76 protein-coding genes (2 of these 76 running past the window's edge) are annotated in these 49,388 nt (G+C 64.8%); 44 read left to right on the top strand and 32 right to left on the bottom strand.

Features of this window, described 5'->3' with window-relative positions; genetic code table 11:
• Nucleotides 1-662 carry the 3' portion of a beta-1,6-N-acetylglucosaminyltransferase gene (locus AC1Q87_RS06425; RefSeq protein ID WP_492608137.1) on the top strand. It extends 238 nt beyond the left edge of the window, so only the last 662 of its 900 coding nucleotides appear in the window; its start codon lies beyond the left edge, outside the window; the stop codon is at nucleotides 660-662.
• A gap of 172 nt (nucleotides 663-834) precedes the next feature.
• Here the strand turns inward: AC1Q87_RS06425 and AC1Q87_RS06420 are convergent, their stop codons facing one another.
• The 24 genes from AC1Q87_RS06420 to AC1Q87_RS06305 all read right to left on the bottom strand — a co-directional run bounded on the left by AC1Q87_RS06420 (nucleotide 835) and on the right by AC1Q87_RS06305 (nucleotide 15,126).
• A complete protein-coding gene (locus AC1Q87_RS06420) occupies nucleotides 835-2,073 on the bottom strand; it encodes a tyrosine-type recombinase/integrase (protein WP_492608136.1) in 1,239 nt (412 codons plus the stop codon).
• A gap of 214 nt (nucleotides 2,074-2,287) precedes the next feature.
• On the bottom strand, nucleotides 2,288-2,557 hold the full coding sequence (locus tag AC1Q87_RS06415; protein WP_492608135.1) for a hypothetical protein: 270 nt from the start codon (nucleotides 2,555-2,557) through the stop codon (nucleotides 2,288-2,290).
• A gap of 445 nt (nucleotides 2,558-3,002) precedes the next feature.
• Nucleotides 3,003-3,329: a hypothetical protein gene (locus AC1Q87_RS06410; protein ID WP_492608134.1), complete on the bottom strand. Its 327-nt coding sequence runs from the start codon at nucleotides 3,327-3,329 to the stop codon at nucleotides 3,003-3,005.
• Nucleotides 3,329-4,063 (bottom strand): hypothetical protein, encoded by a 735-nt coding sequence (locus AC1Q87_RS06405; RefSeq protein ID WP_492608133.1) that lies wholly within the window; start codon nucleotides 4,061-4,063, stop codon nucleotides 3,329-3,331. The genes AC1Q87_RS06410 and AC1Q87_RS06405 overlap by 1 nt, the downstream gene beginning before the upstream one ends.
• Nucleotides 4,056-4,400 carry a hypothetical protein gene (locus tag AC1Q87_RS06400; RefSeq protein WP_492608132.1) on the bottom strand — a complete coding sequence of 115 codons (345 nt, stop codon included), beginning with the start codon at nucleotides 4,398-4,400 and terminating at the stop codon, nucleotides 4,056-4,058. Before AC1Q87_RS06400 ends, AC1Q87_RS06405 begins: the two co-directional genes overlap by 8 nt.
• 134 nt (nucleotides 4,401-4,534) lie before the next feature.
• Complete coding sequence (locus AC1Q87_RS06395; protein WP_492608131.1) at nucleotides 4,535-4,882, bottom strand: hypothetical protein; 348 nt, start codon at nucleotides 4,880-4,882, stop codon at nucleotides 4,535-4,537.
• Entirely contained in the window at nucleotides 4,869-5,105 is a 237-nt protein-coding gene (locus AC1Q87_RS06390; protein WP_492608130.1) for a hypothetical protein, read from the bottom strand. Before AC1Q87_RS06390 ends, AC1Q87_RS06395 begins: the two co-directional genes overlap by 14 nt.
• Before the next feature lie 151 nt (nucleotides 5,106-5,256).
• A complete protein-coding gene (locus tag AC1Q87_RS06385) occupies nucleotides 5,257-6,093 on the bottom strand; it encodes a hypothetical protein (RefSeq protein WP_492608129.1) in 837 nt (278 codons plus the stop codon).
• A complete protein-coding gene (locus AC1Q87_RS06380; protein WP_492608128.1) occupies nucleotides 6,090-6,803 on the bottom strand; it encodes a DNA cytosine methyltransferase in 714 nt (237 codons plus the stop codon). The genes AC1Q87_RS06385 and AC1Q87_RS06380 overlap by 4 nt, the downstream gene beginning before the upstream one ends.
• Before the next feature lie 39 nt (nucleotides 6,804-6,842).
• On the bottom strand, nucleotides 6,843-7,601 hold the full coding sequence (locus AC1Q87_RS06375) for a DNA cytosine methyltransferase (protein WP_492608127.1): 759 nt from the start codon (nucleotides 7,599-7,601) through the stop codon (nucleotides 6,843-6,845).
• A gap of 109 nt (nucleotides 7,602-7,710) precedes the next feature.
• A complete protein-coding gene (locus AC1Q87_RS06370) occupies nucleotides 7,711-8,118 on the bottom strand; it encodes a helix-turn-helix domain-containing protein (RefSeq protein ID WP_492608126.1) in 408 nt (135 codons plus the stop codon).
• Nucleotides 8,108-8,302, bottom strand: coding sequence for a hypothetical protein (locus AC1Q87_RS06365; RefSeq protein WP_492608125.1), 195 nt, complete (start codon nucleotides 8,300-8,302; stop codon nucleotides 8,108-8,110). The genes AC1Q87_RS06370 and AC1Q87_RS06365 overlap by 11 nt, the downstream gene beginning before the upstream one ends.
• Complete coding sequence (locus AC1Q87_RS06360) at nucleotides 8,287-8,832, bottom strand: hypothetical protein (protein WP_492608124.1); 546 nt, start codon at nucleotides 8,830-8,832, stop codon at nucleotides 8,287-8,289. Before AC1Q87_RS06360 ends, AC1Q87_RS06365 begins: the two co-directional genes overlap by 16 nt.
• Nucleotides 8,832-9,344, bottom strand: coding sequence for a hypothetical protein (locus AC1Q87_RS06355; RefSeq protein WP_492608123.1), 513 nt, complete (start codon nucleotides 9,342-9,344; stop codon nucleotides 8,832-8,834). The genes AC1Q87_RS06360 and AC1Q87_RS06355 overlap by 1 nt, the downstream gene beginning before the upstream one ends.
• A 103-nt stretch (nucleotides 9,345-9,447) precedes the next feature.
• A complete protein-coding gene (bet, locus tag AC1Q87_RS06350) occupies nucleotides 9,448-10,443 on the bottom strand; it encodes a phage recombination protein Bet (RefSeq protein ID WP_492608122.1) in 996 nt (331 codons plus the stop codon).
• A 3-nt stretch (nucleotides 10,444-10,446) separates the two neighbouring features.
• A complete protein-coding gene (locus AC1Q87_RS06345; RefSeq protein WP_492608121.1) occupies nucleotides 10,447-11,019 on the bottom strand; it encodes a siphovirus Gp157 family protein in 573 nt (190 codons plus the stop codon).
• Entirely contained in the window at nucleotides 11,016-11,159 is a 144-nt protein-coding gene (locus tag AC1Q87_RS06340) for a hypothetical protein (RefSeq protein ID WP_492608120.1), read from the bottom strand. Before AC1Q87_RS06340 ends, AC1Q87_RS06345 begins: the two co-directional genes overlap by 4 nt.
• Nucleotides 11,159-11,434, bottom strand: a complete 276-nt coding sequence (locus AC1Q87_RS06335) for a hypothetical protein (RefSeq protein WP_492608119.1) — start codon at nucleotides 11,432-11,434, stop codon at nucleotides 11,159-11,161. The genes AC1Q87_RS06340 and AC1Q87_RS06335 overlap by 1 nt, the downstream gene beginning before the upstream one ends.
• Entirely contained in the window at nucleotides 11,434-11,751 is a 318-nt protein-coding gene (locus AC1Q87_RS06330; protein ID WP_492608118.1) for a hypothetical protein, read from the bottom strand. Before AC1Q87_RS06330 ends, AC1Q87_RS06335 begins: the two co-directional genes overlap by 1 nt.
• Nucleotides 11,752-12,244: 493 nt before the next feature.
• Nucleotides 12,245-12,787, bottom strand: a complete 543-nt coding sequence (locus AC1Q87_RS06325; RefSeq protein WP_492608117.1) for a PIN domain-containing protein — start codon at nucleotides 12,785-12,787, stop codon at nucleotides 12,245-12,247.
• Nucleotides 12,780-13,139: an STAS-like domain-containing protein gene (locus AC1Q87_RS06320; protein WP_492608116.1), complete on the bottom strand. Its 360-nt coding sequence runs from the start codon at nucleotides 13,137-13,139 to the stop codon at nucleotides 12,780-12,782. The genes AC1Q87_RS06325 and AC1Q87_RS06320 overlap by 8 nt, the downstream gene beginning before the upstream one ends.
• A gap of 1 nt (nucleotide 13,140) precedes the next feature.
• Complete coding sequence (locus tag AC1Q87_RS06315; protein ID WP_492608115.1) at nucleotides 13,141-13,983, bottom strand: ATP-binding protein; 843 nt, start codon at nucleotides 13,981-13,983, stop codon at nucleotides 13,141-13,143.
• 43 nt (nucleotides 13,984-14,026) lie between these two features.
• Nucleotides 14,027-14,470, bottom strand: coding sequence for a hypothetical protein (locus AC1Q87_RS06310; protein WP_492608114.1), 444 nt, complete (start codon nucleotides 14,468-14,470; stop codon nucleotides 14,027-14,029).
• Complete coding sequence (locus tag AC1Q87_RS06305; RefSeq protein WP_492608113.1) at nucleotides 14,467-15,126, bottom strand: XRE family transcriptional regulator; 660 nt, start codon at nucleotides 15,124-15,126, stop codon at nucleotides 14,467-14,469. The genes AC1Q87_RS06310 and AC1Q87_RS06305 overlap by 4 nt, the downstream gene beginning before the upstream one ends.
• 97 nt (nucleotides 15,127-15,223) lie before the next feature.
• Between AC1Q87_RS06305 and AC1Q87_RS06300 the strand changes: the two genes are divergently transcribed.
• Nucleotides 15,224-15,451, top strand: a complete 228-nt coding sequence (locus tag AC1Q87_RS06300) for a helix-turn-helix domain-containing protein (RefSeq protein ID WP_492608112.1) — start codon at nucleotides 15,224-15,226, stop codon at nucleotides 15,449-15,451.
• 213 nt (nucleotides 15,452-15,664) lie between these two features.
• On the opposite strand, the gene AC1Q87_RS06295 is transcribed toward AC1Q87_RS06300, so the two are convergent.
• Nucleotides 15,665-15,853, bottom strand: a complete 189-nt coding sequence (locus tag AC1Q87_RS06295) for a hypothetical protein (RefSeq protein ID WP_492608111.1) — start codon at nucleotides 15,851-15,853, stop codon at nucleotides 15,665-15,667.
• A 44-nt stretch (nucleotides 15,854-15,897) separates the two neighbouring features.
• Between AC1Q87_RS06295 and AC1Q87_RS06290 the strand changes: the two genes are divergently transcribed.
• The 12 genes from AC1Q87_RS06290 (at nucleotide 15,898) to AC1Q87_RS06235 (ending at nucleotide 20,742) form a co-directional block, all read left to right on the top strand.
• Complete coding sequence (locus AC1Q87_RS06290) at nucleotides 15,898-16,320, top strand: hypothetical protein (RefSeq protein WP_492608110.1); 423 nt, start codon at nucleotides 15,898-15,900, stop codon at nucleotides 16,318-16,320.
• A 126-nt stretch (nucleotides 16,321-16,446) separates the two neighbouring features.
• On the top strand, nucleotides 16,447-16,713 hold the full coding sequence (gapR, locus tag AC1Q87_RS06285) for a nucleoid-associated protein GapR (protein ID WP_492608109.1): 267 nt from the start codon (nucleotides 16,447-16,449) through the stop codon (nucleotides 16,711-16,713).
• Nucleotides 16,714-16,716: 3 nt separating this feature from the next.
• On the top strand, nucleotides 16,717-17,100 hold the full coding sequence (locus tag AC1Q87_RS06280; RefSeq protein ID WP_492608108.1) for a hypothetical protein: 384 nt from the start codon (nucleotides 16,717-16,719) through the stop codon (nucleotides 17,098-17,100).
• On the top strand, nucleotides 17,097-17,402 hold the full coding sequence (locus AC1Q87_RS06275) for a hypothetical protein (RefSeq protein WP_492608107.1): 306 nt from the start codon (nucleotides 17,097-17,099) through the stop codon (nucleotides 17,400-17,402). Before AC1Q87_RS06280 ends, AC1Q87_RS06275 begins: the two co-directional genes overlap by 4 nt.
• A complete protein-coding gene (locus tag AC1Q87_RS06270) occupies nucleotides 17,399-17,734 on the top strand; it encodes a LexA family protein (RefSeq protein WP_492608106.1) in 336 nt (111 codons plus the stop codon). The genes AC1Q87_RS06275 and AC1Q87_RS06270 overlap by 4 nt, the downstream gene beginning before the upstream one ends.
• The gene (locus AC1Q87_RS06265; RefSeq protein WP_492608105.1) at nucleotides 17,734-18,066 is read left to right on the top strand and encodes a hypothetical protein; all 333 of its coding nucleotides are present in this window, start codon (nucleotides 17,734-17,736) and stop codon (nucleotides 18,064-18,066) included. Before AC1Q87_RS06270 ends, AC1Q87_RS06265 begins: the two co-directional genes overlap by 1 nt.
• Nucleotides 18,063-18,311, top strand: coding sequence for a hypothetical protein (locus AC1Q87_RS06260; RefSeq protein WP_492608104.1), 249 nt, complete (start codon nucleotides 18,063-18,065; stop codon nucleotides 18,309-18,311). The genes AC1Q87_RS06265 and AC1Q87_RS06260 overlap by 4 nt, the downstream gene beginning before the upstream one ends.
• The gene (locus AC1Q87_RS06255) at nucleotides 18,311-18,523 is read left to right on the top strand and encodes a hypothetical protein (RefSeq protein ID WP_492608103.1); all 213 of its coding nucleotides are present in this window, start codon (nucleotides 18,311-18,313) and stop codon (nucleotides 18,521-18,523) included. Before AC1Q87_RS06260 ends, AC1Q87_RS06255 begins: the two co-directional genes overlap by 1 nt.
• Nucleotides 18,520-19,101 carry an MT-A70 family methyltransferase gene (locus tag AC1Q87_RS06250; RefSeq protein ID WP_492608102.1) on the top strand — a complete coding sequence of 194 codons (582 nt, stop codon included), beginning with the start codon at nucleotides 18,520-18,522 and terminating at the stop codon, nucleotides 19,099-19,101. Before AC1Q87_RS06255 ends, AC1Q87_RS06250 begins: the two co-directional genes overlap by 4 nt.
• Entirely contained in the window at nucleotides 19,098-19,355 is a 258-nt protein-coding gene (locus tag AC1Q87_RS06245; RefSeq protein ID WP_492608101.1) for a hypothetical protein, read from the top strand. The genes AC1Q87_RS06250 and AC1Q87_RS06245 overlap by 4 nt, the downstream gene beginning before the upstream one ends.
• Entirely contained in the window at nucleotides 19,352-20,038 is a 687-nt protein-coding gene (locus AC1Q87_RS06240) for a hypothetical protein (protein WP_492608100.1), read from the top strand. The genes AC1Q87_RS06245 and AC1Q87_RS06240 overlap by 4 nt, the downstream gene beginning before the upstream one ends.
• The gene (locus AC1Q87_RS06235; protein ID WP_492608099.1) at nucleotides 20,035-20,742 is read left to right on the top strand and encodes a YdaU family protein; all 708 of its coding nucleotides are present in this window, start codon (nucleotides 20,035-20,037) and stop codon (nucleotides 20,740-20,742) included. Before AC1Q87_RS06240 ends, AC1Q87_RS06235 begins: the two co-directional genes overlap by 4 nt.
• A 14-nt stretch (nucleotides 20,743-20,756) precedes the next feature.
• Here the strand turns inward: AC1Q87_RS06235 and AC1Q87_RS06230 are convergent, their stop codons facing one another.
• Entirely contained in the window at nucleotides 20,757-21,113 is a 357-nt protein-coding gene (locus tag AC1Q87_RS06230) for a hypothetical protein (protein ID WP_492608098.1), read from the bottom strand.
• A gap of 31 nt (nucleotides 21,114-21,144) precedes the next feature.
• Between AC1Q87_RS06230 and AC1Q87_RS06225 the strand changes: the two genes are divergently transcribed.
• A complete protein-coding gene (locus AC1Q87_RS06225; protein WP_492608097.1) occupies nucleotides 21,145-21,564 on the top strand; it encodes a thermonuclease family protein in 420 nt (139 codons plus the stop codon).
• Nucleotides 21,561-22,280, top strand: coding sequence for a hypothetical protein (locus AC1Q87_RS06220; RefSeq protein ID WP_492608096.1), 720 nt, complete (start codon nucleotides 21,561-21,563; stop codon nucleotides 22,278-22,280). The genes AC1Q87_RS06225 and AC1Q87_RS06220 overlap by 4 nt, the downstream gene beginning before the upstream one ends.
• Nucleotides 22,281-22,567: 287 nt before the next feature.
• Here the strand turns inward: AC1Q87_RS06220 and AC1Q87_RS06215 are convergent, their stop codons facing one another.
• On the bottom strand, nucleotides 22,568-22,969 hold the full coding sequence (locus AC1Q87_RS06215) for a hypothetical protein (RefSeq protein WP_492608095.1): 402 nt from the start codon (nucleotides 22,967-22,969) through the stop codon (nucleotides 22,568-22,570).
• Entirely contained in the window at nucleotides 22,969-23,358 is a 390-nt protein-coding gene (locus AC1Q87_RS06210; protein ID WP_492608094.1) for a hypothetical protein, read from the bottom strand. Before AC1Q87_RS06210 ends, AC1Q87_RS06215 begins: the two co-directional genes overlap by 1 nt.
• Before the next feature lie 65 nt (nucleotides 23,359-23,423).
• Here AC1Q87_RS06210 and AC1Q87_RS06205 point away from each other — a divergent pair, with 65 nt between their 5' ends.
• From AC1Q87_RS06205 to AC1Q87_RS06130, 16 genes are all read left to right on the top strand, one after another.
• The gene (locus tag AC1Q87_RS06205; protein WP_492608093.1) at nucleotides 23,424-23,744 is read left to right on the top strand and encodes a hypothetical protein; all 321 of its coding nucleotides are present in this window, start codon (nucleotides 23,424-23,426) and stop codon (nucleotides 23,742-23,744) included.
• Complete coding sequence (locus AC1Q87_RS06200) at nucleotides 23,744-24,973, top strand: phage terminase large subunit (RefSeq protein ID WP_492608092.1); 1,230 nt, start codon at nucleotides 23,744-23,746, stop codon at nucleotides 24,971-24,973. Before AC1Q87_RS06205 ends, AC1Q87_RS06200 begins: the two co-directional genes overlap by 1 nt.
• Entirely contained in the window at nucleotides 24,973-26,895 is a 1,923-nt protein-coding gene (locus tag AC1Q87_RS06195; RefSeq protein ID WP_492608091.1) for an anti-CBASS protein Acb1 family protein, read from the top strand. Before AC1Q87_RS06200 ends, AC1Q87_RS06195 begins: the two co-directional genes overlap by 1 nt.
• Before the next feature lie 103 nt (nucleotides 26,896-26,998).
• Nucleotides 26,999-28,129 carry a DUF2213 domain-containing protein gene (locus AC1Q87_RS06190; protein WP_492608090.1) on the top strand — a complete coding sequence of 377 codons (1,131 nt, stop codon included), beginning with the start codon at nucleotides 26,999-27,001 and terminating at the stop codon, nucleotides 28,127-28,129.
• On the top strand, nucleotides 28,129-28,566 hold the full coding sequence (locus AC1Q87_RS06185) for a structural cement protein Gp24 (RefSeq protein ID WP_492608089.1): 438 nt from the start codon (nucleotides 28,129-28,131) through the stop codon (nucleotides 28,564-28,566). Before AC1Q87_RS06190 ends, AC1Q87_RS06185 begins: the two co-directional genes overlap by 1 nt.
• A 16-nt stretch (nucleotides 28,567-28,582) precedes the next feature.
• Nucleotides 28,583-29,533, top strand: a complete 951-nt coding sequence (locus AC1Q87_RS06180) for a DUF2184 domain-containing protein (RefSeq protein WP_492608088.1) — start codon at nucleotides 28,583-28,585, stop codon at nucleotides 29,531-29,533.
• Between the two features lie 48 nt (nucleotides 29,534-29,581).
• Nucleotides 29,582-29,836: a hypothetical protein gene (locus AC1Q87_RS06175; RefSeq protein ID WP_492608087.1), complete on the top strand. Its 255-nt coding sequence runs from the start codon at nucleotides 29,582-29,584 to the stop codon at nucleotides 29,834-29,836.
• Between the two features lie 18 nt (nucleotides 29,837-29,854).
• On the top strand, nucleotides 29,855-30,124 hold the full coding sequence (locus AC1Q87_RS06170) for a spike base protein, RCAP_Rcc01079 family (protein ID WP_492608086.1): 270 nt from the start codon (nucleotides 29,855-29,857) through the stop codon (nucleotides 30,122-30,124).
• Nucleotides 30,124-30,603 (top strand): DnaT-like ssDNA-binding protein, encoded by a 480-nt coding sequence (locus AC1Q87_RS06165; RefSeq protein ID WP_492608085.1) that lies wholly within the window; start codon nucleotides 30,124-30,126, stop codon nucleotides 30,601-30,603. The genes AC1Q87_RS06170 and AC1Q87_RS06165 overlap by 1 nt, the downstream gene beginning before the upstream one ends.
• Nucleotides 30,603-31,010, top strand: a complete 408-nt coding sequence (locus AC1Q87_RS06160; protein ID WP_492608084.1) for a hypothetical protein — start codon at nucleotides 30,603-30,605, stop codon at nucleotides 31,008-31,010. The genes AC1Q87_RS06165 and AC1Q87_RS06160 overlap by 1 nt, the downstream gene beginning before the upstream one ends.
• Nucleotides 31,010-31,435 (top strand): hypothetical protein, encoded by a 426-nt coding sequence (locus tag AC1Q87_RS06155; RefSeq protein ID WP_492608083.1) that lies wholly within the window; start codon nucleotides 31,010-31,012, stop codon nucleotides 31,433-31,435. Before AC1Q87_RS06160 ends, AC1Q87_RS06155 begins: the two co-directional genes overlap by 1 nt.
• Nucleotides 31,432-31,839 carry a phage tail terminator-like protein gene (locus AC1Q87_RS06150; protein ID WP_492608082.1) on the top strand — a complete coding sequence of 136 codons (408 nt, stop codon included), beginning with the start codon at nucleotides 31,432-31,434 and terminating at the stop codon, nucleotides 31,837-31,839. Before AC1Q87_RS06155 ends, AC1Q87_RS06150 begins: the two co-directional genes overlap by 4 nt.
• Complete coding sequence (locus AC1Q87_RS06145; RefSeq protein ID WP_492608081.1) at nucleotides 31,836-32,636, top strand: hypothetical protein; 801 nt, start codon at nucleotides 31,836-31,838, stop codon at nucleotides 32,634-32,636. The genes AC1Q87_RS06150 and AC1Q87_RS06145 overlap by 4 nt, the downstream gene beginning before the upstream one ends.
• An 84-nt stretch (nucleotides 32,637-32,720) precedes the next feature.
• A complete protein-coding gene (locus AC1Q87_RS06140) occupies nucleotides 32,721-33,182 on the top strand; it encodes a hypothetical protein (protein WP_492608080.1) in 462 nt (153 codons plus the stop codon).
• A gap of 82 nt (nucleotides 33,183-33,264) precedes the next feature.
• Nucleotides 33,265-33,669, top strand: coding sequence for a hypothetical protein (locus AC1Q87_RS06135; RefSeq protein ID WP_492608079.1), 405 nt, complete (start codon nucleotides 33,265-33,267; stop codon nucleotides 33,667-33,669).
• Between the two features lie 29 nt (nucleotides 33,670-33,698).
• The gene (locus AC1Q87_RS06130) at nucleotides 33,699-34,154 is read left to right on the top strand and encodes a hypothetical protein (protein ID WP_492608078.1); all 456 of its coding nucleotides are present in this window, start codon (nucleotides 33,699-33,701) and stop codon (nucleotides 34,152-34,154) included.
• A gap of 175 nt (nucleotides 34,155-34,329) precedes the next feature.
• On the opposite strand, the gene AC1Q87_RS06125 is transcribed toward AC1Q87_RS06130, so the two are convergent.
• From AC1Q87_RS06125 to AC1Q87_RS06115, 3 genes are all read right to left on the bottom strand, one after another.
• Entirely contained in the window at nucleotides 34,330-35,283 is a 954-nt protein-coding gene (locus AC1Q87_RS06125) for a hypothetical protein (RefSeq protein WP_492608077.1), read from the bottom strand.
• 119 nt (nucleotides 35,284-35,402) lie between these two features.
• Nucleotides 35,403-36,200, bottom strand: a complete 798-nt coding sequence (locus AC1Q87_RS06120) for an FRG domain-containing protein (protein WP_492608076.1) — start codon at nucleotides 36,198-36,200, stop codon at nucleotides 35,403-35,405.
• A gap of 64 nt (nucleotides 36,201-36,264) precedes the next feature.
• Nucleotides 36,265-37,083, bottom strand: a complete 819-nt coding sequence (locus AC1Q87_RS06115; RefSeq protein ID WP_492608075.1) for a hypothetical protein — start codon at nucleotides 37,081-37,083, stop codon at nucleotides 36,265-36,267.
• 758 nt (nucleotides 37,084-37,841) lie between these two features.
• Between AC1Q87_RS06115 and AC1Q87_RS06110 the strand changes: the two genes are divergently transcribed.
• From AC1Q87_RS06110 to AC1Q87_RS06080, 7 genes are all read left to right on the top strand, one after another.
• Nucleotides 37,842-37,991, top strand: coding sequence for a hypothetical protein (locus AC1Q87_RS06110; RefSeq protein WP_492608074.1), 150 nt, complete (start codon nucleotides 37,842-37,844; stop codon nucleotides 37,989-37,991).
• Nucleotides 37,992-38,345: 354 nt separating this feature from the next.
• Complete coding sequence (locus tag AC1Q87_RS06105) at nucleotides 38,346-38,606, top strand: hypothetical protein (RefSeq protein ID WP_492608073.1); 261 nt, start codon at nucleotides 38,346-38,348, stop codon at nucleotides 38,604-38,606.
• 216 nt (nucleotides 38,607-38,822) lie between these two features.
• Nucleotides 38,823-39,278: a hypothetical protein gene (locus AC1Q87_RS06100; protein WP_492608072.1), complete on the top strand. Its 456-nt coding sequence runs from the start codon at nucleotides 38,823-38,825 to the stop codon at nucleotides 39,276-39,278.
• Complete coding sequence (locus tag AC1Q87_RS06095) at nucleotides 39,278-39,670, top strand: hypothetical protein (RefSeq protein ID WP_492608071.1); 393 nt, start codon at nucleotides 39,278-39,280, stop codon at nucleotides 39,668-39,670. The genes AC1Q87_RS06100 and AC1Q87_RS06095 overlap by 1 nt, the downstream gene beginning before the upstream one ends.
• A complete protein-coding gene (locus AC1Q87_RS06090) occupies nucleotides 39,670-39,999 on the top strand; it encodes a hypothetical protein (RefSeq protein WP_492608070.1) in 330 nt (109 codons plus the stop codon). The genes AC1Q87_RS06095 and AC1Q87_RS06090 overlap by 1 nt, the downstream gene beginning before the upstream one ends.
• A complete protein-coding gene (locus tag AC1Q87_RS06085) occupies nucleotides 39,999-40,640 on the top strand; it encodes a hypothetical protein (RefSeq protein ID WP_492608069.1) in 642 nt (213 codons plus the stop codon). The genes AC1Q87_RS06090 and AC1Q87_RS06085 overlap by 1 nt, the downstream gene beginning before the upstream one ends.
• Nucleotides 40,631-41,101 (top strand): hypothetical protein, encoded by a 471-nt coding sequence (locus AC1Q87_RS06080; RefSeq protein WP_492608068.1) that lies wholly within the window; start codon nucleotides 40,631-40,633, stop codon nucleotides 41,099-41,101. The genes AC1Q87_RS06085 and AC1Q87_RS06080 overlap by 10 nt, the downstream gene beginning before the upstream one ends.
• Before the next feature lie 267 nt (nucleotides 41,102-41,368).
• On the opposite strand, the gene AC1Q87_RS06075 is transcribed toward AC1Q87_RS06080, so the two are convergent.
• Nucleotides 41,369-41,590: an ECs_2282 family putative zinc-binding protein gene (locus tag AC1Q87_RS06075; protein WP_492608067.1), complete on the bottom strand. Its 222-nt coding sequence runs from the start codon at nucleotides 41,588-41,590 to the stop codon at nucleotides 41,369-41,371.
• A gap of 87 nt (nucleotides 41,591-41,677) precedes the next feature.
• Between AC1Q87_RS06075 and AC1Q87_RS06070 the strand changes: the two genes are divergently transcribed.
• The 5 genes in view from AC1Q87_RS06070 to AC1Q87_RS06050 are tightly spaced (at most 1 nt apart) and all read left to right on the top strand, a layout consistent with a single transcriptional unit that may run on beyond the window.
• The gene (locus AC1Q87_RS06070) at nucleotides 41,678-42,103 is read left to right on the top strand and encodes a hypothetical protein (protein WP_492608066.1); all 426 of its coding nucleotides are present in this window, start codon (nucleotides 41,678-41,680) and stop codon (nucleotides 42,101-42,103) included.
• On the top strand, nucleotides 42,100-46,002 hold the full coding sequence (locus tag AC1Q87_RS06065; protein WP_492608065.1) for a hypothetical protein: 3,903 nt from the start codon (nucleotides 42,100-42,102) through the stop codon (nucleotides 46,000-46,002). Before AC1Q87_RS06070 ends, AC1Q87_RS06065 begins: the two co-directional genes overlap by 4 nt.
• Nucleotides 45,999-47,525, top strand: a complete 1,527-nt coding sequence (locus AC1Q87_RS06060; protein WP_492608064.1) for a hypothetical protein — start codon at nucleotides 45,999-46,001, stop codon at nucleotides 47,523-47,525. Before AC1Q87_RS06065 ends, AC1Q87_RS06060 begins: the two co-directional genes overlap by 4 nt.
• Nucleotide 47,526: 1 nt before the next feature.
• Nucleotides 47,527-48,459: a hypothetical protein gene (locus AC1Q87_RS06055; protein WP_492608063.1), complete on the top strand. Its 933-nt coding sequence runs from the start codon at nucleotides 47,527-47,529 to the stop codon at nucleotides 48,457-48,459.
• Nucleotides 48,456-49,388, top strand: partial view of a hypothetical protein gene (locus AC1Q87_RS06050; protein ID WP_492608062.1) — the 5' portion only. 27 nt of this gene lie beyond the right edge of the window; 933 of the gene's 960 nt are visible here — the first part of the coding sequence; its start codon is at nucleotides 48,456-48,458; the stop codon falls past the right edge of the window. The genes AC1Q87_RS06055 and AC1Q87_RS06050 overlap by 4 nt, the downstream gene beginning before the upstream one ends.

The raw sequence follows: 49,388 nt of genomic DNA, 5'->3' as shown, positions 1-49,388 counted from the left end.
TCATCGACCGGGCGATCGATTTCGAGTGCGACTATGCGCACCTGATCAGCGGCTCCGACTGGCCGGTGGCCTCGCGGCAGGACATCGTGCGCGAGCTCAAGGCCTCCGAGCAGCCGCTTTGCTACATCGAGGCCGAGTGCGGACGGGAAGAGGAGCGGATGCAGGGCTTCCGCTTCGACGCGCGGTGGCTACGGCCCGACCCCGTCCGCGAGCGCCTTGCCTACCGGTTCAAGCCGGCGATCGCGTGGCTGGCCCAAACCCTTGACGGGGCCCGCCGCCAGTTGCTCGGCGAGCGTTCGCGGCCCTGGGGGCGTTGGTTCAAGGGCGAGACTTGGTGGTCGCTGCCCAACGAGGCGCTGCAGGTGGTCGCGCTCGAGCTACGGCGGGTGAGGTCCACCAGCCGCCTGATCGGCACCTACATCTGCGAGGAGCATGTCGTCCAGACGATCATCGCCGCTCGCTTTCCGGACCGCCTGGCCGATAGCCGGCGCTATATCGACTGGACCGATTGCGGCGACAGTCCGCGTCTGCTGGAGCGCAGCGACGAGAAGGCCATCGTCGACAGCGGCCATTGGTTCGCCCGGAAATTCGCGCTCGCGCACGACGATTTCTTCCTGCGCCTGCCGCCTTACGGCCGGCCCGCGACCGTCATCAACGGCTGATGAATCAAGGGAAGAAAATGGTGGATGCGACAGGGATTGAACCTGTGACCCCCTCGGTGTGAACGAGGTGGATACTAGAGCAAAGCTTTACGCTGCTTGGGATCGGCGTTCACTACTTTCCACTTTCGTTCACGCTGAAATGCAACGTTCCTGGCAAGTTTCTGGCAAGTGATCACCGACCTGCGACGCCGGCCGCCGCCGCTTGATAGTCGGGCCGATGGTGGCCGTAGTGCTTCTCCAGCACCGCGGCGGTCATGCCTGTGAAGCCGGCGGCCTCCCACGTCTCGACGCCGGCCTCCATGAGCCACGTCGCGCAGGTATGGCGCAGCCAGTGCGGGGTGATCTCGGCGGGCAGCCCAGCGTCGCGGACGGTCGCGGCGAAGCCCTTGTTGATCTTGGACGTGATCGGCTCGCCGCCATGGTGGATGACGGCGTTGATGGGGTGCTCTCGCCCGTCGCTGCGGCGGTCGTCCTGGGCCTTCCAGCGGCGCATGTGGCCGAGCAGGCGCAGCGGGATCTTCACGACCGGCCGGCGCTTGTTGGCGCGCTCCTGCTCGCGCTTGCCGCGGCGCCAGATCATCCCCTTGTCGAGGTCTACCCACGCCTGGACGGGTGACTCCTGCCATAGCAGCGCGAGGTTCACGGCCGAGCGGCTGCCCACGTAGTAGCCGAGCACGATGAAGCGCTTCAGGTGCGCGCGGTTGGCTGGGCCGCTGTCGCGCAGCCTGACCCACTTCGGCCGGCCGCTGGGGTGCTTGTCGCCGGTAATGCGGTATCCACGCGCCGCCATGAGCAAACGGGCCGCCTGGGCGCGCGTGAGGGCGTCTCGCGGGCTTTCCGGCTTCTCTGGGAGCCAGACCTTCGGTCGGGTCGTCAGCGTGTCCTCTGCGTGCCAGTAGCCGATCGCTGCGGACAGCGTTTCAAGCTCACGCCGCGCGGTCTGCGGCGATACGAGCCGCGGAGCTTCGCGCTTGGCCGCGCCGCCGGCCGGCTGGGCGCAGCGGTGCTCGACGTACTCCTTGCAGGACGAGCGCTTGACCTCGATCAGGTACTTGCCGCCCCACCAGGCCGTCAGGTGCTTGATGAAGCCCGCGGTGCTGACCGGATCGGCGGCGAGCTCCGGCGCCCGCTCCATGGCGTAGAGCGCCAGAACCTCCGCTACGCCGACTTGAGCGGGATCACGTTTGCTTCGGACCGTTTCGCCGGCCTCCGGCGACCACTTGCTGGCGATATACTGCGCGAGCTGTTCTTCCGCGCCGCCAGGGCCTGACAGGCGATCATAGCCGCAGCCTGTGCTGATCTGAGTCTGTCCGTCTCGGATGACCCAGACGTCGGGGAGGGTCCGGCCGCTTTTCGAGTCGATCCGGCCTGTGCGGAAATAGAGGCGCGGGCCTTTGGCGCGACGGGACATTGGAACAGCGCCTTCAGTTGGGCCGGGGTCACATAGAACTTCCCCGCCACCTCGGCGGGCGTCAACCGGCCCTTGCGGATCTCGGTGCGGAGCATGGGGACGGTCAGCGGTAGCTCGAGCGAGAAAACCGCCACCGCCTCGTCCAGGCGCATAGGCGCGTCATCGGGCCAATCGGCCGGCGACGGGCGCTGCTGGACGCGTGCTAAGGCTCGGCTCATCCCCCGCCTCCAGTATCGTGGGTGGCGCTTCCGATCAGGCGAGCGATCCGAGACTTGGCGACGGCCTCCTCATGGATGTGACGCTCTAAACCCACCATCAGTTTGTCGATGGTTGCAGGGTCGCCTTGCGCGAAGATGGCTGCCGTGAAAGCGAGGCGCGACGCCAAGCTTTCTATCACCGCCGCCATGCGGTCAGTATCTCCACGAGCCGCAGACACCTCAGCGGCGACGAGCTTTCCGAGTTGGTTATCAAACGAGGCGCTCATTACCGGTCTCCTGCGTCCTGGGGTGCTGGGGGGAGGGAAAGACCGCCGGTGCCAATTTCGCAGCCGTCCTCCAGCGGGATCTTGCGTTCGAACCACGCGCGCAGTTCAGCCATGGCCGCTTCGGTCCGCGGGCGCGGGCACAGGAGAGACGAGCACTCTTCGAGCGCTACCTTCCGACAGTGCTTCAGTTCGCAGCGCGTAGACGCGACTAGAGCCATCTACCGCCCTCCCTCGTGGTGAGGAGGAAGGGGAAGGGGAAGGGGTTCATCCCGGGAACCTTCACCTTCGATCACTGGTCGCTCGGTGCCGTGGCCCTCGCGAACACCGAGACCCATGAGGTAGCCGACGCAGAATGCCTCCCGCTGATCCCGATTTTCCGGGTGCGCCGCCAACGACAGTCGGAGCGCCGTGCGATAGGGCTCGTCGAGCAGGAGCGCTGTCCTTGTCACTGCTCTGCCTCCAGAGCCGCAAGTTCGGCCTGCAACTGCACGCGTCGCGCGGTTGCTGACGCCTTCTCCACGTAGGCGTTGCAGGTCGCCGCACGCCAGGACGGTCCCCGGCTCATGCCGTTGACGTTGCGCTCTCTCGGGCACTCGCGGCTCTTCATCCACTTGTCGCAGTCGCCGCACTCGCGGCCCGTCGAGAAGATGTCCCGCCGAAGCTCGCGCATCCTATGGATACGTTGGGTGTGCTTGGAGAGCGCATCCGCCCAGGCCCAAACCTCCCGGCCGTCTGCGGAGATGTTCGTTGGCAGTTGGGGCGCTTGATCCATCAGCCGCGCCCTCCATCGGAGTGCTGGTCCTGTGACCGGCTAGCCGGCGAAAGGTCACCGCGTGATGCCGTATCCTCTTCCTCCCCCCCACCTAAGGACGAGGAGAAGAGGGAGAGGATGGTGTCAGCCTTGATCAGCGAAGCCTCGTAGGCGTCCTGGAAGATGCTGGCGATCTCTTCATCAACGCGGCCGTCTTCGAGCAGGTACTCTTCCCAGGCTTCAGGATCGACCAGCCTCGCCACCTCTTCCCTGCTCGGCATAGGGCTGGAGAGGGCGTCAGACGTCTTCGCTATCGATGTTGTCGGCATAGATGACAGGTGCGAGGAAGGCGACAACGAGGACGAGTAGGCTTGCCGCCGCAATGAGGTCTGCCGGGTCCATCTATCACTCCATTGATGCTCGGTCGGCTTCGCTTCGGTCCATCCGGTTTCGTCGATGTAGGCTTGCGCATCCTGCTCACGCGCGAACCTGAGCGCCTTGTTGCTGTCCTTGGTCCAGCCGAACCCGTCTTCGGGAAGCCCCAGGCCCCACCACTCGGCCTTGAACTCGCCCGTTCGGCTATTCCAGCCCTCGACAAGCCAAGCCACCGCCTCCCCGCTGGAGAGGGCTTCTAGGCGGGAAAGGGCGTGCCAGCATTTCACCGCATAGGGCGTACCGCCGATGATCTCGCCTCGGCCCAGGCGGGCGCCCAAGTCGGTCAGCAGTTCGATGTAATCTCGTGACAGGTCACCCACGGTCGCCCCCTCCTTGATCTTGGGAGGCGAGGGCGGCGCGCACCTCGGCGTCGGATGTGTACGAGCCATGCAGGCCAGTCAGGACGCGCACGGCTGTCAGGCCAGGAAAGCCCCGAATGCCGCCTTCGGGCTTCGGACGCACCTGCCGCGTGTGCCAGTCCGTCTCGACGATGTGCAGCAGCGCGGCGCGATACTTGGCGCTCTCCTCTTGGAGGCGGAAGAGTTCGGCCTTGATCATACGGGCGTCATCGCGCGAGAAGCGGACGCCACCCCAACGCGCGGGCTCATCCACGAAGATCGCAAGGCGTTCCACCGCCCCCTTCAGGTCATGTCCCATGGGTCAGCGAGGCTCCTGTAGGGCGGCTTGCTTGATCGCGTCCGTTCGTCGTTCGTAAGCGGCGAGGGCCTCTTTCACCCAGGGTCCGATCCAGAGCAGGACCACGATCATGGTCACCATACCGGCGGCTCCGTTCATTCGGCTTCTTCCTGGTGCTGGAGGGCGCGGCATAGGGCGATGCAGGCCGCTAACGGCTTCGTCGCCGCGTCGGACACGCACCATGCTTCGACGCTGGCGTCATACCAATGCACGGTCGGCCGATACGGCGAGCGCCGGTGATGGATGTCGTAGTCGGCGCCCGGAAGCTTCCGCTCTATGAGCGCCACGATGGCGTCGAGGGAGGTGGTGACGTGATCAAGGTGTGCGCTTTCAGCGAGGTGTGAGTAGGTGGAGCCCGTAGCCGCCACCCAAACCAGCGCGTCCAGTTCCCGGCTTCCCTCCCTCGCAGCCTCAAGCCGCCCGATCAGCTCAGACGCTTCCATTGTCCGCTCCTTGCTGGGTGTCGGTGAGAAGGGCGCGGACGTACCGAGGCTTGAAGTTGAAGCGCGCGAGAACCGCCGCTTGCTCAGCGTTGAGCCGGTAGGAGTTGCCGCTCTGCATCCGGTAGAAGAGGCCTCCCGACGCCGTCGTGGTGCCGAACTTCACGAGATCGCCCGACACGTTGTCGCGCATGAACTGCGTCGCCTTGGTCAGCTTCCCGCTCATCGCGCATCCCCCTGGTCGGTGGGAGTGGACGGCGCCGGCGGCTCACTGATCGTAGGGGCTGGCGCGGGCGCGCCGTTGAAAGACGGGGCGACGGCGTCGCGCCACACGCCATCCGGGCAGGTGCAGTTCCAGTTGCTGCAGACAGGGCACCTCATCGCGCATCCCCTTCAGCATTGGCCGTGGAGAGGGCGTTCCGCGCGACTTGCCGGATGGTGTCGTAACCAGCCTGCCACGGGCGGTCTCCCAGGTTGCCCTCAGCGATGGACCGCAACGCGGACAACGCGTCGTTCAGCCTCGCTTTCGTTCTGCGCAGATCACCGCTGTCACCCCCTTCGGCCTTGGAGGCTCCTGCGATGAGGGTGGAGACCTCGGCCAGTTCGGTGACTTCGAGTCCGCGACTGATCCACTCGTCGCGCTTGAACCCGCTGGCGGTGACGGCAATTATCGACGCGCCGTAGTCCCGCATCATCCAAGCGACGACTTGCGGCTTCTTCGCCCCCTCGTCTCGCGAAGACGCGCCATCATCGGGGCGGCTCTCTTCCGTATGGTGAGGGCGCCACGCGATAATTGTTGGCTCGCCTTCGGACGACCAGTCCCAGTCGTCGGCGCGCTGGTCGGTGTGTTCGTACGCCTCTAGAGCGAGGCCATCGAGGCGAATATCTACGTGATCATCCTTGCCGCACGGTAACACGTCGCGCTCGTCTGGCGCCTTCCAGTGGCGCCATCCGTCGAAGCTCGGCCCTTCAGTGTCGCTCTTGGGCGCCAAGACGGGCTGGCTCTGGGATGAACCCTTCTCTTCTCCTTCCTGGGCCCTGGCGATGAGGGCGGCGAGATCGTAGAAGCTGATGGTCACGGTCGCGAAGTCGAGATGATCTTCGACCGTCTTCGACCAGCCGCGCCGAACTGCGATCTCTGCCGATGCGCGACGTTCAGCAACGACGGCCTTCAGCGCCTCCAGATCGAGCTTGGGCTGTTCGTTGGTGGTCATGCGGCCTCCGCAAGCATGTAGCCAATGGCCTCAGCCATGGCGGGCGGGTTGCTGTCGCCTAGGGCTTCGATGCGCTCTCTGCGCTCGTCCACCCGCTCGGAACGCCAAGTGTCCATTCCGAAAGGCGGGATGGCTGACGGGTTCCAATCACCTCGGGCAGCTGCTGCCCTCTTGGCTCGCTCAATCGCTTGTGGGAGCGCAGCCCCGGCGACCTCCAGTCGCGACAGGCTGGGGAAGGCAGCCAGGTACACTCGCCGGCGAATATACGGCGCGCCAACGTCGTGAGCGCCGAACTCAAATCGTCCGACGAAGAGACCAAGGTCGGAAAGATCGCGAGCGACTTCGGCTTCCCACGCCGCATTTCCCGGGGGCTGCTCCACGACAACAGGAATGGACCGGCCGCGGGCGGCGCGGGTGACGGCGTCGAGCATAGATCCCCAAAGAGATCCTCCTGAACGACGTCCGTGGATGGCTGCGGCGACGCTGGTCTGCTGACAGGGAGGCCCGCCGAAGACGGCGTCGGCGCGCCCCGGCGTAAGGGTGCGGATGTCGTCATGGATGCGCGTTCCAGGAAAGTTGGCGGCCAGCACCTGGCGGCGCCACGGGTTGATCTCGCAAAGCTCGGTCAGGTCATGGCCGGCGCGCTGCATCCCGAGTGCGTGGCACCCGACGCAGGAAAACAGGTCGAGGACGCGCATCACCTCACCCATGATCGCGGCCTTCAGCCTGGGAGATGGCGGCGAGGTGTTTCATGCGGCGAGCCTTTCCGCTTCGGCCGCCAGAATTGCGCGGCCGATCAGTTCTGGGATCTGGGGGACGACGGCATTTGAGAGGGCTCCAAGTCGGTCCACCCGGTTGGGAACCCCATGAACCACTCGATCCACGCAGGGTTCAGCGGCCCACCAGGCGGGGATTGGGTGGCCCCGCCCTTGGTCGTCGAGGATCTCGAGAAGCCCATGGCTCGATAGAACTCGGCGCGGTTGATGCCCGCGCTGTTCTTGCCGGAGCACCGCCGTGGAGTGGGCCACAACCCAGACCCGATCCCGCGGATGAGGCGCACCAACGGCGGAAGCCGGAATGCAGTGCCACTCCGCGTCGTACCCGAGCGCGGCCAGGTCGCCGAGCACTCGGTCGAGGCCGCGGCCAAGCAGGGCAGCGACGTTCTCCACGAGGACGAAGCGCGGTCGAAGCTCGCCCACCAGTCTCCCGTAGTCGTCCCACAGCCTCGATCGAGCGCCCCCGATGCCCGCAGGGGCGGCGGAAGCGTGACTGATGTCCTGGCAGGGGAACCCGCCGCAGATGACATCAACGGCAATTCCATCGGCAGCAAGCCGGTCTGCGGTGAGTTGTCGGACATCGTCGTAGCAGGGGACCTCGGGCCAGTGCTTCGCCAGCACGCGCCGGCAGAACGGGTCGATTTCGCAAAAGGCGACGGTATTGAACCCGCCAGTGCGCTCCAGGCCTAGCGAGAACCCGCCGATGCCGCTGAACAGGTCAAGCACCCTCATCGGTCGGACTCCAAAGCGACCGCCGGGGGTTGCTCGTCTTGCGCGCAATGGCTGAACAGCACTGCGCTTAGGGCTAGGACGATTAGGGTCTCGAGGAGCGGGTGGCGCTTCATCGGGCGCCCCGAGGGGCGGAGCGGCTCTCGCGCATCAGGCCAAACCAGCCCGCATCACGGCACGCGCGGTAGATCGCGGGTCCGAGTTCGATCACCCACTTCAGCCAGCCAGGAGGTCCGGAAGGCGGCGGCGGGTCACGGTAGACGATGCGCTCGACCTGAATGATCTGGGCAGGCGGCACCGCTCTCTTGGGTAGCCCAAGAAGCTCGGCTGGGTCGGCGTCAAGCAACGTCGCGAGTTGGAGCGCGTGCTCCACCCTCATGTGACGCCGCATGTAAATCCAGTCGAAGAGAGCCCCTTTGCTGACGCCAAGGTGACAGGCGACCTCCTCTGAGGTCATGCCCGATCGTGTGATTGCGCGTCGAAGCGCCGTGTTCTCCTGGCGACCACGATCAGATCGCATGGCGAGACTCCTCAAAACTCAGGGCAAAGTCGCGGGCCGCGCGGTGGGTCAGCAGCAGCGCCGGCTTGCCGGGCTGATGGATCTCGACGCCGTCCTCGGTGCTGACGAGGCGGTGGCGCTTCAGGCGAAGGGCGTCGATCGCCGTGAACATGTCGGCCGCCATGTCGATCAGAGGGTTTCGCAAGTCGACCTCCGGGGGATGAAGCGGGACTGGACGGCCAGGCCGTCGGCGCTGGCGCGGTAGGCCTGGTGCAGGGCGGCGCAGTAGTCGGCCGGGTCGATCTCCAGCCGCGCCCAGAACATGCGCTGGCCCTTGTCGCAGGCGTTCGGCGCAAGCTGATGGTGCCATCGACACAGAGGCGCGGAGTGCCGGTCGTGGGCCTTCCTGCCGGCCTTCCAGCCGTCGACGCGCTGGTGAGCGACCTCGATGGGGTTGCGCTCGCCCAGCAGCGTGGCGGCGGACGGCGGTCCTTCGATCGCGCAGGCGATGCAGACAAGGTCGCTGTCGTGCTGCCAGGACATGAAGCCGTGGTCGGCTTCGTGCCCGCCCTTGGGCTTGGCGCGCTGGTGGCCGATACGGGCCTTCCGACCGATCTCGCGGGCGGCGCGGCGCTGGGCCTCGGCGATCTTCCGGGCCTCGCGGTCCGGGCTCTCCAGGCGGCGGATTTCCGCCTTCAGCTCTGCGCGGCGCTGGCGGGTTTCAGCGTCCAGCATCACGCCGCCTCGCGCTGACGAGCGACGGTGCCGGCGGGAACGCCGAGCATGTCGTCGAGGTATTCCAGCACGTCCTTCTTGGCCTGCTGGAACTCGCCGCGGTTCATCGCGAAGTACGACTGCGACTTCGCCGTCCAGCGGGTGACGATGTTCCCGTCGACGACGATAACCGCGTACTCGTCCAGGTCGCCCAGGGCCGCGGCCAGGCGGTTCGCTTCCGTCTTGAACTTGCAGACGAAGACCGTCTCTTCGCGGTGGCCGGTCTGGATCAGAACGAACCGGCGAAGGTGGTCAGCCGACGTGAACCGCTCGGCGCTGCCTTCCGGCAGGCTCTTCCAGGCTTCGCCGACGGTCGCCATGAAGTGGCGATGCGATACCGCCGACCGCTCGTCACGGGCGACCAGGGTCACGACCTCGCCGGCGCCGTAGTGCTCACGGGCGATGCGTAGGAAGTTCGGCAGCGGGCGGAAGCTCTCGCCGTCGAACATCATAGGGATCGGGGGCGCGCTCATCGAGCTCCCTCACGGTGATGGTTGTTCCAGGGAAAGGCGCGGCGGACCGCACGGCAGAAATCGCGCGCCTCTTCGTCGGTGGATGTTGCGAGCGGGTGGGCCATCAGGCGGCGGCCCCTTCCAGGAGCCGGTCCCGGGCCTTCTCAAGCTCCTGCTTCAGGCCGAGCGCGTCAGATTGGGCGCGCGCCCAGAACTCCTGAAGAGGCTGGCGGTTGGCGTCCATGAACCAGCGAAGCTGCTGGATGTCCCATTCGCGCGAGGCTTCGAGAACGCGGTCGGCGATCTGACCCAGCGGGATCTGTTCGAGCGGCGTCGTGGCCGACATCTGGAACATGATCGTGTTCGCGGCGCCGACGCGCTTCAGGCGCTGCTCTTCTTGGAAGCCCTCGATCAACTCGCTGGCCGTGATGTCGATGATCTTCGCGCGGTCGAGTTCAGCGAACTCGTAGATGCCGGACGTGTCCTCGGGGAAAGCCTTGCGGATGGCCTGGGCCTCGGCGCACTTGGCGATCATCACGCGCGGCATTTTCGGCCAGTTCCCGCTCGTATCGAGCACCTGGACGACATCGCCTTTGGCTACGCGTTGCTTCTTCGGCTTGCCGCTGTCTTCCCAGAAATCGCCGGTTTCAACCCACTCCCAGCCCTCGGCGCACTGGTCCTTAAGCGGCGCGAACTCTTCCCAGTAGGCCCAGCCCTTGACCGGCTTCCAGCCGCCTTCACGCATCGCGTCGGCGATCCAGATGGTGACCGTGGCCTTCAGGATGCCGAGCGGATTGGCCGGGCTCTTCAGGGCCTCTTCGTAGACGTACTCCGCCTCTTCCTCGTCCGGCCGATAGCGACCAGTGCGCGCGGCGATGGCGCGGAAGCCGTCGATCCCGGTGACGATCGACATCGATCGCTTGTCGGGCTTGTTCTTGTTGAAGACGAGGGCGTGGATCTGCTTGCGGAACGGGTCGAGGCGCGCACGGCGGCTGACCTCCATGAAGAGGTCGAACTCGTCACGGCTCGTATCCTTCGCCACGGTGCGCTGGATCAAGCCAAGCTGGGTCGCGGTGTAATCAACGACGCCTTGAGCGCGGATGGGGGTGAGAGCGTTCATGGCTTAGGCCCTCCGAATGGTGAGGCTGGGCGCGCCGTTCGACAGGGTCGCGCCGGGGATGTCGGGAAGGGACGCCAGCAGCGCGTCACGCTGAGCGGCGTCCTCGGGGAGGCTTTCCAGTGCCTTGGCGCGGTCCTTCAGGTCCGCGGTCAGGGCCTTCTTGTCCAAGGTCGGAGCGCCGGCCTTCCAGTACTTGGCCGGAATGTCGGACTCCTCCGTGACCTGCAGGCTGGGCGCGCGGGTCGAAAGCGACAGAGTCGCGCTCGGGCGCTCCAGCTTCGGCAGTTCGGCGATCGACAGTGCCTGTTCGATCAGCGCCCGGTCGGTCTTGATCCGCTGTTCGTAGCGGACCTTGCGGGCGCTTAGCCGGTCCATGACCACGGCCAGCCCTTCGAGCATCACTTCGGCGTCGTCGATCCGCGCCAGGACGGCGTCGACCGCCTCGAACAGGCTCGTCTCGCCTTCAATGGTGTCGTGGACGAGCTCGGCGTCGTCGGTGTCGACCTGGGCGCCGGCAATGATCGCGGCGACGGCCTTGGCCTCCTTGGTCGGGTCAAGGAAATCGGGCTTGCTCATCCGATCCTCCAGAGAAGGGCGCAGACCGTGAAGAGCCCGACCGCGAAGGCGGCGAACTTCAGGGCCAGCAGGGCGTGATTGGTGCGGGGGCCGCGCTCGATCTCGTCGAGCCACTCCCGGTGTTCAGAGCGGAAGGCCATCACGCGGCCCGCGCGCAGGTCGTGGAGGCCCGGCGCCAGTTCTCAGCAGCCTTGACCGCGTAGATCAGCTCTTCGGCGAGGGTGGCGCAGTAGCGAGCGCCCGCCGGATCGGCGCGCTTGGCGCAGGCCAGACCCTCGCGGCTGTAGAAGCCAATCAGGTCCCTGGCCCGCTCGATGGCGGTCCCGTCGGTGCGTCCCAGCGGCTGGGTGCGGAACAGGATCGTCCCTCCCGCGCACCGATAGGTCAGTTGCTTGGTCTCAGAGGCGGCTCGCATCAGGCGGCTTCCTTCATCTGGACGACCGACAGCGCGCGCAGTTCAGCGCGGGTGCGGGCGATGCATTTGCGGTGGCGGGCGAGGGACTTCGAAACGAGGTCCAGGTTCTCGCCGTAGAAGCGGGTGACGCCGGCGTTGGTCTTGGCGACCTTCTTGATCCAGGCGCGGTGCGCCTTGGCGTCGGTGATCAGCTGGCGGGCCGCGGCGCGGTGATGCGCCAGGAGCTTCGACAGGCTCTCGATCTTAGAGACCGGACGAAGAGCAGCAGCGGCCTGGCGGTCGATCTCAGCGAAGGCTTGTTCGAAGGCGTTGGCCATTGGGTGTCTCCCCGTTCCGATGACCAATAGTGCGCAGAACGCACAAAATAGATCAAGGGCAAAAGTGCGCAAAACGAACAAAATGGTTGAGCGCTGTCGGCCTGCGTCAGTTGCGGACGCATGTAGCCAAGGGTTGCATTGACCCCGGCGGCTCCAGCCGGAATCCATGGGCGTTAAGAAATGGGGGGCACGACTTGGCGCGCGTAACGATCTTCTGCGTACAACCGTTCTGGCGAGCAGGGCCTGACAAGCTGGCCCATGGCGAGCTGCGGCAATTCGAGCAGGAGCGCGCCGCCCGCCGAGCAGGGGAAGCGACCGCCCGCAGGGTTGGCGGGGCGCTGGTCTACTGTGTGGAGGGCGACCCGGACTTCGAGCAGTGGGGCAAGCCGCGGCTGCTAGCTAGTCACGGCGTGGTCCCAGACATCCGCTTCTAGCACACACGAAAAAGCCCGCCCGGTGGGGCGGGCTCAATGGGCGAACACGGTTGCTAAGGTCAGCCCTTCAGCAGCTTGTTGTTGGCTGTGGCGATTGGGATTTCGCAAGAACGTAGATCGGCATCGTCCGTCACAAGGACCAGGCCGTGGGCGGCGCACAGTCGCGCGATAAGTACGTCGTTGAAGTCGATTGCCGCGGATTGGCAGTGGTTAAGGCAGTCGTCCAGATCCAAGCCGGAAAAGCCGTCATCCAGTCGGAACGTGTCCTTGGCCACGTGCGAAAGGTCGTCTGAAACGTCCGCGATCCATTGTCCGTACCCAGGCTGAGCGTGAACCTTGCCTTCGCCCGCATTCGCGTCCCTCGCCATCGCGCCGAGGCTGACTTTGACAAATTCCGAGACGACAACCTGCGGAAGGTAGATCTTTGCGTCTTGCTCCAAGGCCTTTCGGTAGAATGCGGAGTACGCTCTAGACCGATAATCGGAAGTATCAGTGAAGTAGCCTTGGACCCGAAGCCACACGTTAGTGTCAAACAGAAAGTGTGACGCAGAAAATAGCGCCTCAACATCTGCCGCTTTTTTAACGTCGAAGCGCTTAGTCATCGCCGAGAAGGTTTTTCAACGCCGCTGCTCCGCGTTGCGGGTTGGCAAAGAACGTCTTTGCGTTGTCCACAACCCGCTTCAAGAGGCGCAAATCATCCTGCGTAGCCTCCACGACTCTCAGGCGCTCTCGGATCGTATCCTCGTCGTACTCATTGTAGAGTTGGCCGATCGATGCATTGAGGAATGCAGTCGTAAGGCGCCGCGCTCCAGCAAAGGAGACGATTGCCACCGCGCCCTGGTCGATGGCGTCAGCGATCTGTCCATGCACAGCGTTGCCGTCGTCAATGGCAACGCAGAACGGGCTCCCGACGATTTTCGTCAGAGAGAGCCGGCGCTCCACAACGTCTGCCATTCTAAAACACCGAGTCTGGGTCAATTTCGTCCACCATCTGGTACCCCTTGGGGTCGGACGTATCTACCTCAATCGTCACGATTGTGCCCGGGAAGGGATCAAGCATTTCTTTACGACGAGTCCCGCCCGGAGCGCTGCACCAAAAGCCGCTCCCAGAGACCACTGAGAGTGTGCCGCCATTTAGCTCAATGAAGTCGCGCAGGATTTTCAGGCCTAAGCCGCCGGGCACATCGCCTTGTCGAGTGGTGTTGGTGCCCGTCATGGCCCAATCGATCGCGTTTGATGCCTTCATGGTCCGACCGAGTGACCGCGAGACCACCTCCGGGATACCGACACCCATGTCTGCCAGCGTAAAGACGAGCAAATCCTTTCGTGGGTAGAGTTGCCCACACGCATAAAGCCCAGCTTCACTACGCGCATGAATTTCGAAGTTCTGAAAAATCTCGTCGATGCCCTCAAAGACACGCTTTGACACCTGCGCGCTCATGGTCGGCAGGCCCTTGTCCGCAAGTTGGCTCTGCGTATAGGCGGCAAATGACCTTGCTTGGCCCTGGCCGAACAGCCTGAGCGGAACCATCGTCTTCCGGGCTTTGCCGCCATTGAAGAAGCCGACGTCCGTTAGCGTTCGCGCAATGTCGGTGCGCAGGTGAGCGAGCCGCAGGAGCCGTTCGTGTCGGTCGCGAAGCAGGTGGCGAACTGCAGCGAAAGGCGCAGACATGTTGGCGTCGACCCAACCGACTCGGGCGCAGTTGAGCGCTACGGTCTGCGTGGGAGCGCTGGCTGCAGTCCGATAGATCGCTGCGAGTTGTTCGTATCCGGCGAAGTTGGACTGGACCGAATGCAAAGGGAGGGTGGTTGGTCGCAAAGGGAACCGGTCGCTCTTGCTATCAGAACTTCGTCACGGGTTTTGGGAAGCCCGTGAACTCGCCGGGCTCGCACTGGCCCTTCCAGAACATGGCCATACGCCTAGTTCCGACCCCGCTCTCGGCGACGATCGAGTGCCGGCCTGTCTCGCGCGAGATGTAGTTGCGGAGCTTTTCGAACTCGCGCGGCGTGTCGGTGCTTATGTACTGCAGGGTGAGGGCGGTAGGCGTGGCTTCAGAAATCGGGTGTGTCGCGCTGCAGTCGGCCTCGCACCAGGTCATGGCGTCTAGGTCGATCCGATAGGTCGACGAATAGTCCTTGGTGGTGTCGATCAGCAGAGCGGGCGCGAGGGTTTGCAGCGTCCCGCTGCAGGTCAGATTGAATTTCGTCGCCTGCGCAACAGCGTTGCTCGGAGCGACGATGACCACAGCAAGAGCTGCTGCAAGGTAGGGCTTGCCGAAGGTCATTGAGCTTTACCCAGGATGCGGAGAAGGACGGGGCGTACCGATTGGAGTTCGCGCACCTCGATGGTGTCGGCGTTTGGGCTCCAAAGGTTGTAACGCGGCGCCTGGCCAGGAATGTCGATGCTCTTGCGGACTTCCTTGACGTAACCGTAGCCTCCGGTCTCCACGACACAGAAGCGACCGAGGAAGTCGCTCTCGGCAGAAGCGCTGTCTTTCTGGACGATCAGGATATCGCCGGGTTCGAAAACGGGGAGGCAGGAATCCCCGCGTACGCGAAAGGCAACCGTTCCCGCGAAGTTGCTCGGCACGGCCACCGCAGTTGGGTCGGTGTCCTCTATCGCCTCGATCGGCGCACCGGCTCCCACCACCCCGGCCAGGGGAGCGGAATGCTCTGCGTAGATGACCTCTTCGCCGAAGAGGATGAACGATGGCGTCACGTCGAAGCGGTCGGCCGCGCGCTTCAGCGCGTCGGGCGACATCGGATGGGTGTTGTCCTCGTACTTCGAAATCATCGGGCGCGAGATCGCCAGGATATCGGCGAGGTCGTCCTGACTTAGCTGCCGCTCGAGCCGCAGGCGCTGCAGGCGCCCACCGACCGTATTGGGATCGGCCTTTTTGGGCGGTCTCCCGCGCGGCTTCTTCGGAGCATCATCGGCCATGCTCACGGTTGTGGGCGATTTGTGCGCAGCGCTCACGTTCGTAGTACGCACAAATTCTGCTTGATCAATATGTGCGTATCGCGCACTAATAGTGCTCATGAACGAGCCCAGCCCGATCAAGTACGTCCGGAAGCACGTTTTCGACGTGACGCAGGAAGAACTTGCCCGGATCGGGCAGGTCAGCCGGTCGCGCGTCTCGCGCTACGAGAGCGGACGCGAGGCTCCTCCCTACGCGTTTCTTGAGCGCCTTCGTGACGAGGCGAAGCGGCGAAAGCTTTCGCTCTCGGCCGAATGGTTCTTCGAGCAGCCGGGCGGGAGCGCCTAGGCCATGCTGGGGGGCGTCAATCCAACAATCAGAACGCAAGGCGGGTCGTTCTCCGGGGCCTGCTGCAGCGTGGCGGGGGCGGCAACACAACCCCGCCTGAGCCAGGACGGCGGCCACGCCTTCCCCCTCTGGGGCTGCCGTCCTGGCGACTATTCACACATGCCTTCGCCCGCCCTCGGTTTCCTGGGGCGGGTGGGCAGGGGAGGGCGCCGCTCAGGAGCGGGCCGCTTCCACAATTTGCTCAGCCAGCGCTCTCACCTGCCGGCTGTTCATCTCGGCGAGCCCTATGAAGGCTCGCGCGGCGTTCGGCAGAAGCCGGGCCGCTCGTCTGTTCGCGCCTGCCTCCACAGCCGCCGCGATCAGTTCCAGAACCAGGGGGTTGTTCTCGGCCTCCGTCTCCATCCGTCGCGCTCCTGCGCCGCCGCTGTCGTCCGTCGTGGTGAAACATGACGGGACTGGCCATGGGGTTCTCTAGAGAAAAAACCACACTTCCCGCGCATCGCGGGGAGCGCATCGCGGCTTGGGTGCGCGACCGGATGGCGGCTGAGAAGACCTCCGTTGCTGAGGTCGCCTTCCGCATCCGCCAGGACCGGCGCGACGTCCAGCGCCTGCTCGACACCAACTCATGCGGCCACCGCCTGGAAGACGCGCTCGCAGCGCACTTCGGCTGGCCATTCGTCCGGGCCGTCATGGCGCCGGTCATCGACAACGAAATCGAAGCGGAGATCGCCCGTGAAAAAGCCGAGATCGCCGCCCGGGAGGATCGTCTTGCGCGCCTGTATCAGGCTCGTGAGGCCGCTCGCCCAGGCCCTCGGCTGGTCAATTCGAAAGACCGGCCTGGCCCTGCACCGTCAGGGGTCGGCCCTTGAGACCTGGGCGCGATCCCATGCGGGAACAGAACGGCAACGCTAGTCGCCGCTGACGCGACTTCACCACACCCAAGCCCGACCAGCCGCCGGGCGCTTTCAAGCGGCTCTCAAGGAGGGGGAGTTCCCATGTCCGACGACAACGCCCACGGCGACATCCTGAACCAGGCCGCCCAGGGCCAGCTCAAGAGCATCATCGAGCGCATCGAGCGTCTCGAGCAGGAGAAGACCGAGATCGCCGAGCAGATCAAAGAGGTCATCGCCGAGGCCAAGGGCAACGGCTTCGACGTGAAGGTGCTGCGCAAGGTGCTTCGCATCCGCAAGCAGGACCGCGCCAAGCGGCTCGAGGAAGAAGCGATTACCGACCTCTACCTCTCCGCCCTTGGGGAGATCTGAGCCATGTCGACCGCTATCCTCCAATGGCTCGGCGGCAAAGATACGGGCGCGTCGAGCAAGGCGATCGCGCTGACCTCTCTCGGCCAAATGCCGAGCCGGCCGGAACATCCGCGAGATTCTGCTGACTTTGGTAGGTGTCTACGGCTGCTCAAGGCCGCGCCCGAGGCCAAGGCCGGCCTGGAGGAGCTGGGTATTCGTGGCGGACCATACTGGGTGGCACTGGTCGCCCGATGGGACGAGCTTGAGCTCGCAGCTTGGCACGACGAAGGCGAGGAGAAGCGCGACGGCTTCTACACGCTGATCCGCGGCATCTTGCAGCCGATTGAAGTGTCCGACATGGCGCACATTCAGTTGGCGCCCGGGATCTCGATGAGGCTCGGGCGATGACCCAGCAACTCGACATCTTCCAGAGCTACCCCAACGGCCCCGGCTTCAAGGTCCGGGAGACGTCGAGGGCTGCCGCTGAGGCTATCGCGCCTCAGGCCAAGAGCCTGAGGGCGAGAGTTTTCGATGAGCTGAAGAAGGCCCCCGGCACGCCGGAGCAGATCGCTCACCGCATGAAAGAGCCGCTGATGAACGTGCGGCCGCGCTTGTCCGAACTGTCGGCCAGGGGGCTTGTGCGAGACAGCGGGGCCCGTGGTCAGGCCATGGGCGGCCGGCAGGCGATCGTCTGGGAGGTGGTTCGATGACCGGCCTCACGCCACGTCAGAATGAATGCCTAGCGTTCATCGGCCGATGTTTGGCCGACAGCGGTGTCTCGCCCTCCTTTCAGGAAATCGGGTTGGCCATGGGGCTTTCCAGCAAGTCTGGGGTCCATCGCCTAGTCCATGGGCTCGCCGAGCGCGGCCACATCGTCTTCTGGCCAGACCGGAAGCGCAGCATCTCGCTCGCCCGGAACGGCACGCCGATCCCCTTCGACGACATGGCCGCCGCGATCTCCGAGGAGTTCTTCGGCGCCGACGAGATCAAGTTCGCCCAGGTTCGCCGGGTCCTGGTCCGGGCTTGGGGAGGGGCACGCTAGTGAGCGTCGAACCCCACGAACTGGAGATCCGCAAGCGCCGCGGCGACACCAAGGCCGCCGCCATGCTCCGCCGCGCCGCCGTGCGCGATCACGCCCGCCTTGGCCTCAAGGAGATCATGGGCCGCCTCGAAGACCGCGACGCCGAGTTCGTCGTGGAAGTTCTGCGCGCCCTGCTGCGGTCGACCGGATCGCTGCTCGCCGAGCGCGCAGGGAAGGCCCGCGCCGTCGGCGTGATCGTCGGCGTCCTAACCAACATAGCGCCGGCCTGGAAGTCGGAGGCCGCTACACGCCGCGACGCCGCCGATGCGCTCTTCAAAGGAGACGCGGCATGAGGCCCAACGCCCGCCGCCCGGACCGAACCGTCGTCGAGCGCGTCGCCGGCGCCATCGCTCTCGAGCATGGTGTCGAGGTCGTGGCTCTGTTCGGCATGGCCCAGAAGCCGGCCGCCGTCGCCGCGCGCCGCGAGTGCTATCGCCGCGTGATCGACCTCACCGGCTGCTCTGTGAAGGGCCTCGCCAAGGTCTGGGGCTGCGACCACCAGACCATCCGCAGGTCCCTACTGGCGGAGGCGGCTTGATGTCCCTGAGCCACGATACCTGGGCAGCGATAGAGCGCGGCAAGGCCGCCTCCCTGCACATCGAAGAGGCCGGTATCGAAAGCCGGTTCGAAAGCATGTGCCTGGCCCGCGGGTTCACTTACGCCGTCGAACGCCTGGAGGCGGTCAAGCAGCGTGTCCATCAGCGTCTCGCCGCCCTCGGCGTCGGCGACAGCGGGGAGTGGGTCGGATGAGCCTTCCTCGCGGCCCCTTCGGCTGCATCTACATGGACCCGGCGTGGGGGTTCCGCACCTACTCTGGTGATGATCGCGTGCCCACGCTCGGGGAAGATCCCTATCCCACCATGACGCTCGAAGAGCTGAAGGCGCTTCCGGTCTCCGAGGTCGCGGCGACCGACTGCCTGCTGATCATGTGGGTCATTTCCTCACACGTGCCGCAGGCGATCGAGTTGGCGGGCCATTGGGGGTTCACCTATCGGTCGCTGGGCCCGGTCTGGATCAAGGACCGGCATCCCGGTCAATTAGAGATGTTTGACGACGCGCCGATCTGCGACATCGGCATGGGCTACTGGTTCCGGCAGCAGGCTGAAATCGCCCTGGTCTTTGGCCGCGGTTCGCCGACGCGGCTGAATGCGGACGTCCGGCAGGTCGTCGCGGCTTCGCGGCGTGAGCACTCCCGTAAGCCCGACATTCATGGGCGGATCGAGCGCCTAGTCGGCGGCCCATACCTCGAGATGTTTGCGCGCCAGTCCCGCCCGGGTTGGACCACGTGGGGCAACCAGTCGACCAAGTTCGACGAGGTGGCAGCATGAAGGCCGCCCCGACCTGCTTGAAGTGCGAGGTGGCCCACACCAACGCCAGGGCCGCGGGCCATCGCGACTGGCGCGAGGGCGTCTGCTTCGACTGCGCCGCCGGATCGCTGGACGAGATTTTCGCCCGCCTCGGCTACGTGCCGGATGAAGCAACGGTCCAGCGCGAACTGGCGAAAATGAACGCGTGTACCCCGCTGCATCAGTGGCCGCCCGCTCCCACCCAGCTTTCACTGTTCGACGAGGTGGCGGCATGAGGCAGCCCCGTACCAAGGCCAACTCCGCCGGCCCGCACACACCCGCTGACGTCGAGCAGATCCGCGCCAGCATCGCGACGATGAACGACGGCCAGATCGCCGCCGTGCTCGGCTGGAAGATTTGGAAGGTCGTCGCCGTTCGCGCTCTGCACGAGATCCCGGCTCACGTCCCTAAGCTCGTCTGGAGCAAAGACGAGATCGAGGTCCTGAAGGCCCGCTACATCAAGGCGGGAGAGCCTGCCTCTGTCGTTGGCGCGGCGATCGGGAAGACGGGCGTGCAGGTCGCCAAGAAGGCGAGCAAGCTCGGTCTGAAGCGCGACCCGCGCCACGCGGCCCGCAACCGCGACGCGGCGAGCATTCGCAATAGCCCCTTCACGCCGGGCCACTCCATTCGCCGACCGCGCGCGGCCGCCCCTGCAGCGGACCCCGCGCCCGTCCAGGCCCGTCGCCGGCTGACCGGCGCGGCGGTGATCTTCATGAACCCGGTCGTCCAGCACGAGCCGCTAGGGGGCCGCATCCTTCGCGCCCTGGCGGACCGTCCTATGTCCGCCCCGACCATCGCCACCGTCGTCGGTGAGAAGGAACTGTACGTCTCCCAGCAGCTCACGGCGTTTGCCCGCGAAGGTCGGGTGACGGCAGGCGAGGGCGGCCCGCGTGAACGACGTTGGAGCCTCGCAGCATGACCAAGGACGCCAAGCCCGACACCTGGATGCCGCTCGTCATCGGCGACTACCTGAAGGACACCAAGCGCCTCACCACGGAGCAGCACGGCGCCTACTTGCTGCTGCTCATGGACTACTGGGTCAACGGGCCGCCGCTCGACGATGACGAAGAGTTGGCGGCGATAACTGGCCTGGACGCCAAGGCGTGGAAGAAGAACCGGCCCAAACTTGAACGCTTCTTCCACGTCCAGGACGGCCGCTGGCGCAACAAGCGCGCGGACGAGGAACTGGTCGAGGCGGCGGATCGCAAGCGCAAGAACGCCGAGCGCGCGAGCGCCGGGGGACGAGCCAAGGCGGCGAAGAACGCTGCTTCAAGCAGTGCTACAAGCAGTGCTTCAAGCACAATTCAAGCAGCGGAAAACGCCCCGAAAGTGCTGCTTGAACCCTGCTCCGCATCCATACCCACAGAGGTAGATGCCCCTACAGGGCAATCTACCCTCTGTGGACGCGAGAGCGTCGAAGCGCGCCTTGATGGCGCTTCGCCCCTTCGCGTCATCGACGGCGGGCAGGACGACAGCGAGCGCGCATGGCTGCATCTGGCCTATCAGGCCCGGGACGACAAGCAGCGCTTCCGGGTCTCAGACCCCGACCTGTCCAGCGAGTGCGCCGAGTTCGAGGCATACGCCAGCTCTCAGGCCGTATCGCGTCGGCGCGCGGTGGCATAAGTGGGCGAGCGGGACTACTTCACGGTTGCTACGAACTCATCGACCAATTTGAAGATGAAGTGGTTCGTTGAAAACGTTGCAACAAGAATGACAGCAACAGTCAAAACCAGTCGAAGCGATGTGTTGAATTTATGCAGCTTTCCGAAGGTGTCAGATATTGGAAAGTGCTCGTCTATAAGCCGGCGAATGCCTAGTCCGAACCATGCGGTCAGGTTTATCAGGGTGATGAAGTATAGCCCCTCAACCCACGGCGAGGTCGTGACGCGAGCGGCCGCGCCCATTGCTGCCACCATCAGGAATCTTTCGATGAACTTGAACCATCGCGCTATCGATCGATCCTCGATGGCATTGAAATCGTCTGTTTGGGCCATGTCATGTGTCCGGATAGCTCTTGCGATTACAGTGAGTATCCTGATTTCAGGGGGTGCCAAAGCCGACCCCTGCAAAGCCATCCCTGACCGCGGTCCCTTGCCATCGCACTTGTCGCGCGGCGCCACCTTCAGCGGGCCGGTGACCTACGTCGGCGACGGCGACAGCCTGTGCGTCGCTGTCGGGCAGGGGCAGGCCAGCTGGGTCGAGGTCCGCGTCGCCGACTTCTACGCGCCCGAGCTGAACGCTCCAGGCGGTCGGGAAGCCAAGGCCGCACTTGAGCGGATCACCAGAGGCAAGCGCGCCGTCTGCACCGCCGGCCATCGCAGCTACGACCGCATCGTCGCCAACTGCCGGATTGGTGGCGTCTCGATCGGCGACCTCATGCGCCGCCAGGGCATCGCCGAGGGCGGCAACGGACAACAAAACTCGGCGAAGGGAGCCAACGAATGAACGCGACCGCCCTGAAATCCACCCCTGCGATGAAGGCCGGTCTCGCCCTGAGCGGTCTGACCGACGAATTGCAGATCCTGCGCCGGCGCATCGAGGGAAACCCCAATCGGTACTATGGCGTGCTGAAGAAACTGGAGCGCGCTGAGGCTGCAGCCATGGCGAAGAATTTGCCGGCTGCCCGCGATGGAATCATCGACCTCAATCAGCGATTGGGCGAACTCGATGCCGCTTGGGACATGAGCGCCCAGCAGGCTGAGCAGGCCCGGCTGGCCGAAGCCCGCGGCGCCCCGACCCACAAGGCCGAAACCGGCGTCTCCACCCGCGACGGCTGGCTTTGGCTGGTCAACAAGGGTCGCTACAGCTCAGGCCGGGTCGAGGCTGGCCGCCTGTTCCGCGAGAAGTACCTGAAGGCCACCGACGACCCGATGAAGTCGTGCCTCAACGACAGCACGGGCGGAGGAGGGGGCGACGCCAACCCGATGGCCGGCCGCCTGCACGCCCAGTTCGAGGTCGACGGCGTGAAGCGCCACATGGTGTCGTCAGTCGGCCAGGTGACCGGCGCCGTGCTCTATGAGCGGCTGTGTGCCGTCGTCGGCCAGGGCGTCACTGTCCGCCAACTGGCCAATGGGAAGGACCGCGACGCCGAGACCATGGCCACCGAGCTTGGCTTTGCGCTCGACTTGGCCGGCGTCTATCTAGGGGCGGTGAGGGTATGACCGCGGCGTGCGCCAGCATTGCTCTGGCGGCTCTGGCCCTTGGACTGCTAGCGGGCTGGTGCTTCAGCGCGCACCGTCGCGCCGGCGCTGGGTCCTCGACGATGAGCAAGGAGCTACGCTGCGCACTCGAACGCAACGAGGCGGCCAGCGCGAACCTCAAAGCGCTGCTTCGGGAGCGCGACGACACAACCCCTTGAGGTTTCCGCGCAAATCACCCATACATGTGGCTAAGGTCGCGTCGCGCGCCTGGAGAACCCCGCCCCGCCCGGCGGGGTTTTGCGTTTGACCTAGGGTGGTGAGATTTTGAGTGCCGGCGGCGGGGGCGGCAAGTTCCAAGCACGCGCTGACTCGATGGCCTTCAACATGGCAAACTCGTCGGGGGTAGGCCCAACGTAGCCCGTATTGGGGTCGCGGAATTTGTTTAGCCACTGCCAAATCCACATGGGCAGAAACCCGTTTGGCGGCGACGTCATGTCCATGCGGTGGATCAAGCAGAAATCGTCCGGTGCGAGCACGTCGCGCGTCATCTCGTAGAGGGTGATTGCAGACTTGTCGGTCCACAGGATCCAATTGGCTGAACCATAACGCACCCAGTCTGTGGCCAGCGGCGTCAGCTTGGCTTCCAGGTGATTTGGGGCGGGCGCGCTCGCATAAATGATGCTGAGGTGCATGTAGCCGTGCTGCGCCATTAGTCGTCCTCGCCAACGGGCTTGTCGTTGGGGTTCGTGGTTGGCTGCATGTTGAGCATCTCTTTGGCGCGACCTTCGAGGGTCACGTTTTTCGCTCCCATGTCCTTCAGCCGGTACTGCATCAGGTGTGCACTCTCCATTGCCGCAGCTTCTGGCTGCAGGAGCGCATAGATGAAGGCCACGATGAGGTAGAGCGCCGATAGGCCTGAGACCAGATAGACGATAGTCATCAGTCCGTTCAGGTCGCCAGTGGCCAACCCCACCACAACCGCAATTACGGCGAGCACGATCAGGCTCGCGATAATTACAGAGCCTAGCCGTCCTAAAACTCCAGGGCCGACCTTTATTTCAGCCACTGCCCCGAGTGTTCTGCCAATCCAGTCAGACATGCCTGTCCCTCCCCGGGGCAGGACGTTAGTTGGGGCGTTTTGAAAAACAATCAGAGAAATCAAACATGGCCCAACGTGGCGGTGCTCGCCCCGGTGCGGGCCGTAAGAAAGGTTCAGTCAGCCAGGCCAAGCGTGACGTCGCCGAGATGGCGAAGGAGCACGCTGAGGCGGCGTTGAACACGCTGGTTTCGGTCGCGAACAACCAGAAGGCCCCGAGCGCGGCGCGCGTGTCGGCGGCGACTGCGATCCTCGATCGCGCCTATGGGAAGCCTCGCCAGTCGGTGGACGTGGACGCCTCGACCATTGGGGCTCTAACGGTGACCTACGTCACCGCGCCGGCCGGCCCTGCGCCCAAGCCGAGCGACGAGGACTACGAGACCGACTAGTGATCTATGAGCCGATCCCGGCCTATCGGTTCCTGACCGAGAAGCCGCTTGGTTCATATCGCTACCGCGGGGCCTTCGGCGGGCGGGGCGGGGCGAAGTCCTGGGAGTTCGTCGACGCGGCGATCTTCCATGCGGTGATCACGCCCAGGCTTCGGGTGATCTTCCTTCGGGAGATCATGGCGAACCTGAAGGAGTCGTCGCTTGAGCTGGTCCGCAACCGGCTGGAGCACTACGGGCTACTGAACACCTATTTCCGCGAGGTCGATGGATCATTCGTTGGCCGCGCCGGCCAGAAGATCCTCTTCATTGGCCTCTGGAAGGGAAACAAGCCAGAGGGGATCAAGTCGCTCGAAGGGGCGGGCCTGACGATCCTTGAGGAAGCTCAGGAGGTCCGGCAGGCGTCTCTGGACGTGCTGCTGCCGACGATCCTCCGCACGGCGATCTCGGAACTCTGGGCGATCTGGAACCCGCGCCTGGCGACGGACCCGATCGACGTCTTCTTCCGCGGCCCGGTGAAGCCCAAGCGGGCCATCGTCCGCAAGATCAACTACGACCAGAACCCGTACTTCCCCGACGCTCTCCGCGAGCTCATGGAGCTCGATTTCCAGAAGAACCGCCTTCGGGCGATTTGGATCTGGCTTGGCGGCTACATGCCGTCGGTCGAGGGGGCGATCTGGAACCGCGAGGGCTTGGATCGGGCCTGGCAGATGGGCCGCCTCGCTGAGAGCGGGTGGGGCAGGGTGGTTGTCGGCGTCGACCCCTCTGGCGGCGGAGACGACGTCGGCATCGTGGCCGTCGCTGAGTACGGCGACGGCGCGATTGTCCTTGAAGACGCGACGTGCCCGGCCACCAGCCCCTTTGGTTGGGCCACGGCGGTTGCCAAGTGCGTCGATCGCTGGGGCGCCGACTGCGTCGTGGCCGAGAAGAACTTCGGCGGCGACATGGTGGAGAGCACGCTGCGCGGCGCCAACGTCAACGCGCGCGTCGTCATGGTGACGGCCAGCCGCGGCAAGCACGTCCGCGCCGAGCCTGTCGCTGGCCTCTACGACCAGGACCGCATACGCCACCGCGAGCAGTTCCCGCTCATGGAGGCGGAGATGCTGGCGACCACGCCGGCCGGCTACCAAGGCGAGGAGTCGCCGAACCGCATGGACGCCCTGGTCTGGGCGATCACTGAACTGAAGCTCGATACGGGCTTCCGCTACGGGCTGATGGAGGTCATCGACTGATGCAGATCGTCGACAGCCTCAAGAACCTGGTAAGCGGCCTCGGCACCGCCAAGGACAAGAACACCTCGCTCGTCCACGTCCTCAACGTGAAGAAGCCGGACGAACTGAACGCCATGCACCGCGGCGACTGGCTGGCGCGCAAGGTGGTCGACATCATCCCAAACGACATGACCCGGGAGTGGCGCAACTGGCAGGCCGAAGGCGACCAGATCGAGAAGCTGGAAGCGGTCGAGCAGGCTCCGCTGATCAACCTACAGACCAAGGTCAACCGAGCGCTACAGGTGGCCCGCCTCCTGGGCGGCGCCGTAATCTACATCGGCATCAAGAATGCAACGCCGGAAGAGGAACTGACTGCGGACGATGTTGGCGTCGGCGACCTGCAGTATCTGCACGTCCTGAGCCGATACGAGGTGACCTGCGGCGAGACCAACCTGGACGTCACGTCGGAGTTCTTCGGGCAGCCGACCTACTACGAGGTCAGTGGGGCTGACGGGGCGCCCGTGCGGATCCACCCGTCTCGCATGGTGCGGTTTGATGGCGCTCCGATCCTCGACCGCCGCGCAGTGGGCAACGATACCTGGGGTGATAGCATCCTCCAGGTTCTCTACGACGCGCTGGAGAACGCTGGATCGAGCCAGGCACACGTCGCAGCGTTGATCCCTGAGGCCAAGACCGACGTCGTCTACATCCCCGGCCTGTCCACCTATGCGGCCACGCCGGCAGGGCAGGCCAAGCTGACGGCCCGGTTCACCTATGCGAACTCGGTCAAGTCGATGTTCAACATGCTGCTGCTGGAAGGGACCGGCCAAAGCGGTCCGAACGCTGGCGGCGAGAAGTGGGAGCAGAAGCAGATCAGCTTCGCGCAGCTTCCCGAGCTGATCCGGCAGTACCTGACCATCGCGTCCGGCGCGGCCGACATTCCGGTGACGCGCCTCCTTGGGGAGAGCCCGGGTGGGTTGAACAGCACCGGGGACGCCGACCTTCGCAACTATTACGACAACATCGCCGCTCGGCAGCGGATTGAGCTCGAGCCAGCGCTGAACCGGCTGGACCAGATTGTGATCCGGTCCGCGCTCGGCTCACGACCTGACGAGATCTACTACGAGTGGGCGCCGCTCTGGGGCATGTCCGAGAAGGAGAAGGCTGAGGTCTTCAAGGCGAAGGCCGATGCAGCCCGAGCCTTGGCCGGCGCCAAGGGCGGTCCGCTCCTGCCGATCCTGGCGCTCTCGGACTCGCTAGTGAACACCTTCACCGAAGACGGCAGCCTTCCGGGCATCGAAGCGGCCATCAAGAAGCACGGCCCGCTCGTTGAGAAGCCCGAGCACGAGGCCGACCCGGCCGGTGGGGGCGAAGAAATCGAACAAGTTGGGAAGGCCACGGCGGTAGACGCTGACGGAGGTGGGCGAGCCGCCGTCCGCCCTTTTGATGCTCGCAGGCGCAAGCACGGCGGGCACCTGGGGCCTCGCAAGGGCTTCGACCCGAATCAGCCCCGCGGCGGTGACGGTCGATGGATCCCTACGGGTGGTCGGATAGAGCGAGCGCTGAGCAAGGCCGGCGCGAACGACATCGAGCACGTCCTATTGGGGGCTGTTCGCCGGCCAGCCGCGCTGTCCGCTGTGCTTGGGGTCGACGCTCGAGGCTACCGGCACGCGGCAAGCAACCAAGCCATGCGGCACGCCCTGAAGCAGCACGGCGATGCGAAAGCAGAGGGCGCGCGAGGCCAGAAAGCTCTCGCTCGGGAGGACTTCGGTCGGCTTCCGCAGATCGTTCGGACGGGAAACTATCACCCCGCCGAGCAGCGCAAGTTTGGCCCGCGCCGTGTGGAGATCCACGCGACGATCGGACCGCATAAGTACGTCTACGTCGCCGAAGCGCGGCCAAAGCAACGCCGGCTCGACATGGTGACGATGTGGAAGCGATGAGGGGAAGGGCGCCGCCCTGCTCTGATGCCCTGCCGAAGCAGTCCCCGAGCTAACGTCCGAAACAACGGGCGGCTGTCGAAAACATAAGCCCGAAAGCGCTCAAATGCAATTCACCGACGCAGTCGCGGTCGCGGGAACGCGGCGGCGCGATGATGGCTATCTGGTCGCCGACGCTCGGATCGCCCGTACGGGCATTCAGCTCTACGCGGGCCGGGAGGTCGGCAAGCCGGAAATGGACGTCGTGCGGGTCTATCGGCCCGGGGCCGAGGTCTTCTCACAGGCCACGCTGGCGAGCGCCGCCCATCGGCCGGTGACCAACGACCACCCGCCCGAATTGGTCACGGCCGCCAACTGGCGGAAGTACGCCGTTGGCCAGAGCGCCGACGAGGTGGTGGGCGAGGGGATCTACATCCGCGTGCCCCTCATGGTCAGCGACCAAGGGGCGATCGACGACATCGAGGCCGGCAAACGCCAGCTTTCCGCCGGCTACACCTGCGACGTCGAGTTTTCGCCGGGCGTGACCGACGCGGGCGAGGCCTACGACGCCATCCAGAAGAACATCCGTCTGAACCACGTCGCGATCGTCGCGCGGGGCAGGGCGGGTCACGAGGTCCGCATCGGCGACGGTGCGGCGACTTGGGGTGCGAGCCCTATCCACGCAGCAGACAGAAAGGACCCGGACATGCCGGACAATCTGCGCACTGTGATGGTCGACGGCCTTTCTGTCAGCACGACTGACCAAGGCGCCGCCGCCATCGAGAAGCTGACCGGAGAGCGGGAAGCCGCCCGGAAGGCGCTGGGCGACGCTCAGACCGAGCACAAAACCGCCCTGGCGTCGAAAGACGCCGACCTGGCCAAGAAGGACGCCGAAATCGACGCCCTCAAGGCCGGCCAACTGAGCGATGCCGACCTCGACAAGCGAGTGGCCGCCCGCGCCCAACTGGTCTCGACCGCCACCGCGATCGCCAAGGACGTGAAGACCGACGGTCTGAGTGACGCTGACATCCGCAAGGCTGTTGTCCAAGCCAAGGCCGGCGACGCGGCGGTCAAGGACAAGTCCGACGAATACATCACCGCGCGCTTCGACATCCTCGCCGACGGCCTGAAGGCCAACGGCGCCGATCCGGTGCGTGACGCCATCAACGGCGGCGGTGGCGCCCAGGCGACCACCTCTGACGCCGCCTACAAGGCGATGACCGACGACATGCAGTCGGCCTGGAAAGGAGCTGCCTGATGCCCGCGGTTCAAACCACCTACAGCGCCACGCACGCCCGCTGGGTCGAGGGCATGGTGCTGAACTCCGAGCCCTGCGTGATCGTCAGCCGCGTCGCTGAAGACGCCGAGGGCATCGGTTTCGGCAAGGTCTGCGTTCAAGGGACCCTGGACAACCAGGTGGTCGACTCCGAAGCGACCGTGAAGTTCGCCGGCATCGCCGTGCTGGATCCCACCAAGGACGGCGACAAGTACGCTCAGTACGACACCGTCGCGGTCATGAAGAAGGGCGTCATCGTGGCTTCGGCCTCGGTCGCCGTCGCGGTCGGAGACCCCGTCTACTACGTGCCGGCGACGGGCGTCCTGACCAACGTCTCGACCAGCAACACCCTCATCGCAGGCGCTCAGTGGGACACCAGCACCGCTGGTGCCGCCCTCGCTGCGCTGCGTCTCGGCTAAGCGGAGCGCAACAGCCATGAACATCTACACCCACGATGCTCCGCAGAAGGCCCTGAACTTCCTGCTGAGCCAGACGTCGCTCATCGAGCCGACGGTCTACGCGACCAAGTACCAGGACATCCAGTACGCTGGACTGATCCCGGTCGACACGTCGGCCCCCGAGTGGATCCAGTCGGTGACTTACTTCTCGTCCGACGCGGTCGGCCAGGCTGCGTGGTTCAGCGGCAAGGCCCAAGACGTCCCGAACGTCGAACTGCTGCGCGAGAAGTTCCAGACCGGCGTCAACATGGCGGCCATCGGCTACCGGTACGACCTCGAAGAGCTCGGCACCGCGCAGATGCTCGGCATGAACCTGAACGCCGACAAGGCCACGGCCTCGCGCCGCATCGCCGAAGAGTTCATCGACGGCGTCGCCTTCATCGGCGACACCGCGAAGGGCCTGACCGGCCTGGTGAACAACGGCACGGCCACGGCCACCCAGGCCCCGGCCGACGGCACCGGCTCGGCCCGGACGTTCGCTTCGAAGACCCCGGATCAGGTGCTTCGCGACGTCAACGCCATCCTGACCGGGATCGGTACCGACACGCTGAACACCGAACTCGCCGACACCGTCCTGTTCCCGTACTCGATCCTGCTGGACCTCTCGACCCGCCGGATCGACAGCACCAACCAGACCACCATTCTGGAATGGCTGCAGACGAAGAACATCTACACGATCACCACGGGCCAGCCGCTGACCATCCGTGGCGTGATCGGTCGTCTGGACACGGCTGGCACCGGCTCGTCGAAGCGCATGGTCGCCTATCGGCGCTCGCCGGAAGTCCTGAAGATGCATGTCCCCATGCCCTTCCGCTTCCTGCAGGCCTGGCAGCTGGGACCGGTTCTCTTCGAGGTTCCCGGCATCTTCCGCCTTGGCGGCGTGGATATCCGCCGCCCCAAGGCCGTGCGCTACCTCGACAGCATCTAAGGCGCTCCCCCGGCTTCAGGGCCGGGGGACACCGAAAGGACCAAGCCCATGCAGATCACCAATATCTCGCCCGGTCCCCGCGGCGTGAACACCAAGACCGGCGTCGTCATCCTGGCGCCGAAGGAAACGCGCGACCTCGAACTGGAAGACGCCGAGGCCAAGACCCTCAGCGAAGATTGGTTCCGTGTCGGACGCCTGTCGAAGTCCGACAAGGCGGAAGCAGAAGACAACAAGGCCCAGACCGACGCCACCGCGGCCGCCCGCGACAAGGCGGAAGCCGAGGCCAAGGGCGGCAAGCTCTAGTAGCGGAGGGCCGAGATCGTGGCGCTGAACCCCCTCCTTAGCGACTTCGACTCCACGTCGACTGGCCGCGATCTCATCCCCGTCGCACCTAGCGACAGCCTTGACCTGGAAGTGGCCGCTCGCGGCATCCGGTGCCGCCCAGACGGCGTGGCCGGAGCGCTGCGGATCACGACGTGGACCGGCGAAGTTCGGGACACCTACATCGATGCGGGCGAAAGCCTGATCGTCGCCATCCTCCGGGTCCACGACACCGGCACCGACGCCACGAAGCTTGAGATCTACCTCTGATGGCTGGCTACGGCACCGATGACGATTTCGACGACTGGCTGAACGAGGGCGGTTACGAGCTGCCGGCCGGTGCGCTCACGACAGCCATCCTGCGTCAACGCGGATCGATCTATGTCGATGGGCGGTACGGGTCGCTATTCAGCGGCTCGCCGACTGGCGGCTATACCCAGGAGCGTGCATGGCCGCGCACCGGAGCCACGGCCTATGACGCAGCGATCCCTGACGATGTGATCCCGGCTGCGGTCGTTCAGGCCAGCTATCACGCGGCGCTCTACGAGGCGCAGAACCCTGGCGGCCTGGCGGTCGTCGCCACCGGGGCCGGCCAGATCAAGCGGGAAAAGACCGATGTCCTTGAGACCGAGTACTTCCAAGGCTCTGGCGATGCCCTCGCGGATGCGACGCCGACCCTGTCTGCTGTCGAAGGTCTCCTGACGCCGTTTCTAGCCGGAGTTCCGTGCCCGGCAGTCCTGGTCGTCTGATGTCGACCTACGACGAGCGCGCCCGCGCTCAGGCGATCAAGTCTCTCGCGCCCAAGGAGAAGGGCGGGAGGGGGCAGGCCGTCACCATCACCACCCCGGGGACGCCGGGGACTACCGACCCGATGACCGACACGACCACGGGCGGCTCGCCTCCGGTCGATCACCCCACTTCGGGCGTCGAGACCAAGTACAAGGCGGACTCGATCGACGGGACGGTGATCCAGCGCGGCGACGTGCTGTTCCTGCTCTCGCCGGTGAAGCTGGACGGGTCGGCGCTGCCGACGCCCGTTGCCGACAGTCACACCCTGGAGACCGCCGACGGCAAATGGCTGGTCAAGCACGTCGAGACCATTCGCCCCGGCGGCCTGGTCGTCATGCACAGGCTCCAGCTTCGTAAGGGCGGCTGATGGGCTTGGCTGCGGGCATCCGAAAGCACAATCAGAAGGCCCTACCGGCGCTAGACCTGATCGTCCACGACTCTTCGGTGGAGTTCGCCGGGCGCCTGACGACCGACTGGACGCCGCTTGGCGACCCTGAGAGCTGGAAGTCCCCGCCGCCTACCGACTACCGGCCGGGCAACCTCCGCAGTTCCTGGTTTCTGAGCGTCGGCGCGCCGTCAACCGAGACGACCGACCGGACAGACGTCCGCGTGATCAACCACCTTGACCGCCTGCCCAAGCAGGCCGGCTCGAAGGTCTACTACTCGAACTCGGCGCCGCACGCTGGAGCCATTGAAGGCGGGCACTCCCGTCAGGCGCCGGTCGGCATCATGTGGGCGGCGCAGGAGTTCGCCCCGATGGTCGCGGTCATTGCCCGGAGGCGCGGCGCATGAGCGAACAGGTGATGCGTGGCCTGCTTCAATCGCGGCTGATGACGCTGGGCTGGAACAATCAGACGGCGTTTGAAGGCAAGCACTTCAACCCGGACCCGGCCGAGCCGTATCAAGAGGTTACGACGGTTTTCTCAGAGCCGGACGCGATCACGGTGTCAGGCTCCAGCCAACTGCGCGGCCTGTTCCAGGTCCGGCTGATGTACCCGCTGGTCGACGTCGCCAGCGACGGCATCGGCGTCCCGTGGGCCCGCGCCGAGGCGATCAAGGCCGCGTTCCCGCGCAACCTGCTCATGACCGCTGCAGGCGTGAAAGTTTTGATCGTCCGCGAGCCGCAGATCACCCGCGCGCCGCCGCAAGGCGATCGTGACGTCACGATCATCCGCGCGCGTTTCCGCGACAGGTGATCGCACTCATCCTCGGCGGGGCTCCCAGCGTCTGGCTGGAGCTTGAAGCCGCCAAGGCCATGCTGACCCGGCCGTATGTGGTGGTCGCCGCGAACCTCGCCGGCATTGAGTACGACCACAGCCTCGCAGGCTGGGCGAGCCTGCATCCTGACAGCCTAGCCGAATGGGTCGCTCGCAAAGGGTCTACGGACGCGCGGCTGTTTACGCCCGATGAGACGCCCGAGCGCTGGCCCGGGTCATCCGGCCTCTACGCCGCTCAGGTGGCGCTGTTCGAGATGGGCGCCGCTGGCGTGATCCTTTGCGGCGTCCCGATGGAGAGCCGGGCAGGGCACTTCACCGGCCGGACCCCATGGGAAAGCGTCACCGACTACCGCCGAGCCTTCCAGGCCGCGTTGCCTGAGATCGGCGGGCGTGTCCGCTCGATGGGGGGCTGGACCCAAGACCTCTTTGGCGCTCCGACCCGCGAATGGATCGACGCCATCCACCCGGCTCGCCCGCTGGGCGCCAGCCGCCCCAGCACCGTCAGGAAGGCCACCATGCACAAGATCCGCAACGTCAGCGACACGACCCAGCGCTTCAACGCCCGCAACGAGAAGGGCGATCTCGTCATCGTTCGCTTGGCGCCGGGCCAGCACGACACCTTCGACGCCGATGTGAACCAGGCCGTGTTCGCGCGCGGCCTCCTGAAGGCGACGCCGCTCACCAAGACCGACGAGCCGGCCGCCCAGGCTGCGACCACGACCACGGCGCCCGCCGGCCACAAGCCGCTGAAGCCGCGCCCGGCCGCCGACGCCTAACCACCCAACGCCACCGGCCACGGTGCGTCCCAGCGCCGGGAATGACCCCGGCGTGAACCACACCCGACAACCAGGAGACCACCTATGCCGGGAGCTACCGAAGCCTTCACCGCTGCGGGCGCGACGATCTCGATTTCGGCCGCGCTGCCTGCCTCGCTGACCAAGACGGCCTACGCCGCGCTGACCTTCACTGAGATCGGCGAAATCACCGACGGCGGCGCCATCGGTCGAACCTACAACGTCGTCAATCACCTGCCGCTCGGCAAGCGCGGCCTCGTCAAGATCAAGGGCTCGTTCGACGACGGCACGATGACCATCCAAGCGGCCTTCGCGCCGGGCGACGCTGGTCAGGCGCTGGTCCAAACCGCGCTCGACGACGACGAGTTCTACTCGTTCGAAATCGAGCTGCAGGACGGCACCAAGATCTACTGCCAGGGCCAAATCACTAGCGCCCCGGTCACCATCGGCACCGCGGACTCCGTCGTCGGCACGACCTTCAATCTGTCGGTGAAGTCCGGCTCGATCGTCCGCGCCCTGCCGGCCTAAGCGCCAGGCCACCCAGTACAGAACACCACCTCAACTCTAAGCCGAAGGTCGCGCCTTCGGTCCTTTTTGGAAGGAACTACCCATGGCTACGATCGACACGTCGGACCTCGAAGTCACCGACACCACGACCGTCGAACTGGACGACAAGAACGGCAATGAGCTGTTCGACAAAGCGGGTCAGAACCGCCGCTCCATCACGCTCTACGGGCCGGGGTCTCGCCAGTTCGTGGAGGCGCAGTCCAAGCACAACGCCCGCGGCATCAACCGCCTGCGGACGCGCGGCGGTCGCAAAGTGACCGCCAACGCTGACGAGGATATCGCTGCCAAGGCGGCTTTCCTGGCTGACATCACCGTCAGCTTCAACCACTTCGGCCTCAGCGAGGAGGACCAGAAGCGCGACACCTTTCGAGAGTTCTACGCGAACCCGAAAGTCGGCTACATCACCGACAAGGTGAACGGTGAAGCCGGTGACTGGGCAAATTTCTAGCGGACTGCGCAGAGCAGCTAACTCTGCATGTGCGCCACCTCGCGTGGCTGCACGCAACGCCTGACGCCAAGGGCAAGGACGACAAGGACCGCCGGACCCGGCAGCAGCGGTTCGAAGCTGACGAAGAGGCTGGGGCCGAGCGGCCGGAACTCATCGCCCCAGACGTCCCAGCCGAGACTGCCTATCTCGTCGAGTACCTCATGACAGTCGGGCCGGCCTCTGCCGGCGAGGTCCTTACCTTCCTCGAAATCCAGGCGTGGCGCCGGGAAACCGGCCGCGTCCTGGATGCGTGGGAGGTCGAGACCCTGCAGAAGCTCTCGCGGGTCTATCTCAGCGAGTACCACCAGGCTTCAGACCGGGAACGGCCACCGCCTAGCGGCGAGATGGCGAAGCCCAAGCGCACGCGAAGTGAAGTCTCGCAGCACATCTCCGACCTGTTCGCACGCCTCGAAGAGCGCGACGCAAAGCTAGGTCCGGGCGGGTAACTCAATGTGGAGCGTGACGAACCCGGTCGCAAAGGCCAGGACCGTCAGGCCCACGATCAGGGCTGCGATCCCAGCGGCGATGCGCCAGTTCATCGGCCTAGCAGCCGGTTGCGGGAGGTCCGCTCGAGGATCGCTCGTGACCGGCGCAGGACGGGCCCCGGAGAGGCGCGAGTGGTCATGCTTGGCTTGTCCGCTTTGCTTGGGTGCGTTTTCGTGGCGGGGGCGCAGCGGGGGCTTGACTGGTAACCTGGGCCAGCAGGGCGGCCGTTAAAGCGAGGTCGTTACCGTCCAAGCTCTTTAGCTGGACATCCGCAGTGGTCTCACCTTTACGCAAGACGAAGTTCCGCTCGACCTTCACAAATTCCATGAGAATTTGCTTTTGCACGTCCTCGAATTTCTCGTGCCCGGCTTGGAAAAGCGCGATCAGCTTCAGGTCGACGTTTGTCAGTTCGTTTTGAAAATACTTAATTTCGGAAAGATTTCGGCGGTAGGTTGAAAGGAAAAACAGAGAGAACGCGTTCGCCGAAAGCGAAAAGGCAACCTTAGCAGCGAACTGTCCCCAGTAGAACATGGGTGAGACGTCGGAGCCTACTTCGATGGGGTTGGTTGGTGGGAAAGCCCAGCGAGCAGTGTCAAGCGTCAACCAGCCGAGGAAGGACAAGCCAAGTGCAGCGGTCAAAGCGCCAACAATGAGGTTTGTATTGGCCTTGTTTCCCTGGTTTTTTATCTCTTCAGACAAGCGGGCACAGACAGACGCCGCAACTCTCTCATAGGTGGGCATTTCTCGTGGGAGAACGATGGCGTTTAATCGGTCGACCTCAGTTGCCGGTACCTGCTGGCTAAGGGGGGTTGGGCCAAACTCCAGAAGTAGCTGCAGAGTGTATCCGATTGCGGATAAAAGGCCCCCAAGCATGAAGGAAGCGATGAACAAGTAAATGGCTGGAGGCATGCCATTTTTAACAAATAAGCTGTCAAATAGTGGCGACAGCCATAGGGCCATTAGGGCGACTAAAAATGCGGTCGCGCTCATGAATGCTCTAGTGATGTAGAATCTACGTCGCGAATCCCGGTCTTCTGGGACTTTCAGCGCCAGTTTGCCAATGCGCGCCGCCATTTCAACTGAAGACATCAGGCCCCCCTGTGGTGTCTATCTTGGGGTGCACCTATAGCGGTGGGGCGAGAGAGTCACAACGATCGCGGTATGATCCGACCCGGCTATCTCTACGTGCCGCGCCGGGACGCAATGGCTCAATAGCGGTGCCCGCCGCTGTAATTCTGAAGGTTCGCCATGTCAGCTATACGCTCGCCGATCCCTTGCAGGCCGGGGTAAACGAGAGAGCTATCCACTCGAAGTTCAAGTAATTGGGACAGTATCTGCTGGCGAGAGTTTGCCCGTATTATGACTTTCCCAAACGCACCAACCTCATCGTCCCGATGCGTGCCTTTGCCCGGTTCTGACACTCTTAGAGTGCGCTGGTCCAGCGGCGTGAAGGATTCGTCGATATCTCCGAAGCGCTGCAGCGTAAAAACGCTCTTCTGAGTGCGTACTCGCTCGTCGATTACCGGCGGAAGCAACCATGTTATCCTGCGGGACCAAGGAAGCTCGATATCCCGAGTTCCGTGATTCAATCCGCTAAGGGGCTTTATATAGAAAAAGGCGCAGTCAGTTTCAGGGCTTCCGCCGCGCACCGCGAAGTACAGGGCAATGAACGGGTCAAGCGTCCAGTCCAGCAGCTGTGTCGGAACGCCGTAATGCTGAGCAATTATGCGGTCGAGTAGCGGTCCACGGGGGAAGTTTGGGAGCAGCAGGGCACCTCTGTCAAAGAAGGCCTCGAGCATCTGTTTTTCAGCGGCCAGATACCGCTCGGACACCGAATAGACGTCGCTGTAGAGGCGCACCTCCCGTCGATAGAGCCCCGGCGTTAGGCCCCAATCAGCGTCAGTTTGGCCGCGGAATAGATTGTCCGAACCTAAGGCGCCGACTTTCGAGAGATAGGCAATGAGGTCCCAAAGTTCCCACCCATCCATCCACTCTAGTACTTCCACTGCCCCTCCGAAACGATCGGTGATCCAAGCCCTGCGCGAACATGTGTCTCTATCAGCGTTCGGCTTAAGGCAGCCTTCCTATCCAGCTCTTCGCCGCAGCCATACCTTCACCTCCCTCGAAGTGTAGGGCGACCGTCCCTGGCTCCCGGAAGGCAACTGTGAAGCCAGTATCGGCGTACGTCGCACTCGCGATTTTCATCAGAATCAGTCGCGCGTGCGGCTCGGGAGGGTCTGGAAAGATCGCCTGGAATGCCGCTGGGGGATTGGAGATGGGTAAGCCCCGTCGGACCTCCTTCTGCGCACGGTATGCAATCTGATCGGCCATTTCGAGCGTCTCTAGGCCGACGGATTTGTCTGTGAACGCAAAAACGATCTGCCTCTTAGACCCTTCCGCCAGGCTGGTTGGTTCCTCGATCGAAAACGAGAGGCCGGGGAAGGTTTCGATGATCTGCGGCGACAGACGATCGGACGTCTCGAACACGATGGCTAGGTCGTCAGGCAATTTTGGCAATTGCGACACGTGATCAATCACCTCTTCGACGAGGAAGCCGCGCATAGCCTTCAGGGCGTCCACTCCGGGAAGGAGCAATGGTGGTGCCTCACAGATGTAGGTGAAGCGGCGAAGCCTTGAGGCGCGGAAAAAGTCCGAAATGGCGCGCTGTTGTTCATCTGTCAGAACGTCGCGGGACGCGTGCAGACGAGTTTCCTCGCCGCCGAAATGCTGCGCCTTCATACGTCTCCATGCGCGGACCGCGCGGATGATCTCAGGGCCATATCCGGCTACGCCTGCAAAGCCGAAGATCGCGTGGCCTTTCCAAGTTTCGAGGCCGGTTTCATCGACGTAAATCCGGTAGGATCTCCCGGTGATGTGGTCGTCAGTCACCGGCAAGTTCTTCAGCCGGGCGCGGGCGCTGGGTTTGTTAGGCGGCAAGTCCATTGATGTCCCTACGCGGCGGTCTAGAACTCGATCTTATCCTTGGGTTTCTGCGCAAATCAGCTATCTATTCGGCTAAGGTCGCTTCGCGCGCCCGGACGCAGCCCCGCCACCAGGTCGGGGCTTTTCTATTTCTCCGACCATGTACTGCGCTACGGCAGCGGCTGGCTTGGAGTTCAAGAGTCCGACGACCGTTGGAGATCCGAGGGCGATCGCGGCGATGCAAAAGAGCGTCCAAACCAGTTTCCGCCCCTCGCGGAGAATGGCCGCAGCATCGTAAATGACCGTCGTCTCGATAGTCGATGTCGATGTGCTCAGCGGAGCGTTGGAAGGTCTGCGCTTCATGCACTCACCTTCCTGTCACGACCTGGCCAGTGGCGAGTTTCCATGCCGCGCAGGCTAGGCTGGCTGGTGGCATCGCAGGGGGTCGTTTCGGTCGCCATTGACCGACCGTGCCCGCCGAAGGGACACAGAAGGTTAAGCTGCGTTGACCTTGGTGAATCCCAATGCCGTCGCTACCTTGCCGTGTTCATGCAGGGGAGGGCGATATGCGAGTCTTGGTGTTAGCGAGCTTGGGAATAGCGCTAGCAGGTTGCGCGACGACGGCGACTCCGGGTGCCGACGCGGTGAAGATCACGTCGGCTCAGGACGCCGCGAACGGATGCCGCGCACTGGGACCAGTGAGCGTTACCGCACACTCTATGCCGGTGAACATCACTCGCGAAAACGCCATCTCGAAGGCGCGAAACCAAGTCGTCGAGATGGGGGGTAATCTGTTGATCTCGTCGGGGCCGCAAGTGACCATGCCGGGACCGGTGGCGACGGTGAACGGCGACGCCTACGCCTGCGCCGGCTAACGCAGTTTCCTAAGGCCCATGCTGACCAACACGTCAGCCACCAAATAGCGGATAGCCTCAGGCCGCGACGGCTTGGGGGCCGGCTGCTCTGAAATCCAACGATCAAGGTCTGCAAGGAGGTCCGGTTCGATGCGAACCATGACTCCCTCCTTGCGGCCCCCGCTAGAGGGGCGGCCTCGCTTTTTTGGGATATCCGATATTGACGACGTCATGAATAAGGGATATCCCTAAAGGCAGGCTGAAGCAAGGCGGCAACCTCGCTCCAGCCCTAACCGCAACCGATCCGTTGGAGATCAGGTCTTGGCTAAGAGCGCTACTACGCGCGCCGCTCGGCGTGAGCAACTTCGCAACATCATGAACCTGGCGTGGAGCCTGTTCCGCGCTGAAGAAAAGGGACCGAACCCGCGCACCTTCGCGGACGCCCTGGCCGGCGCGTGGCGCTGGACCAAGCGTCAGGCCGAAGCCGTGCAACCCCGTTGGGCGACCACACGCGGCGCCCGTCACGTCAGTTTCGGCTCGATGGTGGCCAGCCCGATCCGCCGCACCTCGCGCGGCCCCTATGCCGGTGTGAACGCCGCCCGCCAGGGCTACGCCACCTCGGCCTTCGGCCGATAGGGGGCGACGATGGTCAGAGAGCTACCGTCTCGTCGCGCACTGGTTCTGGCCACGCTCGCTGGCGTACCGCTGGCGGCCTCGGGCGCAGCCGCCGCTATTGAGCCACACCCTGACGCAGAACTCATTGAGATCGGCCGACAATGGGCGGCGACGCGGAAGCGTTACGCGAGGGTGTCCGCCCGCTACCACAAGGCAAAAGCGGAGTACGATAGTCGCATGCCTCCGCTGCCCGAAGTGGCGCGCATACAGCACATGGAGTGGGCGTTCATGCCCGTTCCGCAGGAGGGGCAGAGATACTACACGTCCGTGCCGAAGCTGCAGGCGTCGTTGGCGCAACTGTTGGCGGCGCCGTACTCATCGCCCCCTCGGCAAGCTCAGTGCGTAGGGCGCATTCAGGAGGTCATCGCAGCCCTCAATGAGCACGAGGCCGCCAAAACGCGACTGAGCGTCGAGACCGGCCTCGCAGACCTGATCGATCGCTGTGACCAACTCACCTGCGACGAGGGCGAACTGGAGGATCGCGCCTACGCGTTGAGCGCCTCGACGCCTGAAGGAATTGCGGTGAAGGCGAAAATAATGTGGGAGAGCACGCTTCGGTACGTTCTGGCGAAGGATGTGACCGTTCGCGACGGCTTTCTGTCCATCATGTCCGACTTGGGGGTGAAGGTCTGATGGCTCTTCTCGCCCAGGAAATCCCGCCAGTCGTCTCCCGCCGGCAACGCCTTGAAGCCGCGATAGAGCGGGCTATCGCCTACCTCGACGCGCTGGACGGCGACACCGACCTCGAACAGGAGTGCGAGGACGAAGGCGCCCAATGCGATGACGAGGGCGTCAGCGGCTACGATGACCCTGACCGTGAACCGTCGCTGGCGGCTCCCGAGGTCTTCGATCAACGCCTGTGGTCAAACCACCTCGATCCGGCGCGCATCCACCTCGTCGATGGCGAGGACGACGATGAAAGCGAGGACGATCTTCGAACGCGGGAGGACGTGATCAAGGCGCAGCAGCGCGCCTACCCAAGTTGGCAAAACGTCGGCGAGTTTATTCCGGTGAGGGCGCTCTGATGTCTCTCTTCACCACGCGCCGGGCGCTGTTCGGCAAAGCCCTAACCGCCACCTCGGCTGCTGCTGTCGCCTCGCTCCCAACTGCAGCGCTGGCGGCCATCACTGAGGACCGGGCGCAAGCCTTCCTGCGGATCATGAGCACCGCTCATCCGCAAGGCAGAGCCGCGGCGCTACACGCCCTCGCGGCGGGCTGGGACCCGAACGACCTCAAGGCGATCCGCTCGCCCGGCGGTCTATTCACTGGAGAGGAACTGATCCTCTCCTTCAACAGCAACAAGACGGACACGGCCTGCGCCTTCAATGCGCGCGGCGCGTGCGGGAAATGGTAATGGCCGCCAAGAGCGCCGGGGCGGTCGAACTGCCCCAAATGAACATCGCCACCATTCGCATCCCGATCATCGGGGATAGCGGCCTGATCTGCCACGCTTGGTCGGCCAAGGCCCGCAAGGCCATGCTCGACAAGCAGATGAAGAAGGCCAGCACGGGAAAGGTCGCCAAGGACCCCTGGATGGACTTCTGCGAAACCCTCTACTGGCTCGACGGAATGCCCGAACGGCCGACTGAGCAGAACATCGAGGAGGGCCGGTTCGGCTTCCCGTCGGTGGCCTTCAAGAACGCGGCCGTGACGGCGGTCACCAGCACGGGCGGCATGACGAAGGTGCAAGCCCGCCAGTGCTTCCACATCATGGGGGAGTACGTCGAAATCCTCGGCCCGCCGCCCTCGATGCGGGAGGATATGGTCCGGGTCGGCATGGGGACGGCGGACATTCGGCACCGCGCCGAGTTCGGTTCTTGGGGCGCGATCCTGACCGTGCAGCACAACGCCAACGTCCTGTCGGCCGAACAGGTCGCAGGGCTCTTCGAGGCCGGCGGCTTCGGCGTCGGGATCGGCGACTGGCGCCCCGAAAAGGACGGCGTCAGCGGCCGGTTCCACGTCGCCAAGGACGGGGAGGCGATCCCTTGCCGGTGAGATACGCCTGGAGCCCTGGAACCCGCTACAGCGGCGACGCGCAGAAGGTCGGAACGGAGATCGAGCGCATTCGCAAGGCGTCGGCTGGCCGGCTTGAGCCGGAAGCCGTCGTCGAGCACGCGCGCAGCCACAACTCGGTCCTGCATGGCTACTTCGAGTGGGACGACGAGAAGGCGGCGGGACAGTACCGACTGAGCCAAGCGGGCGACCTGATCCGCGCGGTGCAGGTCGATATCCAACAGCCCGGCAAGCTTGAGCCGAAGCCTATACGGGCTTTCGTCTCGGTCATGCAGGGCGGCGGCCGAAGCTATACCAGCACGATCCACGCGCTGAACGACGAGCATCTTCGCGCCCAGGTGCTAGCGGCAGCCTGGGCTGAAATGCTGGCGCTACGGCGAAAGTATGAGCACCTCGAGGAACTTGGCCTCATCTTCGCGGCCATGGACGAGGCTCGACCTTAAGGCGAGGCCTGAACCTTCGGGTTCGAAACACGGCAGGCATGGCTCTGCATGGCGAGGCGTGGCGCGGCGAGGTCTGGCGTGGCTTGTTGAGGCAGGCAAGGCGGGCCTTGGCGAGGCGTGGTTAGGCGAGCCTAGGCGCGGCAGGCTAGGCAAGCCGCGGCGAGGCGCGGCGGGTCGCGCTCTGGCAACGCTGGTCTAAGAGGGGCGGTCCAAGGGCCGCCCTTCGCACTTCTGGAGGGGCGGATGATCGACGTTGAGCGCCTCCAGCTACGTCTTCCAACCACCTTTCTTGAAGGCGGCCTTGGTGTCTCGCAGGATCTTGGCCTTAACGTCAGCGATTGCCTTCGCTTTGATATCTCCGAACCGGCCGAACTCCTCCCCGCAGTCCTTGCACGAAGCGATGGAGTCGTCGGTGTAGTCGTCGGGCAGCGAGAGGACGGTTCCTCCGCACTTCAAGCATTTGAACTTGATCTCGATCTTATCGGACATCTGAGCCCCCTCTGAGTTGGCGCAGCCGAACACGGCTCGACGAACGAGTCACCCTGAACACAACTGAAACGACAGGCGGAGCAGCACATGAAGGGGTTTGCTCAGTCCGTCGCCCAATGGGCCGCGAAGACGGAAGAACGTCTCGACCAGGTAGTGGTCGAAACCGTCAAAGGTGTCGCTGAACGGGTGATCGACTACTCGCCGGTGGACACGGGCAAGTTCCGTTCAAACTGGCAGCTGGGCGTCGACGGCCCGGTCTACGCAACGCTCGAACAAACCAACCTGACGACCGTCAACGGCCTGGACGCGATACCGCCGAACGCTGCCGGCCACCGCTACTTCATATCGAACTCGCTGCCCTACGCCCGGCGCCTTGAGTACGGCTTCTCGGGTCCTGACAGCCTGGGCCGCGTCTACAACCAGCCGCCGATGGCGATCCTGGCACTCATCCCGAACGAGTTCGAAGCAATTACCCGCGCCGCCACGGTCCGCGTGAAAGGAGGCATTCGATGATCGACGTCTCCACCCTGGCGCTAGAGGTCGATGCGCGCCCGGTCTCGAAGGCCAAGCTAGAGCTTCAGAGCTTCACCGCAGAGGCCGAGCGGGCCGAGAAGGCCGCACAGAAACTGTCCGCAACGCAGCGCGCTGGGATTGGCGCACAGCCCCAGATGAGCGGAGCGGCGAAGTCGGCCACTGACTATCTGTCGAAGCTGGGCGCGGTGGAGAAGGCGACATACGCCGCGGCGGCATCCGCGGTGCGTGCCGCAGAACTCGAAGTCGCCGCCTGGGGGAAAATCGAAGCGGCGCTGGAGCGTAGGAACGCCGCCTACCGCAGTGACATCGCAGCGCAAACGATGAAAGAGGCCGAGCGCTCGGCGAACGCTGAGGCCGCCGCCTTGGCGAAGACGGCGTTGGCTATGGAAAAGGCGCACGCCGCCATGGAGCGCAGAAATGCTGCGCTCCGGGGGGATCAAGCTCTGGCGGCTATGAAGGCAGAGGCCGCCGCCGTGACCTCGCTAGAGGCCCGGATCGACAAGCTGATGAACAGCATCGATCCGACCCGCGCCGCCCAGGCCCGTTTGAACGCCGAGATGCAAGAGGCGTCAGCGCTCTACAAGGCGGGGGCGATCAGCGGCTCCGATTACGCCAAGGCGGTCGCGGTGCTTGATCAGCGCCTAGACGACGCTGCCAGGGGGCACGACGCCTTCAGCCGGGCGCAAGGCCGGGTGGCTGGATCGAGCGGCGCGGTCGCCCGTGCCGGTCTCAATATGAGCAGGCAATTCACTGATATCGGTGTGCAAATCGCCGGGCAGACGCCGCTCTATCTCGTCCTGGCCCAACAGCTGCCGCAGATTGCCGACGGCTTCGCTCAGGCGAAGATGGAGGGCGCCGGGTTCGGTGCCGTCATGGCGGGGATCGGGAAGGCGACCGCGCCGTTGGCCCCGCTCGTCATCACTGTTGGAGCAGTCGCGGCGGGCTTCGCGCTCCTGCATCGCGAGCTTTCGAAGGGCTATCCCGACGACATCACCGACGGCTTGAACCTCACGGCCGAGCAGTTGGAGCGCGTTGAAGATCGCACCGTCACGATGGGCGACACCTTCATGGCGACCCTCGACGTCATGGGGAAGTACCTCTCCATGGGGCCGCTCGGCGACGCGATCGACGACCTCAACACCCGCTGGAACGCTTGGCTCGACGACCTGACGGTGAACACCGCGCGTGAGGTCTCGCTGATCGTGGGCGTCTTCATGGGCGCCTACAACGTCATCGTCGCGAACTGGCAGAGCTTCCCGGCGGTGATGAAGGACCTCTTCGCCATGGCGGTGAACGCCATGTTGGATGAGGTGCAGCGCATCCTTAACGGCTGGATCTGGTCGTTCAACGAGATGAAGAAGGCCGCAGCTTTACTGATGCCGTCGCTCTTCTCGGTGCCCGACATCCCGTTCGCCGACCTCAGCCGCTTCAAGGCTGACGTGTCCAGCGCGGCCGAGTTTATGGGCAAAGCCATCCAGGCCAATATCACGGCAGAGGCCGAGAAGGCGGCCGCTGCCATGGGGCGGATCGGAAAGGAAATTGGGGCTGGTGCGGTCGGCTACGCTCAGGCCGACGCCCTGAAGAAGGCGAAGGAGCCGAACAAGACCTCCGCGGGCTCGAAGGGGCCGGCTGACCGCAGCAACGAAGAGCTGTTGCGCCTAGAACAGGCGTTGGCGTCGGCTCGCGCGGACGAACTGCAGGCTCAGTTGGCGTTGGTTGAGGACGCGCGCGCACGGGCCAATCTGGAAAAAGAAATCCTCGACATCCAGCTTCAGGAACGTCGCGCCGAACTTGCACAACAGGCGGCGAAGGTTCAGCGCGACGTCGACTCCCGGCGGATCACGACTGCGACCGGCGAGCTGATGCTGTTGGAGTTGGCTGCAGTCGAATTGAGCGCCAACCGCGTTTCCGCCCTCAAGGCTGAACTGATCGAGCGAGACGCAACGCGGCAGATCACGCGCGACAACTACGCTCGCCAGGCCGGCGCAGTCGAAGACGAAATGCGCGTCCTTCAAAGCCAGCGCGACTTGGCGAAGTACGCCTTCCAGCGCCGCGCCATAGAGATCGAACTGCTCAAGAAGGCTCAGCATCTGGAGAAGCTGAAGCTTCAAGAGATCATCGCCGTTAGCCCGATCGGCTCGGTTGCGCGTGACCGGGCTGAGGCCGAAGAAGCCCTCCTTGATCTGATCCACGGCAACCAGATGAAGAAGGCCGTCGGTACGGCCGAAGATGCCTTCAACAATGTCGCCGGTGCGCTGGGGCAGGCGGCGGACGCCTTCCGCGAACAGGATTGGAAGAAGCTTGTCGACTCGCTGATCGAGGCCTTCGGAACACTCAAGGCGGAGTTCGAGAAGGCAGGAAACACGGCCGGAAAGATCGGCGCCGCGTCCGCGGTAGCCAGCATCGCCGGGCAGGCGGTCGGGGGCAAGGCGGGCGGTGCGCTCTCTGGCGCGGCGTCGGGCGCTATGGCCGGAATGCAAATCGGGTCGATGATCCCAGGCATCGGAACCGCGGTCGGGGCGGCGGTGGGCGCCGTCGTTGGCGGGATCGGTGGCTGGCTTTCCGGCGGGAAGGCCGAGAAAGCCGCCAAGAACGCCGAAGCCCTGAAGCGCGCTGAGGAAGAACTGGCCCGCGTCCGGGAAGTGGCTGCGAAGCGCCGCGACCTGGAAATCCGTCTGATGGAGGCGTCGGGCGACGCTGCCGGTGCGCTCGCTGCTCGCCGCCAGGAAGAGCTCAACGCGATGGACGCCTCGCTTCGGGCACTGCAAGAGCAGGTCTGGGCGGCCGAAGACTTGGCCGAGCAGCGCCAGAAGGCTGTCGACGCCGCTCAGCGCGCGGTGGACGACGCACGTTCGCGCCTGACCGACGCCTACAACGCTGAATCTTCGGCCCTTCAGGACACGATCGACAAGTTCTCGGCCTTCGCCGACAGCCTGAAGAAGTTCCGCGACAGCCTCTATAGCGGCCCGGCGGCCATGCTCTCGCCGGAAGAGCAGTATCGCGCGACCCGGGCGGCCTTTGATCGTACCGCCGCGCTGGCCGCGGCGGGCGACGAGGGCGCGATCCGCGATCTGGAGAGCGTCTCTCAGGCCTATCTGGACGCGTCCAAGGCCTACTACGCTTCGTCGGAGGCCTACTTCGCTGACTTGGAGCGGGTGCGGACAGCGGTGACGGCGACGCAGGCCTACGCCGCCAGTCAGGTCGATGTCGGCCAGCAGCAGCTGAACGCGCTCAACGCGTCGGTGTCGGGGATCCTCGACGTCAACGCGAGCGTGCTCAGCGTTCGTGACGCCCTGGCCGCTTATCAGGCCGCAGTCGTGGCGCTCGCCCAGGCGCAGGCAGCGAACACGCCGGCCGCAAATGATAACGGCGCGGTGCGCGGCGAAGACTGGGGCTCCTACGTCAGCCATTACGGCGATGTGGCGGCCGAGTACCTGCGCAACGTGGGTTCGGAGAAGGGCCGGGCCTATCTGGCTCAACTCGGGATCGGCTCTGTCGAGCAGTTCGGCGCCTGGCACTACGCCACCTCGGGCAAGAACGAGGGGCGCACCCCCTACGCAGACGGCGGCGTCTTCACCAATGGCATCGTCAGCCAGCCGACCAGCTTCCACAACTCGGTTATGGGCGAGGCAGGGCCGGAGGCGATCATGCCGCTGGTCCGCACCTCCGATGGGCTGGGGGTCCGCTCGACCGGTGGCGATCAGGCCGAAGTCGTCAGCGAACTCAAAGCGCTGCGGTCCGAACTTGCCGAAGTGAAGAAGACCCTCAAAGCCGCAAACGATCAGCGCAGCCTGGCTTCGACCGCCGTGGTGGGCAAGCTCGACGAGGTGGTGGGCGAAACCGCGCGGCTGCGTAAGTCCAAGAGGAACGCCGCGTGATCCTGGTCGAACTGACGGCCGCGGTCGACGAGTACGGCACCCTTCGCACCTTCTACCTCGGGACCAGCGGCTTCACGACGACGCCGGCCGATTCCCCGCCCAACACACCGTTCGAACCGCGACTGGACTCCGCAGGGGACCTGGAAATCTGGGCCTTCTCGCAGGGCGCGACGAGCGGATCGTCGGGCTTCGAGGCGGGTGAGATCGTCATCGTCAACAACGACGGCGGCTATGACGACTGGATCGGCTACAGCTTCGATGGCCGTCCCTGCGTGATCCGGTCCGGTAGTGGCGGTGCATATCCCGGCGCCTTCCCGGTCATCCTGCGCGGCACCATCGAGTCCGTGACGGCCAGCGAGACGCGGGTGACCGTCAAGATCCGCGACGCCGGCTTCGCCTTCGTGCGGCCGGTTCTGACCGTCCAGTTCCTGGGCACGAACGTGGGGCCGGTCGGCCTCGAAGGGACGGCCGACGACCTGAAAGGCCGCGTCAAGCCAAGGGTTTACGGGAAGGTCTTCAACGTCGCACCGCCTTGCGTGAACACGTCCAAGCTGACCTACCAGCTGAGCGACCGCGCACTTCAGTCAATCTCGGCTGTCTACGACCAAGGCGTGGCGCTGACGGCCGGCACAAACTACGCCGACGCAGCAGCGCTGACCGCGGCGACCGTGGGTGCGGGGACGTTCGCGACCTGCCGCGCCGCCGGGCTGTTCCGGCTCGGATCGGCGCCGGCCGGCATGGTGACAGCGGATGCCGCCGAGGGCGCGGAAGACGGGGCTAGGACCGTCGCCGCGGTGCTCCAGCGTCTCGCAGCGGACGCCGGCCTGGCCGCGGACGCGATCGATCCGCTGGACGTGAGCGAGGTCAACGCCCTGGCTCCGGCCGTTGTGGGGCTCTATCTCGACGACGAGACCAGCTTCCGCGACGCGATGGACATGGTCGCCGCCAGCGTTGCGGCGTGGTGGGGCTTCGATGCGAGCGGGCTGCTGCGCATGGGCCTCCTGGATGTGCCGGCCAACTCGATCGAGTTCGAGGTCATTGAAGCCGACGTACTGAAGGGCTTTGAGCGGGAGACCCCCGACGGCAACGGCATTCCGGCCTGGCGGGTGAACGTCCGCCATACGCGGTTCTGGGCGACGCAGCAGCCAGCGGAGATCGCCGGTTCTGTCTCGGCGGATCGGCGCGCGGCGCTGGGCCAGGAGTACCGGTCAGTGTCCGCGGAGGACCCGGACATCAAGCACCAGTACGCGCAGGCTCGCGAGTTGACGGTGGATACGCTGCTGACGGAGGCCGCGGACGCCCAAGCCCTGGCTGACCGTCTACTGGCGATCCACCGCGTGCAGCGAAGCCTGTTTCCGACGCCGATCACGAGCGACCTCTTCGCGTCCCTGGGGGCGAGGCTGATGTCGACGGGCCGCTTGACCCATCGGCGGTTCGGCCTGGCGGCCGGCAAGCCGCTCCGGGCGCTCGGCTACACCCTCGACCTCGACCGCAGCCGGGTCGTTCTCCAACTGTGGGGCTGACGTGACGCTTCTGCTTCTGCTCCCGCCGGCCCGCCCTGCGGCGCCCGTCGTCGAGGTCGTCAGCCCCGAGCTCGATGATCACGTCTTCATCGCCTACAACAACCTGATCGACACCGCTCAGCTGTCCGGCGGCGCATGGCTGGAAGCCCTGCCGCTGAACAACCTGAAGAACCGGGTCCTTGCCCGGGTCGCCCGCTCGGCCAACTCGCTTCCGGCCTCGACGTGGTTCGACATGGACCTCGGCCCTGACCGGATCTGGCGCATCCTCGTCTTGCAGGACCACAACGCCAGCGTCTCGGCGCGATATCGCGTGCGGGCAGGGGACGACCCGACGTTCGCGACCGTCGGCCATGACAGCGGTTGGCTCGACATCTGGCCCGGCATCTACAGCTCCGAAGAGCTCGACTGGGACCAGACCAACTGGTGGGAGGGCACCTACTCGAAGGACGAGCGCGCCGGGTACATCTGGACCCTGTTCCACAAGCTCTCGGAGGCGGTGAACTTCCGATACGTGCGGGTCGAGATTGACGATCAGGTCAACGAGGCCAGCGCCTTCCAGTTCGGACGGGTCGTCATCGCCAACGGCTACTCGCCGAGCCTGAACATGGTCGTGGGCGCCTCTCTAGGCTGGGAAGATCCTAGCGACGTGGTGTCGGCCTACGGCGGCGCTGAGTACTTCAACGAACTGCCACGATATCGGGTCGCCCGCTTCACTCTGGCGAACCTCGGCGTCGACGAGATGTACAGCCAGGCCTTCGAGATCATCCGCCAGGCGGGGATCACCAAAGAGATCGTCCTGCAGTGGAACCCGGTCGATGCGCGGAACGCCATCCGCCAATCGTTCGTCGGCCGTCTCCGGCAGCTCAACCCGATTGAGCACCCATACCCGCTTCTCACGTCAGTCGCCTTCGAGGCCAAGGAGCTTACGCGATGACCTCGGTCACCTTTCCCCCTGAAGTCGGCGGCGACGGCTCCACGGTTTCGGACGATGCGAACCCGACGACGGGTCTGCGCAACGGCGGGCATCGAACCCGTTTCGTCGCGGCTCTCGTGCAGATGGTCGCCATCGCTCAGAACGTGGTCGCAAACGCCCAGGCCGCGGCGGCAAGCGCGCTGACCGCGCTGAACGCGCCCGGCACCACGGCCACGAGCACCACGCCGCAGACCTGGAACGGCGGATCGGTCGGGTCTGACTTCACTTGGACTATCCAGACCGGCAAGACAATCGTCGCCGGCATGGACTTCAAGGCGGCGCGGACTTCCGCTGCTGCGGCGCAGGCCATCTATGGCGCAGTGAAGTCCTACAACCCAACCAGCGGTCAGCTCGTGCTGACCGCAACGTCGGTCGTCGGGTCGGGTAGCGCCATCGCCGACTGGACCCTTTCGCTCACTCAGGCCGCCGGCATCCCGACCAGCCGGACGATCACCGGCGGCGGGCTCGCAGCGGGTAGCGGCGGCGACCTCTCGGCAAACCGCACGATCACGGTCACGAAGGCCACGGCTGGTCAGGTTGCAGCCGGCACAGCCGATGACGTCGCGGCCACGCCCAAGGGTCTGAAAGACAGCCTCGTCCCGGTTGATCTCGTCGATCAAGCGACAATCGCCTGGGACATGAGCCTGAAGGAAACCGCGAAGGTGGTGATGACGGCGAGCCGACTGCTGGGCAAGCCGACCAACTACAAGCGGGGCGAGACGAAGTACCTTGAGGTCTGGATGGACGCCGTCGGCGGCTGGGTCCTCACCACGCATGCGTGCTTCGAGCCGGGTGGGCAGCCGCCCGTCGTCGTCTCGACGGGTGCGAACAAGATGACGCTCCTGTCGGTCTACTGCTTCGATGACAGCCCGACGAACCCGCGCTTCCGC

It is taken from the genome of Phenylobacterium sp. GW823-FHT02A09 (assembly GCF_058797775.1).
This window is presented reverse-complemented; position numbering and strand designations above follow the sequence as displayed.

Excerpts from the sequence above, each read along its gene's own strand:
- AC1Q87_RS06400 (WP_492608132.1), bottom strand. The coding sequence starts at position 4,400 with ATGGGACATGACCTGAAGGGGGCGGTGGAACGCCTTGCGATCTTCGTG.
- AC1Q87_RS06270 (WP_492608106.1), top strand. The coding sequence starts at position 17,399 with ATGACCGGCCTCACGCCACGTCAGAATGAATGCCTAGCGTTCATCGGC.
- AC1Q87_RS06340 (WP_492608120.1), bottom strand. The coding sequence starts at position 11,159 with ATGGCCTTCCGCTCTGAACACCGGGAGTGGCTCGACGAGATCGAGCGC.
- AC1Q87_RS06325 (WP_492608117.1), bottom strand. The coding sequence starts at position 12,787 with ATGACTAAGCGCTTCGACGTTAAAAAAGCGGCAGATGTTGAGGCGCTA.
- AC1Q87_RS06220 (WP_492608096.1), top strand. The coding sequence starts at position 21,561 with ATGAACGCGACCGCCCTGAAATCCACCCCTGCGATGAAGGCCGGTCTC.
- gapR (WP_492608109.1), top strand. The coding sequence starts at position 16,447 with ATGTCCGACGACAACGCCCACGGCGACATCCTGAACCAGGCCGCCCAG.
- AC1Q87_RS06140 (WP_492608080.1), top strand. The coding sequence starts at position 32,721 with ATGCCGGGAGCTACCGAAGCCTTCACCGCTGCGGGCGCGACGATCTCG.
- AC1Q87_RS06195 (WP_492608091.1), top strand. The coding sequence starts at position 24,973 with ATGCAGATCGTCGACAGCCTCAAGAACCTGGTAAGCGGCCTCGGCACC.
- AC1Q87_RS06395 (WP_492608131.1), bottom strand. The coding sequence starts at position 4,882 with ATGGAAGCGTCTGAGCTGATCGGGCGGCTTGAGGCTGCGAGGGAGGGA.
- AC1Q87_RS06125 (WP_492608077.1), bottom strand. The coding sequence starts at position 35,283 with ATGTCTTCAGTTGAAATGGCGGCGCGCATTGGCAAACTGGCGCTGAAA.
- AC1Q87_RS06165 (WP_492608085.1), top strand. The coding sequence starts at position 30,124 with ATGGCTGGCTACGGCACCGATGACGATTTCGACGACTGGCTGAACGAG.
- AC1Q87_RS06385 (WP_492608129.1), bottom strand. The coding sequence starts at position 6,093 with ATGACCACCAACGAACAGCCCAAGCTCGATCTGGAGGCGCTGAAGGCC.
- AC1Q87_RS06355 (WP_492608123.1), bottom strand. The coding sequence starts at position 9,344 with ATGAGCGCGCCCCCGATCCCTATGATGTTCGACGGCGAGAGCTTCCGC.
- AC1Q87_RS06240 (WP_492608100.1), top strand. The coding sequence starts at position 19,352 with ATGAGGCAGCCCCGTACCAAGGCCAACTCCGCCGGCCCGCACACACCC.
- AC1Q87_RS06275 (WP_492608107.1), top strand. The coding sequence starts at position 17,097 with ATGACCCAGCAACTCGACATCTTCCAGAGCTACCCCAACGGCCCCGGC.
- AC1Q87_RS06245 (WP_492608101.1), top strand. The coding sequence starts at position 19,098 with ATGAAGGCCGCCCCGACCTGCTTGAAGTGCGAGGTGGCCCACACCAAC.
- AC1Q87_RS06105 (WP_492608073.1), top strand. The coding sequence starts at position 38,346 with ATGAACCTGGCGTGGAGCCTGTTCCGCGCTGAAGAAAAGGGACCGAAC.
- AC1Q87_RS06150 (WP_492608082.1), top strand. The coding sequence starts at position 31,432 with ATGAGCGAACAGGTGATGCGTGGCCTGCTTCAATCGCGGCTGATGACG.
- AC1Q87_RS06310 (WP_492608114.1), bottom strand. The coding sequence starts at position 14,470 with ATGACCTTCGGCAAGCCCTACCTTGCAGCAGCTCTTGCTGTGGTCATC.
- AC1Q87_RS06250 (WP_492608102.1), top strand. The coding sequence starts at position 18,520 with ATGAGCCTTCCTCGCGGCCCCTTCGGCTGCATCTACATGGACCCGGCG.
- AC1Q87_RS06320 (WP_492608116.1), bottom strand. The coding sequence starts at position 13,139 with ATGGCAGACGTTGTGGAGCGCCGGCTCTCTCTGACGAAAATCGTCGGG.
- AC1Q87_RS06065 (WP_492608065.1), top strand. The coding sequence starts at position 42,100 with ATGATCGACGTCTCCACCCTGGCGCTAGAGGTCGATGCGCGCCCGGTC.
- AC1Q87_RS06300 (WP_492608112.1), top strand. The coding sequence starts at position 15,224 with ATGAACGAGCCCAGCCCGATCAAGTACGTCCGGAAGCACGTTTTCGAC.
- AC1Q87_RS06280 (WP_492608108.1), top strand. The coding sequence starts at position 16,717 with ATGTCGACCGCTATCCTCCAATGGCTCGGCGGCAAAGATACGGGCGCG.
- AC1Q87_RS06155 (WP_492608083.1), top strand. The coding sequence starts at position 31,010 with ATGGGCTTGGCTGCGGGCATCCGAAAGCACAATCAGAAGGCCCTACCG.
- AC1Q87_RS06330 (WP_492608118.1), bottom strand. The coding sequence starts at position 11,751 with ATGGCCAACGCCTTCGAACAAGCCTTCGCTGAGATCGACCGCCAGGCC.
- AC1Q87_RS06360 (WP_492608124.1), bottom strand. The coding sequence starts at position 8,832 with ATGCTGGACGCTGAAACCCGCCAGCGCCGCGCAGAGCTGAAGGCGGAA.
- AC1Q87_RS06345 (WP_492608121.1), bottom strand. The coding sequence starts at position 11,019 with ATGAGCAAGCCCGATTTCCTTGACCCGACCAAGGAGGCCAAGGCCGTC.
- AC1Q87_RS06070 (WP_492608066.1), top strand. The coding sequence starts at position 41,678 with ATGAAGGGGTTTGCTCAGTCCGTCGCCCAATGGGCCGCGAAGACGGAA.
- AC1Q87_RS06210 (WP_492608094.1), bottom strand. The coding sequence starts at position 23,358 with ATGTCTGACTGGATTGGCAGAACACTCGGGGCAGTGGCTGAAATAAAG.
- AC1Q87_RS06305 (WP_492608113.1), bottom strand. The coding sequence starts at position 15,126 with ATGGCCGATGATGCTCCGAAGAAGCCGCGCGGGAGACCGCCCAAAAAG.
- AC1Q87_RS06085 (WP_492608069.1), top strand. The coding sequence starts at position 39,999 with ATGGCCGCCAAGAGCGCCGGGGCGGTCGAACTGCCCCAAATGAACATC.
- AC1Q87_RS06290 (WP_492608110.1), top strand. The coding sequence starts at position 15,898 with ATGACGGGACTGGCCATGGGGTTCTCTAGAGAAAAAACCACACTTCCC.
- AC1Q87_RS06415 (WP_492608135.1), bottom strand. The coding sequence starts at position 2,557 with ATGAGCGCCTCGTTTGATAACCAACTCGGAAAGCTCGTCGCCGCTGAG.
- AC1Q87_RS06235 (WP_492608099.1), top strand. The coding sequence starts at position 20,035 with ATGACCAAGGACGCCAAGCCCGACACCTGGATGCCGCTCGTCATCGGC.
- AC1Q87_RS06095 (WP_492608071.1), top strand. The coding sequence starts at position 39,278 with ATGGCTCTTCTCGCCCAGGAAATCCCGCCAGTCGTCTCCCGCCGGCAA.
- AC1Q87_RS06075 (WP_492608067.1), bottom strand. The coding sequence starts at position 41,590 with ATGTCCGATAAGATCGAGATCAAGTTCAAATGCTTGAAGTGCGGAGGA.
- AC1Q87_RS06215 (WP_492608095.1), bottom strand. The coding sequence starts at position 22,969 with ATGGCGCAGCACGGCTACATGCACCTCAGCATCATTTATGCGAGCGCG.
- AC1Q87_RS06420 (WP_492608136.1), bottom strand. The coding sequence starts at position 2,073 with ATGTCCCGTCGCGCCAAAGGCCCGCGCCTCTATTTCCGCACAGGCCGG.
- AC1Q87_RS06255 (WP_492608103.1), top strand. The coding sequence starts at position 18,311 with ATGTCCCTGAGCCACGATACCTGGGCAGCGATAGAGCGCGGCAAGGCC.
- AC1Q87_RS06205 (WP_492608093.1), top strand. The coding sequence starts at position 23,424 with ATGGCCCAACGTGGCGGTGCTCGCCCCGGTGCGGGCCGTAAGAAAGGT.
- AC1Q87_RS06185 (WP_492608089.1), top strand. The coding sequence starts at position 28,129 with ATGCCCGCGGTTCAAACCACCTACAGCGCCACGCACGCCCGCTGGGTC.
- AC1Q87_RS06335 (WP_492608119.1), bottom strand. The coding sequence starts at position 11,434 with ATGCGAGCCGCCTCTGAGACCAAGCAACTGACCTATCGGTGCGCGGGA.
- AC1Q87_RS06410 (WP_492608134.1), bottom strand. The coding sequence starts at position 3,329 with ATGGATCAAGCGCCCCAACTGCCAACGAACATCTCCGCAGACGGCCGG.
- AC1Q87_RS06390 (WP_492608130.1), bottom strand. The coding sequence starts at position 5,105 with ATGAGCGGGAAGCTGACCAAGGCGACGCAGTTCATGCGCGACAACGTG.
- AC1Q87_RS06380 (WP_492608128.1), bottom strand. The coding sequence starts at position 6,803 with ATGGGTGAGGTGATGCGCGTCCTCGACCTGTTTTCCTGCGTCGGGTGC.
- AC1Q87_RS06370 (WP_492608126.1), bottom strand. The coding sequence starts at position 8,118 with ATGCGATCTGATCGTGGTCGCCAGGAGAACACGGCGCTTCGACGCGCA.
- AC1Q87_RS06100 (WP_492608072.1), top strand. The coding sequence starts at position 38,823 with ATGCCTCCGCTGCCCGAAGTGGCGCGCATACAGCACATGGAGTGGGCG.
- AC1Q87_RS06180 (WP_492608088.1), top strand. The coding sequence starts at position 28,583 with ATGAACATCTACACCCACGATGCTCCGCAGAAGGCCCTGAACTTCCTG.
- AC1Q87_RS06175 (WP_492608087.1), top strand. The coding sequence starts at position 29,582 with ATGCAGATCACCAATATCTCGCCCGGTCCCCGCGGCGTGAACACCAAG.
- AC1Q87_RS06190 (WP_492608090.1), top strand. The coding sequence starts at position 26,999 with ATGCAATTCACCGACGCAGTCGCGGTCGCGGGAACGCGGCGGCGCGAT.
- AC1Q87_RS06375 (WP_492608127.1), bottom strand. The coding sequence starts at position 7,601 with ATGAGGGTGCTTGACCTGTTCAGCGGCATCGGCGGGTTCTCGCTAGGC.
- AC1Q87_RS06135 (WP_492608079.1), top strand. The coding sequence starts at position 33,265 with ATGGCTACGATCGACACGTCGGACCTCGAAGTCACCGACACCACGACC.
- AC1Q87_RS06160 (WP_492608084.1), top strand. The coding sequence starts at position 30,603 with ATGTCGACCTACGACGAGCGCGCCCGCGCTCAGGCGATCAAGTCTCTC.
- bet (WP_492608122.1), bottom strand. The coding sequence starts at position 10,443 with ATGAACGCTCTCACCCCCATCCGCGCTCAAGGCGTCGTTGATTACACC.
- AC1Q87_RS06295 (WP_492608111.1), bottom strand. The coding sequence starts at position 15,853 with ATGGAGACGGAGGCCGAGAACAACCCCCTGGTTCTGGAACTGATCGCG.
- AC1Q87_RS06230 (WP_492608098.1), bottom strand. The coding sequence starts at position 21,113 with ATGGCCCAAACAGACGATTTCAATGCCATCGAGGATCGATCGATAGCG.
- AC1Q87_RS06090 (WP_492608070.1), top strand. The coding sequence starts at position 39,670 with ATGTCTCTCTTCACCACGCGCCGGGCGCTGTTCGGCAAAGCCCTAACC.
- AC1Q87_RS06260 (WP_492608104.1), top strand. The coding sequence starts at position 18,063 with ATGAGGCCCAACGCCCGCCGCCCGGACCGAACCGTCGTCGAGCGCGTC.